The organism is Candidatus Bathyarchaeota archaeon, from assembly GCA_030739585.1.
Classification (GTDB): domain Archaea; phylum Thermoproteota; class Bathyarchaeia; order TCS64; family TCS64.
This window is the reverse complement of the sequence record JASLYX010000004.1, coordinates 1-57,671: the sequence shown is the minus strand read 5'-3', so window position 1 is coordinate 57,671 and position 57,671 is coordinate 1. Positions and strand designations below refer to the sequence as shown.

Below are 57,671 nucleotides of genomic sequence, written 5' to 3'. Positions count from 1 at the left end.
CAACCCAGAACCAGTGTAGTCCCCCGAGCTTTTCGATCATGGTATCGCCATCGATTTTCATTGGATCAGACATTTTTCATATCCTCCTAATCCACGATCCCCTTCTCTTTACCAGTCAGCATTCTTAGAGAAAGTAAAAGGGCACCAACACCCATGGTGATGATAGCTCCTCTCATGCCACCCTTTCCGGGCACATTCACTATCCATTGTTTGAAATCCCCAATTAAGGGAACCATAGCGGGTATACTTGGAGCAAGGGTTAGTAAGTAAGTCAAGCCGGTGACGGCAAGTATAATGGACTCCTTAGATCTCATCTGGAACGCCTTGTAAGCGGCCCAAGGCTCTAAGAATACATAGAACACCCAGACAGCCTGAGCGAGGTTGCCGTAGATAGTATTCATTAGCCATTTGTAACTGTCCCCACTGACTCCACCCGTCAGCAAAGCGACGCCAATGTATATTACGAATACCGCGAAGAACTCTATGGCATACATCATACCTGACCCTTGCTTGGCTCCTGTTAACTCCCTAGAGTATCTTACTATTAGTGTGATAGCAGCAACAAAGAATGTGAAGCTGGCGATTATGGTCAACCAAAGCGTCAGCTCATTTTTAACGAATGTCAATGGACCTTCAGGTAGAGCATACTCGATGAGAAAAACCGCAACTATAATCGTAAGGATATATTGCGGTACTTTTCGTTTATAATCAAACGACATTTCATCATACTCCCTAAATAAACATCCAAGCTACCAGCTTTTGTGCGCCAACAAAGTAAGCCAAAGAAGTAATTATTGTCAGTGCGACCAAAGTGAACTTCATCCAGTCACCACCGATGAAGCTCGCCGCCATGTCAGAGTCATTCGAGACTTTGGCAGAAGCCGCGTACATCTCGTCACCCAGAAGGGCATAGTCCGCTAACATCGCGAGGCCAAAGATCATGCCCCACCTGGAGCCTCCGCCTACCCCGATCCCTCCCTGGGCTCTGCAGATTGCATAAGCCCAGACGGTCTCAACTGATAAGGCGCCCATAGTGACATTCATTGCGGTACCTAGAGACACCATGTCCCTGATCCCACCCGTCATATATCCCCTGTAGTCGCCGTAGTATCGAAGCGTGGAGACCTTGTCCAGCTCGTCTTGCTTACCTTCCGCGGCATACGCGTCTGAAACGATAGCGTCTGCCTGTGCGTAAAGGTGTGGATTTGGGGAGATCCTGACAATCAGGTTCGCCCCTGTTCTGGCACAAAGCGTGGCAGTGTAAGAGAGGAAGTTAAGGGCAGAGATAGTTCCAGCTGCCCGGTCTCCACCTAACCGAGACGCGTCTCCAAGACCAAAGTGTACGGGCTTATCGGTCTCTACACTTCGGCCCACACCCTCCTCGATGGCATCGATTGCAGGGAAGTTTCTGAGCTCAGGAATAGACTTACCACCCGTTGATTGCATTAACCAGTACACATAGTACACGATCATGACTAGAAGTATCAGAACTTCGAATTCACGTCCTGTTCTTATTATCATAAGTATCACATGTTTTTGCTAACTTCGGTATATGTTTATTATACATATAAGATTTTCATGACACAAAAAGTGGAATAATGAAAATTTTCGTTCGCGTGCGATTAAGTTAATGTATTAGAATCACTTTTTTAGATGTAAGTCCTTTCCTGATCTGCTTTGATCGATGAGTCTCCTGAAAAAAAAACAAAAGATTTCATTGTTAAACCAGAGAAAACTGTTGGGTTCCAAGTTCCAACGCTGGATATTTCAGAGGATAGAGAGGAGGAGATCCTAGATATCTTGGCGAAAAGAATCGTTGACAACAGGTTGGAGTCTGTCGCGATGCTATTTCTCATCCCTTTGCGCCCTATAAGCCCTATAGTCAGTCAGCTCACGCTGCTCCCTTTTGCCCCTCTTCTGGAGGCATTTGACATCCCTGGCTTCGATTACATTGCATTCCTAAACAACAGCAATAACGTCAAAGGTCTTGTAGAGAGAATTGAGTTCCTAGCGAAGGAACGGGACGAGAAGAAGCGTAAGGAGAATAACCAGAGGGACAAGGGAGATAACTGGTTCAGTAGGCTCATGAAAATTATTGGCCTATAGAACGTGCAATCAATAAGTGACATTTTTTTTAATGCGAAAAGTTCGTTCAAACTTATTAATGCTTATCCCTGATATCTTTCAAGTACATCATGAAAAAATTCGAGGGAACATTTGTCGTCTCAGTCACCCCCATGACAAAAGATGAAGAGCTAGACCTAGAGTCGTTCAAGGATAACCTCGATTACTACATCGAGAATGGCGTTCACGGGATAGCTGTTAACGGGAGCACAGGGGAGTTCGCCGCCCAAAGCTTAGAGGAGCTGAAGAGCGTTATGGACGCTGCTGTTGAGGCCGTGGATGGCAGGGTCCCCCTAATCAGTGGGACAGCTGCTTGCTCAACTCTGAGGGTCATAGAACTCACAAAATACGCCGAGGAGGCGGGGGTAGATGGAGCTCTCATAGTCCCTCCGTACTATTCGAAAATTGATATGGAGGAGGTCTACCAACATTTCAGGGTGATCAACGAGGCCGTTAACATCCCTATAATGGTCTATAACAACCCCTGGACCTGCAAGATCGATATCCCCCCAGAGGGCTTAGCGAGGCTCTCTGAGCTGGATAACGTCCGGTACGTAAAGGAGAGCAGTGGGGATATCACACGAATACCCCAGATACTGGACCTTACCAAAGGAAAGATGGTCGTCTTTTGCGGATCCGACAACCTCGCCTTAGAGTCCTTCTTCATGGGCGCCATGGGCTTCATTTGCGTCGGAGCGAATATCTTCCCTAAGCACATGAGCAAGCTGTACGAATACGCGAACTGGGAGAAAGACTACGATAAGGCCAAATCCCTCTACTCCGCAGTGCTGCCTCTCGGCAACTTTTTAGAGGGCTCCGGCAAGTTCACCCAGGGGGCAAAATACGGCCTAGAGTACTTCGGAAGGAAGGCGGGGCCATCTAGGAAGCCCCTTTTGCCTCTGAGTGATGAGCACAAGAAGCAAGCTGAGGAGATCTTTAAGAGAATCCAGTCTGTTCAGCTATAAAGCTAAACCAACCTTTTTTTTTTAGGTTTGATACCTACTAGTCAGAACACCCTCCAATCAGGTGAACTATACATGATCGTAGACATCAAGATCTACTACTACAGCGTATTTGGTAAGGGAAACATTTCCCTGGAGTTCCAAGGGGAGGAGGTCACTATTCAGGACATCCTGTCCAGGCTCGAGAAGGATTACGGGGAGGCCTTCAAGTGCCAAAGCGGTAGGACACTCATCGAGTCCTTCGGCACCTACTTTAATCTGTTCCTAAACGAGGAGTACATCGCCCTCCCCGAGCAGACAGGGAGAAAACTAAACGACAACGACGCCCTAGTTATATTACACCCTGTTAGCGGGGGATAGCGGAGATAAAACAGTTTTATCATTGCTAGGTGAATTGATGCCCGTTATCGGAGGTAGGGGGAGACATGGATCCACTTGAAAAAACGAGAATCGGGAAAACCGACCTACAAGTTACTCTTCTGGGGCTGGGCTGCTCGGGGTTAGCAAGGGCTGATACCACCAGGGAGGCCATCGAGACCTTCCGGACTGCCATGGAACAGGGGGTACGCTATATCGACACCGCCCCCCTTTACGGGCAGGGCAGGAGCGAGGCCCGCCTCGGAGAGGCACTCAAAGACTTTGACCGGGAAAAGATCGTTATCTCAACCAAAGTGGGGAGACTCCTCCGGTCCACAGATAACTACGAGAAGAGCCACGGATATACGCCAGTCCACAATTACACCCGTGGGGCCATTGTAGACTCATTGGAGAGTAGCCTAGGTCGTCTGGGAGTTGACTCTGTGGACATACTATACATTCATGACGCCGACAACCACTGGGACCAAGCGATAGGTGAGGGCTATCCTGCCCTAGCTGAGATGAGGGACGACGGGAAGATCAAGGCCATCGGAGCTGGGATGAACCAGTGGGAGATGGAGCTCCGATTCGCCCAGGAGGGAGAGTTCGACTGCTTCCTCTTAGCGGGTAGATATACCCTCTTGGAGCAGAAGGCTATCACAGAGTTCCTCCCCTACTGCGAGGAGAACCATATCAGCGTCGTCATAGGGGGACCCTACAACAGTGGGGTCCTTGCGAAGCCCGATGGGAGATATAATTACAAGGAGGTCCCCCCCGAGGTCTCAGCCAAGGTCGCGAGGCTCCAGGAGGTTTGCATTAAACACGGAGTTCCGATGAGAGCAGCCGCCCTCCAATTCGTGATGGCCCATCCTGCAGTGGCCTCGGTGATACCAGGAACCAAGTCACCCAGGCATCAGGAGGACAATTTTCGGATGATGAGTCACCCCATCCCCGGGGAGTTTTGGGAGGGACTCCGGGAGAAGGAACTGATCCATCCAGATGCTCCGGTTCCCCAGTAAGGTTGGAATTTCCATTTAATCTCCAGGGATTTCCCTGGTGTTTCTGGACAAAGTTATTACTTGACCACATATCTAGCACAATGTGCCGAGGAGAAAAAGAATGGCCAAGAAGATACTACATATAGGACTGGATGGGATGAACCGTCCCCTTCTCAAGAGGTTCATCGCAGAGGGGGCCCTGCCAACGTTTAAGCGCATGATAGAAAGGGGGACTCTCAATAGGCTGCTACCCTCCATCCCCGCGTGGACTCCCACCAACTGGGCAGCCCAGGTCACAGGCGCTGAGCCCGGAGTCCACGGGCTGGCGGGGTGGGAACGCAGGCAAAAGACCCAGCCCTGGGATGCACCCCGGATCCTTTCTTGGGAGACAACTGACTGGAGGGCTGAGACCATCTAGGAGGGTGCTGAGGAGGCGGGCCTCAAATCTATGATAACCTTTTACCCCGTTGCCACGTGGCCTACTCCAGTGGAATCCGGCTATGTCGTAGCCCCGGGATTCCGTGACCCCCCTTTTGTGGTCGCCGACCCCGTCCAGTTCTACTGCTCACTGTCTGGGATCGGTGTATCTGGGGAGGATCCCCTGATCCAAGAAAGTATTGACTTGACAGTGGACAGAGCTGAGGAGGGGCCGCCCCCCGGAAGCACGGTGCTCGAGTTGAAACCCTCCAAGTGTAGGCAATATGAGCCTCTCAAGGCCTGGACCAGCGTTCTACACTTCAAACTCATGGATGGGATGACTGACAACCGCTTAGAGCTCACGGTGCTCGCCTCCGAGGACGGGGGTTTAGAAAAGTTCATGATCTCTGAGCGAGGGGAAAATGGTGCCTTCCTTGCAGAGCTGGAGCTGGGCGAATGGACAGACTGGATGGTTCACGGCTTCGGTGAGGAAAATACCCGCGAGGGGAGCGTGAGATTCTACCTCCTCGAGGTCTCTCCTGGGGGCGGGAACTTCCGGTTCTGCCACTCACAAATCTATCCCATTCGGGGCTTCACATATCCTGAGGGGCTGAGCAAGGAGCTAGTAGAGGAGGTGGGTCCCTTCTTCGTGAAGAACTCAGTGAGCCCAATAGACGATCCTCAACTTGACGCCTTCCTCCTAGAGCATCTCTACCAAGGGTGCTGGATCGCCAAGGCTGCGGCCTATGTACAGGAGAAGTATGGATGGGATCTCCACTTCTGCCACTGGCACCTCTTTGATAACCTCAACCACCACTCAGTTAACCCTGCAGACCCGGAGGGCCCTAATTATAACATCTAGACCGGGATCTGGAACATAGAAGCCCAGAAGAGGGCCTACAAGATTGCGGATAAGGCCCTGGAGGAGTTCCTCGAACTGGCGGATGATGAAACCTATGTAATAGTGATATCAGACCACGGGATGATCCCAGCCCATCGCTGGTGCGATGTAGACGTCCTCCTTGCCAAGAAAGGTCTCTTGGTATTCAAGGAGAACGGGAGGGCGATCGACTTCGAGCATTCAAAAGTCTACACCCTGGCCACCCGGGGCTCCGAGATCTTCGTGAATCTGGAGGGCCGGGAGCCTATGGGGATTGTCCCTTCAGAAGATTATGAGGTCATTCAGGAGGCGGTCATAGATGCCCTTCTAGAGTGGAGGGACAGGATGACCGGGAAGCGGCCTATAGCTCTCGCTTTGAAGTTAAAAGACTCTCAAATCATCGGTTTCTGGGGGAGGAGCAGGGGGACGTGATCTTTACTTACAACGGTGGATTCGGCTGGGGGGCAGTCTATGAGCGGGGGGGTTCAGCGGAGCCCGTGATGAACCGTCAGAGCATCGGCCCTGGAAGAGGGGCGCTGCACGGGTCTATGATCCCCAGCACCGAGACCCCCCTCTTCACTAATATGGGCTGTATGATCATGACGGGGCCTGGGATCAAGGCTGGATACGAGAGAGACTGGAAACGGTATGGACTGATGCGGGAGATCGATATCGCCCCCACGTTAAGTCACGTCTTGGGGCTGAGGCCACCTAAACAGAATAACGGGGCGGTTCTACACGACATCTTCGAGGACCCGTATGAACTTCCTGGATAAGGCCCGGATTGGGAAGACTGACATTCATGTTACCCGACTTGGGCTGGGATGCTCAGGGCTCGCCCGATCTAGGACGGTCGAGCAAGCCGCCGAGACATTCCGGACTGCAATGGCGCAAGGGATAAACTACATCGATACGGCACCGCTTTACGGCCTGGGCTCCAGCGAGGAGAGGCTGGGTAGAGTACTCCCAGAGTTTGACAGGAGTCACATCGTCATCTCTACCAAGATAGGCAGGACATTATGCAACAGGAAACGGTTCGGCGGAGGCTCCTCGGTTGAATTGATATATGACTATACTCGAGATGGTGTCCGCGAATCCTTAGAGGGGAGCCTGGAGCGTATGGGTGTAGACTTTGTAAACATTCTTTTCATCCATGGCCCGGATAGTCATTACGGTCCAGCAATAGAAAATGCCTATCCCGCGCTCGCAGAGCTCCGAGATGACGGGGTTGTGAAGGCTATCGGAGCGGGAATGAACCAGTGGGAGATGGAACTAAAGTTCGCTCAGGAGGGGGAATTCGATTGCTTCCTTCTGGCAAACAGGTATACCCTGCTAGAGCAGGGGGCCATCACTGAGTTCCTTCCCTACTGTAAAAAAAACGACATTAGCGTCATCATCGGGGGCCCCTACAACAGTGGGGTCCTCGCGAACCCTGGAGAGGGGAGGTACGAGTACAGGGCTGCCCCTTCAGAGATAGTTGATAGAACGCTTAGGCTGAAGGGGATCTGCGAGAAATACGGTGTCCCCCTAAGGGCTGCTGCCCTCCAGTTTGTCTTAGCCCATCCTGCTGTGGCATCTGTCATCCCAGGCACGAAATCTCCCGAGCATCAGGAGGATAATTTCCGGATGATAGATCATCCCATCCCCGCGGATTTGTGGGGGGAGCTTAGAGAAGAGCAGTTGATCCGCCCCGAGGCGCCTACTCCTCGGTGAGATTCATCCGATCATGAGGTACTCTCTCGAGAAACCCTCTGTACAAGCATTTTAAACTTTGAACAGAGTAGATTGGTTTGTGTTATATTTTGGGTGAGGAGACAAAAATCAAAAAAGTTTCTCAAGAGACGATGGAGAAATTGAAAAAGATCTCTGCCACAACGGCCTGGGGCACCTTGGGTCGTGTAATGGGAAACCGGATGCTTAGGGACTCTTATCGTATGATGAACATGAGGCCTATTGATATTTCACGTACCATCTGCGGACCCGCGGTTACCGTGAGATATCTTGAGGTCGATCCCCTGAACCCAACAGCAGAGCACGAGTTTCTTATAGCAAACCACAAGAAAATGATGGTAGAGATGATGGAATCCCTCAGCGAGGGGGACGTCCTCATCCTCGCGGCCTGCGGCCACGGTGACTCTGGGGTGGCCGGTGAGGGAATGAACTACGGTTTCGAGGCCCATGGTGCCTCGGGGGTCCTAGTTGACGGAGGAGAGAGGGATGTCCCTGTACTGAGGACAGACATTACTATCCCTATTTACATGACGGGGCAAGCTACCCTCACCACGGCTGGATGGCACATCCACAAAGGCCGGCCCAGCGGGGTTCTCCCTCAAAACGTCAACGTTCTAGTGGAGTGTGATGGGGTCATCGTAAGGCCCGGGGATATAATCATAGGGGACGAAGGGGGCGTCCAGGTAATTCCCGTCGAGTATGCCGATAAGGTAGGAGAGATCGGTGCGGCCCTTGAGGAGATCGAGGAGCTCCAGAGGAGGCTCATCGAGAACGGTGAATATACCCACGGCCAGCCTATGGACGAGGAGACTCTAAAGAGGCATGGCCTCCTAGAGAAGTATAAGATGACCCGGGAAGCCCAGGTCTAATAAAAAATAGTGGAGTGCGGAGGTTTCTGCTCACATCATTAAAGATGTCCCAGGCTGCTTTCCGTAGACAGCCTCAATTATCCCCTTCATGTAGCCGATGGCATAGAATTTCCCCATTAACCGGTACCCTGAGTTGGGGGGAAGGGTTGCGTATCCCGCAGATCGAGCCTGGTGGTCTGGTCTCATGGGGCCGTCGTACCCGACGTCTTTTAAGGCTTGGATGTTTGCAATCAGATCTGATTGGCCGTCGTCGTGGAAAACTTCGGAGAATTTCGTGGCGACCCCCTTGATGTCCCTAAAGTGGACAAAGTTGATCTTCTTCCTCTTCCCAAAGTATCGAATCATAGCAGGCACGTCCTCTCCCATCTCGGCCCAGCAGCCCATACAGAAAGAAATGCCATTGTACTCACTATCTACCACCTCGGTGATGCGTTTGAACCCCTCGAAACTAGTGAATGGTCTCCCTATTCCCTTAAGTATGGGAACGGGGGGGTCGTCTGGGTGGACGGCCATCCTTACATCTGCCTCCTCACAAACGGGGATAACCCGCTCCACGAAATACTTCCAGTTGTCAAACATCTTCTCCTGGCTGATGACACCATGTTCTGTGAGGGGAGCGTTCTTCATGAGGTCCATATCGAAGCTGGTGACTCTGGCGTTTCCCCTAGTACGTGTCGTCATCGAAGTCCTTGTAGTCCCTATGGGGGTGAAGTTGTAGGTGATCCTGCGGAACCCCGCTGCCCCCATGTTTCTGATGGATGTACAAAAGTTCTCAATTTGCTTGTCCCTGCCCGGAAGCCCCAGCTTAACCAGATCTATTGGGGTTGCCGAGTCGATGATGGAGATCTTGAGACCAGCATCCTCAATACGCGTCCTCATCTTTAGCAGATTATCAAAAGACCAAACCTCCGGCCTGATTACCTGACTTACTTTTGGAGTGGAACTTCCATACATGAATCCCTCGTAGAGGTCGAGGGGGGGTTGACCGACTATCTCGTCGACCCCAAACTGCTTCGCCAATTTTAGGCGTTCGTCAGTCAAATCCTGCCCAATTTGAAGAGCTACTTTAATCATGCTAACTCACTAAGTATCTTCATACCTCAAACATATTTGAAATCTTGGCCTAGATGGAAACTTTCGCTTGTAAGCGATTAGTCTAGCGCTCGATCTCTAGGACCTCAAGGCGCCTGAAGATACTCCGGAGCTGGCGCCTCATAGAGGTGCGGTTCGGGCTGAGGCCTAGGTAGTCTGCAAAAGATGGGGTCGTTTTAATGATGGCGCTTCTTCCGTTCTTCTTCCTGGAAATGAGCCCCATATCCTCTAAGGCCCGAAGATGCTTGTATGCATGGCTCCCCCTGGCAGTCGCGACCTCCCTCTGCTCCACGGGCTGGTTGTACGCCACGTAGCTAAGGGTTCTCAACGGACCCGCAGTGAGTATAGGCTTTATAGAAAAACGGCGGGCCTGTTTGTTGAAGTTGGGCTTGAGCTGGAGGACAACCCTCTCCCCCGTTACCTTGGCAACTTCGAGGGGGCTCCCATCTTTCTCATAGGCCTCCGAGAGCTCCCGAATCAAAGAGATAGCCTCCATCTCTGAACCGAGCCTTAAGTAAGCTACTAGGGAGGTCAATGAGACGGGACGACTGGAGGCATACAGGATCGCCTCGAGTTCGGCCACCTTCTCATTCATCTCCTTCACCAGACATCCCCTTTAAAACTAAATATTTAACGTGGCTTCGATTAATAACCTATACGCCCGCTTCCTGCCTAGATCAGTTTCCCGATATCGGTCCTGTAGAAGAGGTCTCCTCTAATCCCGGGTATATCCCGATACACTTTTTCCCTTGCCTCCTCTACTGTATCGCCTTTCGCTAGGAGAGCAATAGCGCGGCTCCCTGTTGTCCTTACCGCTCCGGTTTCCTCATGAACAGAAGCGTAATAGGTCTCAGAGTCACTGAGGGCAGTGATAGACAAATCGCGTCCCAGCTTCGGTTCAGTAGGGTAGCCTTCAGGGACCATGTAGACGCATACGGTAGCCTTCCGCTCAAAGGATGGTTTACGGAGTTTTCCATCAATTATCTCCCAGCCAATATCAAGGAGGGGATCCTCGAGGAGGGAGAGGACGTTCATGGCCTCTGGGTCCCCGAACCTGCAGTTGTACTCGATGAGGTAGACGCCCCGGTCGGTCTCCATGAAGCCTCCGTAGAGGGTCCCCTTGAAGGCTATACCAGTCCCCGTGAGCTTTTTGACCGTCTCCTCCATGATCCTGGTGCCTTTTTTGACGCTCTCGTCGCTGATCATGGGAAGGTCGTGGTCGGGGCAGCTGTAGCTTCCCATGCTGCCCGTGTTGGGGCCAGTGTCTCCGTTATAGGCCCTTTTGTAGTCCCTGACGAGGGGCATGACCTCGACATTACTCCCGTCAGTGAAGGCCTGGAGGGTGAACTCATTCCCGGAGAGCTTCTCCTCAAGTACGATGAGCCCGTCCTCCCGTATCCTTTCCATGGCGTAGTCCACGACTTCCAAGGCCCCATGGAGATGCTCTCCGGTAATCTTGACCCCCTTCCCCCCGGTTAGCCCATCGGGCTTCACCGCGATATCAGGATAACTAGAAAGGAAATCCTTTACCTGGGACTTATTTCTGCACACTGCGTACATAGGATTCCCGGCGATCCCTGACTTCTCTAGGAACTCCCGTGTGAAGGCTTTGCTCCATTCAAGCCTTGCCGCTGCCCTAGTTGGACCAACAACTGGGATCTCCCTCTCGTTCAGGACGTCTGTCACTCCCGCAGCGAGTGGGGCTTCCGGCCCTATGAACGCTAAGTCAACATCCGTGAACTGCGCGTAGAGCCCTATGTTGTTGATGTCCATTATTACCGACTTCTTGGAGAGCCCAGCTATGCCAGGGTTTCTGCGTGCCATGGCTGAGTAGAGTTCCACACCGCTCTCTACGAGGGCTTTCGCGATTGCGTGCTCCCTAGCCCCGTTCCCAACGATTAGTACTTTCACAATGTTCGACCATCCATTTTTTTTGGTTTTTAGAGGGATTCCACCTTGAATAGGGAAGACAAGTGGAAAAGGTTTGTTGAAAGGTCTATCCTATGTAGCAGGCTAGGGGATTGAAACGCTTCGCGCGCGACCATGTGGGAATCGTGGTTCTGTCTCTCAGATCTCCGATCAATCGAGGCTCACTCGTGCGTAAAATATACGAAAAGGGTCTATTTTATACGAGAGTTTCACTCAATGCCTGCATATTTTCCTCTACTTGTATATGCTAAACTCAAGGATTTCCCAATTGCATGATAAGTCCTGTTACCTGGGCTATATACAAAAGGGTTGATGGCCTCGATATCAGGCACGTTCCGATCCGTTACAGCGGCATCCTCCGCCTTGACGTCAATTATCTCACCTATAAACTGAGTGTGCAGACCAATCTCTAGCGAATGGATGACCTTGCACTCGAGGACAAGGGGGAACTCGGCTATGTATGGCGCGTCGACTAACACGCTTCTCACGGAGGTCAATTTTGTAACAGCGAATTTGTCAACATCCCTACCTGAAGCCGTCCCAATGAAGTCCACCTTCTCTACGTCCTCCTCCCTCGGGATATTTATCGTGAAAGCCTGCCGCTCCACGATGTTCCCGTAACTATAGGTAGCCTTCCTGAGGGAAATATTTACACAGGGAGGGCGAGAGCAACAGACACCTCCCCAGGCCGCTGTCATAACGTTTGGCTTTCCTTCTCTATCGAAAGTTCCTACCACCCATACCGGGGTGGGTATCGCGAGGACCTTAGCTCCGAGAGATTTCATGTTATAGCGTGGAGCATATACAGTAATTAATATCTTTTTAGAACTCCTTGCAGGAGTTAAAATAAGGGATCGTCCTGCACATACGATCTTCCGAGGATGACCGCCAACTCAGCTTTGTGCAGCTCTTTTCCGAGGTATGCTGCGTGGTTAAGGTCCCCCACTAGTTTTTCCCTAATGATTGTTTGGTAGACCTCCCGGGCGTTCCTCCCCCTCACAGCCACGTCCGGGCTCCCGCATCCGTCGAAATGGATAGCAACAATGTTGTCGTTTGTTCTGTCCACGAGAATCCTATACCATCCGAGCCGGTCTATAGCTCCGTCTTCCTCAGGCATTGCTTGGATCACCTTGGCTCCCCTAGATAATCTCTCTTGATACTCTGGCTCTCTCCATTTCTTCTCCTTGAGAACTAGCGCGTCTATTCCGAGGTCCTTGGGTGGAGTCCCTCTCCGTTTGGCTAGGTACATCATCTTCGCGGATCGGGAGGTTTCCCTTACACTCCCCTTGGCCTTAGTACTATGCTCCGGGATGAAGAGGAGTTGGGCTCCGACCTCCGCTGCCAAGGCAGCCAGAATTCCGTTTACCCCAGTGGAGTCGACGTCAATTAACTCGGTTACATTTCCAAGACCGTACAGAACGGGAGTGCTCTTATCCAGGTCCCTAAAGAGCTTGTATGCCATCAGAGACTCGAGTAAGCCCGGTTTGATAACTGGCTCGAGCACTGGGTCTGCAATAATTTTCTCAATTCCTAACTCAGTTGCCCTCTTGATGTTTGCAATTAATAATGCCACCCTCTCGTTTGCACCTCGGGGGATGAATCCATTTCTCATGTTAGAGGGGAGCACCACCACAGGGACGTTTAAGACATAGGGTGCAACCTCCTCTAGGGTACCTGCGTCGACGCTGAGCACTAGATCGGCGCCGGCGTCCACAGCTGCCTCTATCTCGAGTGGATCCAACGTATCGATGCTGACTGGGAGGTCGATGACGGATTTGACTTCCTCCACAATGGTCTGGGCGGACTCTGGGCTTGATTGCCCAGCGATCATTCCAATATCCACGATGTCGGCTCCCTCACGCTGGTAGTATCTGGCCCTTTCGGTGACTTTTTCGAGTTCTAGAGTTGGAGCGTTGACGATCTCAGCAATTATCCGCATTGGAAATGAGGCACCTATTGGCACCTGGTGCCCGTTACTACCGATGAGAAGGCCCCCATGTTCTTTCAGAAGAGAGCGCCAATTCTCCTCATCTCTCCTGATCTCAGTGATCGCTCTCTCGCTCTGTGCATCAACTAGGCGCTCTGTCGCTGACACTGTTTTTGAAAGTTCTATTCTATCGAGAAGCCCAAGGAGGAGGGATATATCATTCATGTTGGATGGACCCTTGAAAGTGGGAATACCCGTTGCTTTCTCCACCAAGGTAACATCCCCTCTGACTGTTCCGGGGAGGAGAATGAGATCGTAATCTTTCACGCTCTCCCTGGCCAAGTTCCGGGTAGCGAACTGCGGGGTAATAAATGCTGCGACCGATACCGGGAGAGAGAAGACATCAACATCAAACCCCGAATCAGCGACGTTCCGTGACACAGTATCGAAAGCGAGTCTCCCTGTGACCACGAGAATCTTCACGGTTTCAAGTCGACTCCAACAATTATTTTAGATACTCGTTCTGGAGACACTGGCCCCATGATTATTTGGTCGAGCGATGAAAGCTCTACCTTTTCTCTTATCCTGGTTGAGAAACTTTTCTAGACCTATGCAAATTTTTTGTGCCTGTCCTTCACTTTCGGATAAGCCGTAAAAAGCTGGACCCCATGAGCTCTGCCCTTGCCCGAGGGATCCTCTATCAGCAAGAAATGCGATGCCCCTCTCAATTATCGGGTGTGTAAAACATCCTCCTTGGATCTCGGCCCAGAATTGACCAAACTTAAAGTCAACGCTCGTTATCGCCTTCCCGAATGAGACAATGTCCTCCTCGATAATCGCGGGGATCATCTGCATGAGAATTATTCTTGAAATCTCTGCTGTGAGCGTTGTTGGGGGTGGGTTGAGTTTATTGAATGCGTTTTTCTCGGAAGAACCGCTTTTCTTGGTTGGAATCGATGGCACCCCAATGACAAATCGCCAGTTATCTGGAAAATCTGCACGGAAAAAAAGGGGGGGGATACTCCTCGTATCACCAACCTTGTGACCGGCGTCTACGTTAAATCCCCCGTGTTTAAACGCAAATGTCCCAATTCCTGATCTCCTTGAACGATCCAGCTTCAACGCTATCTCTTCAACTGTCGAGTGAAGACCGTATAGTTCCGAAATGGCAGTTCCGACTGCGAGGGCTAGCTGAGTCCCTGATCCAAAACCAGAATGCTCCATAATATCCGAGAGTAACTCAATCGATACACCGCCACTGATCCCTGACCTGGCAAGGATAGTCTCCGCAAAAGACTTTATCCTGTCTGCTCTAGATCCTTTTACCTCGACACTGGAAGCAGCCTTCGCTTTGAGGATGATGTTAGGGTTATCAATAGTAACTCCGACGCTACCGTGAATTCTTCCGAGGTCACCTCTCAAATCGATCATGCAGAAATGTAGCCTTGAAGGCGTCTTGACCGTGACTTCTATACCTTTCCCTTCCACGTGACTATCATCTTTTCAATCTCTCTAATTACTTTGATTTCAACCGAATCGGACGCTGAAACCCTCCAAACCACATCCTTACACTCGGCGAAAGATTTAATCAACCTTTCCACATCACCCATCCTTCTCTCTTTTAAGAAGACCTCTATGCGTGTGGCGTGTATGATGGCCTCAATAGCCTCTGCTTTTCCTCGAGAAAAGGAACGCGGCATCATTTTTTTAACCTCAATACCTTTTACTTGACATGTGAAATTCGCTTGAATCCTGGAGATGTCCCTGCCTCTTGAGGTGTCTACGAAGATGTGAGCGACTGATGTTATAATCCTCATTTCTTTATCGATTACTGGTTCATGTAATCCATCGATCGATTTACCCCGGAACGCCGTCACAAAGAAAAGCCCCGGGTTATCTGTTACATTAATGCACGCATTTGAATTATCAATAAGATTCGTAAAGGTTGAGCTCGACTTGTACGGTCTAAGCTCTAAAGTTTCGTCACTTGTTCTGCGGATCCCCATCGGAGCTGCGTTGAAAAATCCATCAGGGCTCACTGTAGTTAGAATAGTTTCGCTGATTCCCCCCCTATAAAAGCCCATCACGTCGAGAAGCCTCCTAAACCCCGATCTTGTCATTACCGTCAATCAACACCGACGATGGAATTAACCTAAAAATGTTCAGAAAAAGGTATCCCTCTTGCCCATTGGAATCAAGTAATCCCCTTTCCTTCCGAGGATTACCCTAAACGACTTTTCACCTCTTGTTACTACCTCCTCCAAGGTGCCTTTCGCCTCTACGAGATCTCCCTTTTTTGCCTGCTCAGTAAATTTACCTCTATAGCTAAAAAGTTGAGAAGCGATTGGCAATCCCTTTGAATCCAGATACTTACAATCTTCTATCAGATAACTGCAAGGAGCGTATATCGCGTCATTATCCTCTGTGATCCTAGCCTTTAGTTTAACAACCCCTAGAGGTCTCGAATGGTCTTCGATTTCTACCTCCTGGGGTAGTTTCAAGAGCCTTAAAAAATAATCAATGCCGTCCACTCTTCCGTGAAGGACCTTCTGAATCTCCAATGAACCTAACTCTTTTAAATTGAGTTCGGAATCTGCCCAACGAGATAATACCACATCCGCTACATTCTCCTCGTTATATGCAGCGATCCATCTCGTTTCTTTCCTCAGTTCTTTGAGACTTTCGTATACTTTCTTACCGTTTTCCCTTCCATAAACAACGATATCTATATCTGAATCTGATCCAGCGAGATTAATCAATAAGGAACCTAAAATACCCAACGTTTTAATGTCAATTCCTTTACTTTGCAAGGCCATTATGAGCTTGGCAATTTTCTCTTGGAGGTGGCTTTCTGGCTTTTCCGTAATTTCCCTCAGTTTCTTTCGGGGATCATAAATTTTGAATATATATTTGCTTGGAACTGATTGGAGGGTAAGGGACAACTTCTCGATATGATTTAGGTAATGGGGAAAATTCTGCCTGAGAAGCTTTTCTGTATGCTCAATATCATAGAGCCTATCATACCTTCGGCCGTCCCTCATTCTTTCTCCTTTTGGCTTCGGCAAGTACCTGAGGTAGGCAATTGTGAGCCCCGGGGGATGATGGACGCCCTTTACTGCGAAAAGAAGGCCTTCAATTGTTTCTATATAGTCGCCTTCTAATCGCTTCGTTTCGTCGATATCCACGATCATCTAGCCCCGTCAATACATGGTGGGGTTCTTATAAGCGAATTCTGAGAAGATTGACTTGAGACATTAATGGAGAGAGCCAAGATAGGCGATTACGTGAGCAGATGCGCTAGCTTAGCCACTTTGATGGAGGTATCTGCATATCCCAAGCCCGGAAATGTTCATCGGACGCGAGACTTCCCTGAAACTCGTTTTGAGCACTTCCTCGCAGGTGGTGTCGCTCTTGGTCCTGAGATGCGCGAACTTGCCCTAAGGGGCCAAAATGCAATTTCAGGCACTCTAGATTGGGAGCATATTAATCTCGGAAGATCTGTCCTGAATGCCGTGGATGAATCTCTTAAGTGGCAAGGGGGTGGAAACGTAAACTTGGGTGTCCTTCTGCTCTTCTCTCCCATTGCAGCTGCAGCCGGAGCAACACTTTATGAATCTTTGAGCATCGATGCTATGGACCTAAGAAAAAATCTAGAAAAGGTTGTTAAAGCCGCATCTCCTGTTGACACGGTTGCTATCTACAAGGCCATCCAGCTCGCGATGAGAAGTGAAAACCTGGGGGACGTAGTGGAGCTCGACGTCACAGATAGGCATTCTCTTATAAGAATCGATGATGAGGGGCTTTCTCCACTTGATATCTTCGAGAAATGTGCTAAAAGAGATTCCATATGCTCCGAATGGATAACAATATTCCAGATAACATTTGGAGTTGGCCTTCCCAAACTAAAGACCGCCCTTAACAGGGCTTCACTAAACGATGCGATCATTGACACATTCATGCACATCCTCTCCAAATATCCGGATTCCTTGATAATCCGAAAGTCTGGTATAACAAAAGCGGTGGATGTCAGCAAACAAGCCACAAAGATTCTCAAGGCAGGAGAGGTTAATATTGTTAAAGGAAAAAAACTCCTATGGGACTTTGATAATGAACTTCATGAATCAGAAGGCGGTCTGAATCCTGGGACGACTGCAGACCTTACCGCTGCATCGCTCTTTGTTTTGCTTCTAGAAGGCTGGAGACCCTAGTTTTTTATAAAATCTAGGATTTTTTTAAAGCATCGATGGACTTTAAACTTTCGTTGGAAAAATCGTAAGACATTTCGGATATCTCTCTCTAGAATGTTTTCTGCATTCGGATGGTCGACTTCTATTGCCTGTGGCCAGTCAATCAATAAAACTCTGCTATCTTTTTGAACAATGATATTGTATTCGCTTAGGTCCGCATGTATTAATCCTATTCTGAATGTTGCCCTAACGTTTTCAAGTATGTCTTCGAGGAAGCTACTCGGATCGTCGAGTCTAGAAACGTCATTTAGGTTATAGCCGTCTATAAACTCCATCACAATTACATGCCGGTTCTGATGAATGGGCTGGGGAGTCGAGACGCTCCCGTTATGAACACGAGTTTGGACGCTAAACTCTTTTTTCGCCGCCAACCGAGACTGATAGTGCCAAGACGTGTATCCTCGTCGCTTAATGTAGTCTCTCCGCCTTCTTGTCTCCCTGAAGCTAGTTCTTCCGAGCCTATGAAACTTCAGGGCAACCCGTTTCCCTTTATCGGTGATTGCATCAAGGATGTCCGACTCTTTACCCACCCCGATTTGCCGACCTAAAGAATTGAGAATATTCATCTTTGCCAGAGCGTTCAAGGCTAAAAGATCATACCCCGAATAATTTAGGATGTATCCGTGATATGGATCAAAGCTCCGCCAGATGAGGTCTTTTTTGTTAAGCGCTCTCAAACTGAACTCGACATCTCTATCGGGCATCTTTGTATACTTCAGGAGTTGCGTCATTGGGACAATGCTGTAATTAGCCATGCCCCGCTCCACAGCTTGGAGTACCATCCACTCTTCCGGTTCAAGCTTCAGGAGCAACCTTGCCGCCTTCTCGGCTGAAGACATCTATATCTAATACTTATGGAATGTTAAATAATGATTCTAACAGAGGTAAGGCTCACTTGACCTAACTAACCTACAGGCATCTAGGAAAATCAAAGTAACCTGAATACAACATTCCCGATTTAATCTACAGCGCACCAAATCCTCTCTCAGGGTAAACCTCATACGTTTCATGCACGCGTGATGCACAAAATCACCAAGACCAATTTTGTTGTACCATCCCCCTTCATCGCCAAGGATCATGGGTATGTGAGCATGGCATCATCGCCGCTCATATAAGTGAAACGCACTGAGAACTGTTAACCATCTTCATTCAAATTTTCAAGTGATCGAAAGACTATAACCTTCCTTTGCTCATAATATTTGCCGGTCTTCCCTTCTTAAATCTAATAACCGCGTTGAGAGACACAATAAATATTTATCACGCTTTATTTGGAAGACATATAAATCTCCCCACATCTCGTGCAGAATCTACAGGCCGTGTCGCCGTCTTGGATTTCGCACCACTGGAGAAAGACATTCTTCCTCTGTAGAATGGTAGTTCCTCCACAAGAGGGGCAGTTAGGGGAGGGGGATTCAGTTACACCAACAACAACCAATTTCGACATCTCCAACTCTTCAAATGACGCATTTTATTAACGGCGTTAACATACCATTAACATCGTCGTAGGCTTGTTAACAGCGTTAAATATTAAAATGTTTTGATCCCTCACAAAAAAATGACCGATAGGATATATGATCACTTGAAAACCGCCTCATCCTCAACAGCAACCAACCGAACCCGTATCCCCCCATAATCTACACCTACACCTAGGCCCAAGAAGAGAAGACCCTCAGGCGCGCCACTGATGACACCTGAGGCAAAGAAAATTCCAACGATCCACTCTGGATGATTCAATAGTCATTCGATATCAAAACCCCATTCGTGCGCGTAACTCCAAACCCAAAACCCCCCAACCTATCAAATAGGGCCGTTCAAAAACAATCTATCTACAAACATAATCATCGGCGTAATCGGAATAAAAATCCAACTATCGGCGCCGGAACCCATTCGCTGTTTTCGTCCCCCAACCTGGAGCCCGGATCCTTGCGGAGGCTCCGAATCCACATGATGAGCACGACTTGTTCCGGAGATGATAAGACCTGCTTCCACACCTACGGCATCGTATATGGACACGCTTACCATGATGGAGTGCATGCTTAGTTGGCAACGGAGACTCCTCATACCACCGGAGGGGGAGAGATCATGATCACATTATCCCCCCGCAACACTATGGTTCCCAGATCTAATTCAGCAGAAGGATCGCTTACATCCACCGCCTCCTTTAAAACTAGGTTAACGTGCTGATCAAAGCCTTCCAGAATACCCCGGAGAGTTCTGCCACCGCGCAACTGAATCAAAATAGTTCTACCCAAACTCGAGTCTAGAACCTGCGTAATCATCTCAGCCAAATCATCACATCAAAGATATTAAAACCCAAAATCCGCCGATAGAGTAATACCGACATACTACAATACGAATTTAAAGGTTTTTATAATCACCGTAAGTAACTGATACCCTCCTAAATCTCTCGAAACACTGCAATAACATTTATTAACAGGCTATCTGCAAGCTATGTAGCCTCTATCAGGTTTGGATGGCTTTTAACCGAATGAAGGACGCCGAGAGAGGGGGAAAAAAAGTTAGACCGGATGACGTATCCCCCTAAACAACACAAAAACCATCCAGTCTAAGTTAAAGGTGGAGAGAGAGAATGTTACTATCAGATCAAGATCATTGGGACGTAATGAAGTCCTTCTTTACTGAGGAAGGGCTTGTAAAGCAGCACCTGGATAGCTACAACGATTTCGTCAATAATACGCTTCAACATATTATAGATGAGATCAAAGGCATCAAAATTGAGACGTCTGAACACACCTATGATATAAAATTCGGCACAATCGGGCTCAATCCCCCCCGGATTGTAGAGGTGGATGGCACCGTCCGTAGCGTCTACCCTCGCGAGACCCGTATCCGTAACCTAACCTACTCAGCCCCACTCTATCTCGATATATTCCTTGACGGCCGAGATGAAAGGGTTAACATAGGGAACCTTCCCATCATGGTCAAATCCAACCTCTGCCTCCTCTCCAAGCATACCCCGGATGAACTCATCAGCATCGGCGAGGACCCTACAGAGGTCGGAGGATATTTCATAATCAACGGATCTGAACGGGTCATCGTTAGCCTTGAAGACCTCGCCCCTAACCGGATTCTCATAGAATCAGATAATCGTGGCTCTAAACCAGTCTATAGGGGTAAAGTTTTCTCAACAACAGTAGGATTCAGGGCCCGCATCGAAATGGCCCTTAAAGCCAAGGGCGAGATAGTCATCAGTATTCCTGGAGTCCCTGTACCTGTACCCTTCGTCGTACTTATGAGAGCTCTCGGCGTCGAAACAGACCGAAATATCGCGGAGATGGTGGACCTCGACCCCGAGATCCTTAATGAGCTTGAGAAAAGCTTTGTCGATGCCACAGACGTCCAAACAATAGAGGATGCCATACTATTCATTGGCAATAGAGTTGCATTTGGACAGGTCCGAGAATTCAGGCTTAAAAGAGCAGAGACAATAGTAGATCGAAATCTCCTCCCCCACATCGGAAGGGACCCTACAGATCGCCTCGACAAAGCCATATTCTTAGGCGAGATGGCCTCTCGAATTATAGAGCTCAAATTTGGAAGGAGAGTGGAAGACGATAAAGACCACCTAAAAAACAAGAGGACTAAACTCGCGGGGCCCCTCCTAGCCGAGTTATTCAGGAGCGCATTCTGGGGTCTATACAGGGACATGCGCTACCAGTTTCGCAGGATGAGCACACGCAGAAAAGGAGTCCAAATCAGCGCAGCCATTAGACCTGGCATAATCAGTAGTAGGGTGCAACACGCCCTTGCTACAGGCAACTGGCGCAGGGGCCGCGTTGGCATGACCCAACTCCTCGACAGGACCAACACACTGGCAACCCTCAGCCATTTACGTCGTCTCCAAAGCCCCCTAAGCCGGAGCCAGCCTAACTTTGAGGCCAGAGACCTTCACTCGACGCATTGGGGTCGGCTCTGTCCAAATGAGACCCCCGAGGGAGCCAATTGTGGTCTCGTCAAGAACCTGGCCCTTATGGCTAGCATCTCAGTCGGGACCGATCTTGAGAAGATAAAGCGAACACTCCTCTATCTAGGGGTTACTCCCGCAAAAGATGCAGATAAGAAATTCCCCCAGGAGGAAGCCAAGCTGTTTGTAGAGGGGTATCTACTTGGATATTCTGTCCTCCCCAACCAACTTGTTGACACCGTCAGGGAGATGAGATTGAGAGGAGAGATCAGCGGAGAGATGAACATCGCTTTCTACCCGAATCATAACGAGATCTATGTCAACTGCGACGAGGGTCGCATTAGGAGACCACTCATCCTCGTGAGAGAGGGAAAACCCCTCTTAAAGGCTAGGCACGTTCGTAACATCCGGCAAGGTCGCTGGCAGTGGAGCGACCTCATCAAAGAAGGCATCATAGAGTACATCGATGCCGAAGAAGAGGAAAACGCTTTCATCGCTACTGATAATACCGAGGTCTCTGAGGAGCACACCCACATGGAGATCTGCATCTATTCTATCCTTGGCGTCACGGCATCCATCATACCATTCCCCGAGCACAACCAGTCCCCCAGGAACACTTACCAAGCCGCCATGGCTAAGCAGGCTCCCGGGATGTATGCCCTTAATTTTAAGGACCGGGCGGATACAAGAGGTCACATCCTCCACTACCCGCAGATGCCCCTCGCCCAGACCAGGCCTATGGAAATTATGGGATTCAACGACCGCCCTGCGGGTCAGAACTATGTCGTAGCGGTCCTCAGCTCCAACGGATACAATATGGAAGACGCCATTATTTTCAATAAATCCAGTATCGAAAGGGGCCTGGGTCACAGCAGCTTTTATCGTATCTACAAGGCCATTTGTAAACAATACCTTGGCGGAGCAAAGGACAGACTTACCCTCCCTGAGGCAGGCATAAGAGGCTACCACGGAGCTGAATCCTATAGGATGCTTGAGGAGGACGGCCTCATCTCCACCGAGGCCCAAGTAAGAGGAGGCGATATCCTCATCGGCAAGACGAGCCCTCCCAGATTCAGCGAGGAATACAGAGGCTTCGAGGTCCGAGGGCCCAAACTAAGGGACACAAGCATCGCTGTTAGACCTACGGAACAAGGAGTTGTCGACACTGTATTCGTCACGAAAAACATTGAGGGTAGCTATCTTATTAAGGCCAAAGTCAGGAGCCATAGAATCCCGGAGCTCGGAGATAAATTTGTCTCCCGCCACGGCCAGAAGGGAGTCATAGGTATGGTGATCCCCCAAGAGGATATGCCCTTCAGCGCTCACGGAATCGTCCCCGACATCATAATAAACCCACACGCATTCCCAAGTCGAATGACAGTAGGTCAATTCCTCGAATCCGTGGCGGGTAAAGCAGCAGCCTTAAAGGGAGAGATGGTGGACGGCACGCCTTTTATCAACGAACCCCTTGAAAGTATATCAGAGACCCTTAGAAAGCTCGGCCTCGAGCCTGGAGGCCGAGAACTTATGTACGACGGTCAGAGTGGGCGCATGTTTGATTCCCATATATACGTCGGCCTCACGTTCTACCAAAAGCTCCACCATATGGTGGTCGACAAGATCCACGCCAGAGCCCGAGGCCAAGTCCAGATGCTCACACGCCAGCCCACTGAAGGTAGAGCTAGGGGGGGAGGTCTTAGATTCGGAGAGATGGAACGGGACTGCCTCGTAGGCCACGGAACTGCAATGCTCCTCAAGGATAGACTTCTCGAGGAATCAGATTCCTATACTATATATATCTGCGAACGCTGCGGAAAACTTGCCTTTTACGACATCAGGCAGAGGAAATACATCTGCCCCATATGTGAAGGAAAAGGACAAGTTGAGCCCGTGGTCGTCTCCTACGCATTTAAGCTTCTCCTTCAGGAGCTCCAGAGCCTCTGTTTGTCACCTACCCTGGAGCTGGCCAAAGAGGTTGGATGAAAATGTCCAAGATCATAGATGCAGTCAAATTCGGGGTTCTCCCTCCTGACGAGATCCGCCGCCTTAGCGTGGTAGAGACCAACACATCTGATACTTACGACGAGGACGGTGGATCCATCGCAGGCGGCCTCATGGACCAGAGACTCGGTACCCTGGAACCTAGGCAACGTTGCAGAACCTGCGGAAATATTTCAATAAACTGTCCTGGCCACTATGGCCATATCGAGCTGGCAGTCCCAGTGATTCACGTTGAGTTCGCCAAGCACATCTACAAGCTCCTCTCCACGACCTGTAGGAGCTGCGGACGTGTCCTACTAACCCCAGAGAAGAACGAGGAATACCAGGAACTCCGTAACAAGGAGAGCGAACTATACGGGAAAGTAAGTGTTGAAACATCAAAAGATATAATTAAGCAAGCTAAAAAGTTTAAAAAATTCAAGGACTGTCCGGTCTGTGGGATGACTCAGTCCAACGTTAAATTCCAAAAGCCTACAAGCTTCTTAGAGATTGAGGAGGAGAAATTCAATACAGGCGACGAATCTCTCATGGAGGAAATCAGTCGCAGACTAACCCCTAACATGATCAGAGAATGGTTTGAGAGAATCCCCAACGATGACTTAAAGCTTTTAGACTTTGATCCAGACGTAGCACGCCCTGAATGGATGATCCTTCAAGTACTACCCGTTCCACCCGTGGACGTGAGACCTAGCATCATCCTTGAATCTGGCATCAGGGCTGAGGACGATCTAACCCATAAGCTCGTCGATATCATCAGGATAAATCAAAGGCTCAAAGAGAACATCGAGGCGGGAGCCCCTACGCTCATCATAGAGGACCTATCGGAGCTTCTCCAATATCATATCACAACTTACTTCAACAACGAGGTCTCTGGAATCCCCCCAGCACGTCACAGGAGCGGACGTACACTAAAGAGTCTGGCTCAGAGACTCAAGGGAAAAGAGGGGCGATTCAGAGGAAACCTCTCAGGTAAGAGGGTCGACTATTCCGCCCGCACGGTCATCTCCCCAGATCCCAACCTTGACATTAACGAGGTTGGAGTACCAGTACACATCGCGACACGGCTCACTGTTCCAGATATAGTCACTGAGAGAAACATCGATGAGATGAGACAACTCATCAAAAACGGCCCCTCCAAGCACCCGGGCGCCCTGTATATCATTAGGCCCGATGGGAAACGGATACGACTAGAGTTTGTAGCAGATAAGAAACTCGTAGCCGAGTCTATCGAGCCAGGCTTTGTCATAGAACGCCACCTAAAGGAAGGCGATATCGCCTTATTCAACCGGCAGCCCAGCCTCCATAGGATGAGCATCATGGCCCACAAGGTCAAGGTATTCCCCTACAGGACTTTTAGAATGCACCTTACCGTCTGCCCGCCCTATAACGCCGACTTCGACGGCGATGAGATGAACCTACATATTCCCCAGAGCAAGGAAGCTCAGACTGAAGCTAGGCTTTTGATGCAGGTGCAGGATCAGATTCTCTCCCCTAGGTACGGGGCACCCATCATCGGAGCAACCAAGGACTTCCTCACCGGGGCATACCTCCTGACAAGGAAAGAGACAATTCTCACTCAAAACGAAGTCGGGAAGCTCCTCGCAGCCACGAACTATGTGGGGCCTGAGCCTGAACCAATGATCAAAGAGCCTGAGCCTCTATGGTCCGGAAAAGACATATTCAGTTTGTTTATACCCACTGACTTTAACTTTACGACCAGAGCAAACATCTGTATTCACCACACTGATTGTTCGAAAGAAGACTGTCAACATGATGCATATGTCACGATAAGGAATGGGCAGATCAAGACAGGTGTCATCGATACAAACACAATTGGCGCTGAGAGGGCAGAGACCATCTTCCATAGGATTATCAAGGACTATGGGACAGAAGCAGGTCACGACTTCCTCAACAACGTCACGAATCTCATCAACAAATTCCTAATGTTTAGGGGATTCACCTATTCAGTTGATGAACTCGTCATCGGACCAAATGAAAGAACCGAAATCAACAGAGTTATGAGAAAGATGGAGAGGAACGTCGATAAACTCATTGACGAACTCAGCTCAGGGGAGTTGGAACGCCTTCCTGGCCAAAACCTTCAAGAGACTTTCGAGATCCAGGTGATGAGTGAACTCGCCAAAGCGAGAGATAAGGCAGGCGAGACTGTCGAATCAGGCCTTGGGATGAAGAACTCCGGCATTGTGATGGCACGAAGCGGGGCGAGAGGGTCAAGCCTCAACATTGGCCAGATGATGGGGAGCGTGGGACAACAAGCTATTCGTGGGAAACGAATCATGAGAGGTTATAGGAATAGGACTCTTGCCCATTTCAGAGAACACGATCCAGCTCCCAGAGCGCGAGGGTTTATCTATAACTGCTACAGGGATGGCCTCGATCCCATCGAGTTTTTCTTCCACTCCATGGGAGGTAGAGAGGGACTGGTTGACACTGCAGTCCGAACACAACAAAGCGGATACATGCAGCGCAGGCTCATCAATGCCTTGGAGCACCTCAGGGTTGAATATGACGGCACCGTTAGGACATCTTCGGGGAAGATAGTCCAGTTCACATACGGCGAGGACGGCGTGGACCCGGCCAAGAGCGACCACGGAAAAGCAGTCGATGTCGAGAATTTAATAGAGAGGGTAAAGATAGCAATCCCAAAGGGTAGATCAGCCTCAGAAAAGTATATTACAGGAAAGCTAGAGGAAAACTCTAAAGCGCTCACCCCACACCTAGTCAACAAACTCCGGGATAATCTCGTTCCATTAAAGATGTCTAAGCAGGGCGTAGACACCGTTATTGATACTGTCGTTCAAAGCTATGATTTTAGCCTCGTGGAGCCGGGGGAAGCTGTAGGAACTATTGCTGCTCAGTCCATCGGAGAACCCGGCACTCAGATGACACTCCGGACGTTTCACTATGCAGGTGTAGCGGAGCTCAACGTCACACTAGGACTACCAAGGCTCATAGAGCTTGTGGATGCCAGGAGACAGCCCTCAACACCTGTCATGAATATATACCTTGACTCAAAGCATAAGAGGAGTAAGTCTAAAACAAGAGAGGTTGCGGAGAAGCTAACTTTCATAAAACTTGACGATATCATTGATGTGCTCAACGTCGATCTGAATGACGATGCCATCAAATTTTCAGTGTCACCGGAGTTCATGGAGAACCTGAATGTAAATATTACTGAAGTTGAGAAAGCTCTCCTCCTGAAGTTCGAAAAGATCGATGGTGACTTGTTCCGAATAGAACTCTCAGAAGAGAAAAATAAGAACCCTGAGAAATTAGTTAAAAAGATAATAGAGACACCCATTAGGGGACTTTCAGAGATTAACCGAGTATTAACGACCTATGAAAACGGAGAATGGGTCATCAGGACAGACGGATCAAATCTCGAGGGAGTCCTCAATATCGAGGGCGTTGACCCTACTAGGACGACGACAAATGACATCCATGAGATAGCAAGAATACTGGGGATCGAGGCGGCCAGGAACGCCCTCATCAAAGAGGCTCACGCAGTCCTTGAGGAGCAAGGCCTCGACGTAGACATTAGGCATGTGATGCTTGTCTCGGACATTATGACGAATACTGGCACGATCCAGCAGATTGGCCGCCATGGTATCAGTGGGAAAAAGGATAGCGTCTTAGCAAGAGCAGCGTTTGAGTTGACCATCCAGCATTTGGTTAACGCAGCGATCAAAGGTGAGACCGATCCCCTTAAAGGTGTGATCGAGAACATCATTGTCGGCCAGTCAATGCCCTTAGGCACAGGGAGCGTTGAGCTGTTTATGACGATGGGGGGCAAGAAAGATGAGTAGCATCGATCACGAATTCAGAATGGCCTTCCGGACAGGTCGCATTTATTTAGGCTCCAAGGTGGCCATCAGGGAACTCCGTCGAGGCAGGGCTGTGATGGCGATACTCGCTTCTAACTGCCCTTCGGCGACTAGGGGTGAAATAGACCGTTATGGGAAGCTTTCCAACATTCCTGTTCTCCATCATCAGAAGGATAGCAGGGATCTGGGAATCCTATGCGGTAAACCATTCCCCGTTTCAACACTCGTGATAAATGATCCTGGGGACTCCAAGATCCTCGATTTAGCGAGGGAGTAGCATGCTAAGCAATATCAAGATAACCGAAAACGAGATGCGTTACATGGCCCTTTTAGAGAACATGACTGGTGCCACGATTGTCGATTGTATCCTTGAGGATGAGAATGAGACGGTCATCTTCTCTGTGAAAAAGGGGGAGGTCGGCCTTGCAGTAGGTAAGGGCGGTGAGAAGATCAAGCGTTTCCGGAGGATGACAAACAAGCAAGTGGAGGTCTACGAGTACATCGACAACGCAGAGGGGTTCATCCGAAACGCTATGAAGCCCGCTAAGATCAAGGAGATCCGTTTGGTAGATCGGGTTGGGGGCGACCGCATCGCTATGGTGAACGTTGATGTTAAGGACAAAGGTATCGCTATCGGCAGGAATGGGTCTAACATCAAAAAGATTAGGTTTCTCGCCCAGCGCTATTTTGGGCTTGACACTGTTTTGATAAACTAAGTTTCAACTTATTTGCCTCCCTTGCAGTTTATTTCAGGGTAATACTGATTAGATGCTAGACATTATGTCGGGGCTAAGAGGCGGGAAAGTCTTAATCTTGCCTATGTGAATTAGAGGTGAGGTCTAATGGGAAGAGCAGGTCGTCTGCCAACGGGGAAGCTACCCCAAGATGTCCTGAGGCGGGTAGTTTTAGAAAAGCTAGGAGTTTACAGTGATAGAGTTCTCCTAGGGCCGTGTGTGGGCGAGGATGCCGCTGTCATCGAGATGGGAGACCGGGTGATCGTCTTTGCTACGGATCCCATCACAGGCGCGGTGGGGAATATAGGCTGGCTCGCGGTACACATAAACGCGAATGATGTCGCGTCTACGGGGGCTCATCCCCTCTGGTTTCTTTGTGTCACCCTTCTGCCGGAGGGAACTAATGAGGGCCTCCTCGAGGACATAATGGAGCAGATTCATAGAGCATGTATGGAGGTCGGGGTCGCCTTAGTTGGAGGGCACACGGAGACTACTCCGGGTCTAGACCGACCTATACTCATCGGATTTATGATGGGAGAGGCGTCAAAAGAGGACTACATAAAAACTGGAGACGCTATCCCAGGAGATATCTTGGTCCTGACAAAAGGGGCTGGGATCGAGGGCACAGCCGTGCTTGCGGAAGACCTCTCTTGGGTCCTTGAGAATAAGATCGAATCATCGGTTATCCAGGTTGCGAAACAAATGGTGAGGAGAATCAGCATCGTCCCCGAGGCGATGAAGGCGGTTGAGCTAGGAGGGGTTCATAGCCTTCATGATCCAACTGAAGGGGGTCTCCTGAACGGTATCTGGGAGATGGCGGAGGCCGCAGGTGTGGGTGTCGAGATAATTGAGTCCAAGATCTCTATAGCTCCTGAGACCAAGGCTGTTTGCGAGGCGCTTAACGTCGATCCCCTTAAACTCATGGGATCTGGAGCTCTCCTCATAGCTCTCGAGAGGAAGAGAGTAGAGAAGCTAATCTCTTTGCTGTTAGAGATCGAGGTTGAGGCCTCTGTGATTGGCGAAATAAAACATCTTCAAGAAGGGCGTGTTTTAGTGAAATTAGATGGGACTAGAGTTGATTTAGAGGCTGTAGATCAGGATGAGGTATACAGGACCCTTAAAAAATACGGATAATTGTAGTAAAGTATTGTTCTCCGTTAAAAATCACCAGAGGAAACTTTCTTCATCAACATTAGAAAGAGCATATAATATGCCCCGATTAGATGGATTACCGGATCCTTCTTGGTGTTGTTTCCTGACTTAACAAACAAAGTTGAAAAAAGTCTCCTAGTAAACAATGACGCAAAAAAAGTACGGGGTTATTTTATTCCATATAGTGCCCTAACTTCAATCTTGGTAGATTTAATGCTTGTCAAATTGGAAAAGGGTTTTTAGTACCTTCGCCTGTAATGGCGCTTCCTAGACTTTAAGCAGGTCAGACAGTACACGGGTCGTCCGCTTGTAGGCTTGAACGGGAGATCGAACTCTGTCTTGCATTTCCGGCAGATAGCCTTATACTTGTTAGGCGGACCATAGTTTACGCTGACGGTCGTCTTTAGCTCCGTAATCTTCATTTTAGTGTGGGCCATTATGTCGTCCATTGCCTTCTTCTCGCCATGGGCAACGAATGTGATGGCTGTCCCCTCGGCCTCCATCCTCGCGGTTCTCCCTATCCGATGGAAATATGAAAGAGTCTCCCGGGGTATGTTATAGTTTATGATGTGGGTAATGCCTGTAATATCTAGGCCTCTAGCCGCGATGTCAGTGGCTACCAGGAAGTCTATCTTGTTCGCCCTGAATCCCCGGGTTACCCTATCCCTCTGGGGCTGCGACAGGTTGCCGTGGAGGGCGTCCGCGTTATATCCGCTCCGTTTTAGGTTCCTAGCTAGTTTATGGGCGCCCCGCTTAGTCCTCGTGAATATGATGGCTTTGCGGATCCCTTGGTCTCTTATAAGTTCCTTGAGTATTGGGTAGCGGCTGCTGGAATCAACATTGACATAGTGTTGGTGGATCTGCTCGAGAGTGATCTCGTCCTTGCTCACCAGAATCTTTTCAGGGTTATTCATGTATTTGTTGCAGATCTTCCAGATGTTCTGGTCCATGGTGGCGCTGAATAAGCTGATTTGCTTGTTCTGGGGGACCCGGTCTAGGATCTTATTGATGTCCTTGATGAATCCCATGTCTAGCATCCTGTCAGCCTCGTCAAGGACTACCATGCTGACCTCTTTCAGTTTTAAGGTACCCCTCTCTAAGTGGTCGATGATCCGGCCAGGGGTGCCTACTACTATGTGGACCCCACTCTTTAGGGTTCTAATCTGGCGGTTGATCTTTTGGCCTCCGTAGATAGGGGTAACACGGATCCCGGTGAACTTGCTGATTTTGTATATATGGTCGGCGATTTGGATAGCCAGTTCCCGAGTGGGGGCCAGCACAAGCCCTTGGACTTTTCTTTCACTGATATTGATGGCCTCAATCATCGGGATGCTAAATGCTGCTGTTTTTCCTGTCCCAGTCTGGGCTTGACCGATCACATCCCTTCCTTTTAGGATTGGGATAATAGACTGAGCTTGAATAGGTGATGGAGTCTTGAAGCCTAGGGAATTGATGCCTTTCAGCACGTTTTTGCTTAAGGGAAAATCCTTGAATTCTTGTACCTGTATATGAACCGCCTCTTTTTAAACTATAAATCCAGCTGCTTTAGCATCTGTCTAGAAAATAAATGCATTAAGTATAACCTCGCATTCAGACCAACGTGATCCATTTAAAGGTATCCCCAAGTTTAGGTCTCATATGATCGCAAGGTATTTTATTGAGAGGTCCTTTAGTGAGGTGCGTGTTCACACATGAACGGTAAGATTGTAAAATATTTCTCGCGTAGAGGCTTCGGATTTATAACGCCCGAAAACAGCCAGGACGAGATATTCTTTCATGTCTCTAACTTCCCCGAGGAGGCCCCGCCCGAGATCGGGCAGAGTGTGGGCTTTGAATTAATTGAGACCCCCAAGGGAAACGAGGCAAAAAACATTACAGTCCTTGGTGGAGAGCCTGAGGATAAGCCCACTCAAGTTGAGACCCCTGAGGAGGAGACCCCTGAGGAGGAGACCCCTGAGGAGGAGACCCCTGAGGAGGAGACCCCTGAGGAGGAGACCCCTGAGGATGCAGTTCCCGAGGCTTCCAGTTTGGGGATCGGTGACATCAAGGGTGTGGGCAAGGCAACAGCAGAAAAGCTAATGGGGGCTGGTTTCGAGGCTTTGGAGTTAATAGCATCCGCTGACGCTGACACCCTATCGGAGAAGACAGGCATATCGGCAAAAGTCGCGGCCAAGATTATAGAGTCAACCAAAGAGCTAATCTAGCGGTCATCGGGACCCTTGTCGCGCAGGCGATTTTCTTATATAATTAGTTGTTTGTGCATGTAATACTGGTTTTCTTGAACAGTTTGCTGTTATTTTTTGGACCATCCGGTCTGATGCTGCGGAGTATCATGACTGTGCTTCGGTCAACATTCTGGATGATGATTGCTGAGTATAAGTGTACCATGATCCAACTAGCATTTAATGAGGGGCCAGGGGATGGGAATAGGTGGCTTAAAATGGAAGGGTTTCAGGAGTGTTCCTCAATTATATGGGTTAAGATGGTGGCATGGGCGATGAGGAATGTGATCCTGATGGGTTGGTTGAAAGTGAGGCCGGAGAGGTTGATCGGGTCCTTTATGTTGAAAAGGATCGTTATCCTACCTGATATTGAGCTACTCTCAGTGTCCTGAGTTTAATGCTGCGTGTGCGAACTTCGATTGGCTAACCCAAGACAAGTAAATAGACATTATAACTGCATCAGATGATTCTCCTTCTCTACGGGTGAATGAGAGAAGTTGAAATTACCGATTTTCCTTATTATCTAGACTAGGAGGTTATCCCTCATTGATAGCCCATATCTAACTCACATGAAATAGCTAACCGGTAGAGATAAAATAGCTGTGAACTTTTTTCTCATGGATGGACTTGGACGCGAGGTTCTGTGGGAATTATAGCTCAACTATCCCCTGGGATCACGCATTGTAGGTTATTCCCGTCCGGTCACCCAAAAGTAACGGGGGTCGTCGTCCACGACCCGGTTTGTGGGCCGGGTCCCCACGCTTGCCCCACCATCGACGTTAATGACTGCCCCGTTGATGTAGCTAGAGGCATCCGATGCCAGGAAGAGGACAACTCCTACGATCTCCTCAGGCTCCCCTGGTCTCGCTAGAGGCAGTGTTGGGATCCGGGCTCCGAGCCTCTCGGCCATCATTTCAGGTAAGGGCTTAGGTTGGGTATCTATAAGGCCGGGGCTCACCGTGTTGACAAGGATGCCGTAAGGAGACAGCTCGATAGCCGCCACTCTGGTGAAGGCCTCGACGGCGGCCCTGCTGCTGGCGTAGGCCGCGCCCCCCGGGGAGCCCCTTTTGGCTGCTCCCGACGAGAAGTTGATGATCCGACCACCTCCACCTACCTTGATCATGGCCTGCGCCGCGGCCTGAGTCATCAGAAAGGTGCCCCGGCAGTTCACCGCGTATACCCTATCCCAGACCTCTGCCCGTTCCTCGAGAAGCGAGGCGTGGGGGGCCACGGCTGCATTGTTTACGCAGGTGTCAACTCTACCGAACTCGATCATAGCCTCGTCAATGATGGCCTTAGCACCCTCTACGGTGCTTATGTCAGACACTAACGCCTTAACTCGATCGCCAAGGGGAGTACAAGTCTCAGCGAGACCTCCGGCGTCGCGGTCTGCTGCCATCACTTGGGCCCCTGATTTGACAAAGTGTTTCACTATGGAGCGCCCGATGCCGCGGGCGGCTCCGGTCACGATGACAGTTTTTCCAGTAAAATCAAAGCTTGCTCTTCCGGTATTGTCCTGGCTTCCCATGACACAGACATCATCTCACTTATGGAAAAAACTATGTAAAGCCTATTTTGTTGCGCGTGGGCGGTTTTTTATTTTTCTTAGATGTATCTATTAGTTTAGTGAATTATATGCAAAAATTCAGGGTGTATCCTAACCATTTCTTTTATGATGGCCCACTTGACCTAACTTTTCCGGATGATTGGGACGTTGAGATGTGCAAGATGGCATGTCATGACGAGGAGGCCTTGACTCCCGATGAGATCCAGAACAAGATATCGAATCCTATAGGCACGAAACCCCTCAGTAAGCTTGCTAGAAACAGGAAGGAAGCCGTGATAATGGTAGATGACATGTCCCGTATTACTAAGGCTGGATTAACATTGCCCTATGTCCTGAGGGAGCTGAATGATTCAGGGATCTCTGACGAGCACATCAGGATAATTGTTAGCTGCGGGTCCCATGGCCACCATTGGCTGGAGCATCTGGCAAAAAAGGTAGGAGGCGATATTCTAGAGCGTATCAATGTTTTCACCCACTCTCCCTGGATGAACCTCGTCAAGCTGGGGAAGACCTCTCGAGGGAACACCCTGAAGGTGAATAAAGAGGTGATGGCGTGTGATCTGAAGATTTCCATAGGGTCCATAGATGCTCATGGGTCAGCCGGGTATTCTGGGGGCGCAAAAATGATCATACCCGGAATTTCAGGCATAGACACGATCTGCTACATGCACAAAACCATCAGGGAGAAGGGAGGGAAAGCCGGCATTAGTAACCTATCTGCAAACGATTGCAGAGCCGACATGGAGGAGGCCGCACGGATGGTAGGTCTCGACTATGTAATCGACGCTGTTTGGAATGGGGGATACGAGTTAATAGATCTCTTCTGCGGTGACTTTATACAAGCCCATAGGGCTGGTTCTGAACGGGTGAGCAAGGCTTATGCCACTGAGCTTAGAAAGGAAGTGGATGTTTCGGTATCAAACGTGTACTCTATCGGTTACGCACAATACAGCCTATCCAAGATGTCTGTGAAGACGGATGGAGACATCGTTGCCCTAAACTTCAATGCGATGGGGATGCTGATACACAGAACCTTTGGGAGATGGGGGACGGACTACGGTGGCCCCCTGTTCCGACCCGGATCATTGACTAACAGCGTCAGTGAGGGGGAGAGCGCCACAGGGGGCCTGAATGCTAACGGAATTGTCGTAGTAAATCCTTTTCCCCATAGTAAGTCCCAGGAGTGGAGATGGCAGACCGACAAGATCCAATGGGTCAAGACTTGGGAAGCTGCGTTGGAAAAATTGGCGGAGCGTCATGGCAAGGGTACCAAGGTTGCCATATATCCGACTGAAGGCCATCAGCGGACTATTGAACAGCTAAGAATAAGATGAATCTGCATAGTCTGACCGTGTTAGTATTACCTCGAAGGGTTTCCCCCCACAGCTTAGATTTTTTCATCCCAATCTCCGAAGCTTAGTAACTACATCATTTTACGCATGCGTAAAAATATAATTCAATTCAGTAGAGTATCACTATGACACTGTCTGTGGGTAATTTAGATGCAAAAAAAGGCGAGAAAAAAACCGGGTATCTCCATGTAGGTGAGACATCGTTGAGTGATGTCGTGATGCCTGTAACGGTGATCAATGGTGCCAAGTCCGGGCAGACATTGGCCATGACTGCGGGATTCCACCCCCGGGAATATGCGTCAATAGAGTCTTTGACCCGGTTATCAAATCTTATCGATCCAGCCACCATCAAGGGTAGCGCAATCATAGTCCACATAGTGAATACGCCCGGCTTTGAGGTGAGGGGACGAAAATGTCCCATTGACGACGCTCATCCTATCAACTCCTTCCCTGGGAATCCAAATGGGGGTATCAGCCAAAGAATAGCGCATACAATAGCTAACGAGGTTTTGTCTCAGTCAGATTATTATATCGATCATCACTGCAACGATGTTCAGTGGGTGGGGCCCAGCAATGTAATCTACAATAGGACAGGCAACGATGATGTGGATCCAAAATCGGAGGCTATGGCCCGTTGCTTTAAGACGAAATATCTGAGAGAGTCCAAAGTAAGAGACTATAGTTCAGCCCTTGGATATGCCACTAACGAGGGGATACCAAGTATACTGACGGAGGTAGGAAGCATGATGGGCGTTTCATCTATGACCGGATTTTTTGAGGAGGACAAGATCGGCTGGAATATTGAAGGCGTGGATAACTTGATGAAATTAATCGGTATGATCGATGGAACACCATACCAATCGAAAGAAAAGCCAATAACTAATATTGTATATCTAAAGGCAAAACACTCAGGGATCTTGTTCCCTTTAGTAGAGGCCGATGACTATGTATCAAAGTGTCAAGCAGTGGCGGAGATCCGGGACCCATTCGGAAACCAAAAGGAGGTTATCATATCCCCTGTTGATGGGATTGTATCACTAATGACGTCTTATCGTGCGGTTAAACAGGGATTATCCGTCATTCAGCTATTTGATATACCCTAATTTCCTTGTCTTTAGTTGCTTGATGCCCTCCTTTCCTAAAAGTCCTTTTATATCCCCTTTAATGGCTCTAAAGCGCTAGCCAGCCATTTAGTTAGAAGCTCTTGAGATATGGAAAACTGTTCCATACCATTTTTATTTCAGACTCTCTGGCAATAATTAAGTGCACAAAGGAAGAGGATTAATGTACGCCGGCAGAGGTTCTTTAGCCCCTTTTGTCGCCTCGCCCGTTGAGGTGGTGAGGACGATGCTTAAGTATAGTGACCTAAAACCCGGTGAGAACCTATACGACCTAGGGTGCGGGGATGGTAGGGTTGTGATGATGGCGGCCGAGGAGTTTGGGGCGAACAGTGTCGGGGTGGACCTTAACAAACGCCTCGTCTCAGAGGCGAGGAAGAACGCTAAGGCTCTCGGACTAGGCGAGAGCGTTAAGATCATTCATGGCAACATCTTTGACTTAGACCTAAGCCAGGCGGACGTGGTCACTATGTACCTGACAACGAGGGCAAATGAGAAAGTGAGGCCAAAGCTCGAAAATGAGCTTAAAAAGGGAGCACGCATTGTGACCCATGATTTTTCAATTCCCGGTTGGAAACAGGAGAGGAACCTAAAGTTCCAAGAAGGATACAGAAGCCATAATATCTACCTCTATCGCTGGGCCCCAGACGGATCACGCGTGCGATAGATTCCAACTATAATCCATCATGTTCGATGAACACTGACCGTTTCCCATTTCTTCATGTTCAGATCAGGCAGAAAACTCCAACTTTCCATAGTGAAAAGATGACTTTGGCACCTGCAATCACTACTTCCAAAGTTCTTGACACTCGAGCCGTACCCTGAGACTTTTGCAGCAATCCCGCACTCAATCTTCTGATCGCTGAGCCTAACGTACACCGCATCCACGCTAACGCTTTTCTCTCTCAGCAGATAATCAATATGCCAGTGTATAGCCTTATAGATTCCCTTACTAGTGTTGAGATGCCGGATTATCCTTGCATTCAGTCCGTTGAGGGCAGAACCGACGTAGATATAACTGCCCTCCAGAAATTTAATACGACCCAGGACGCCTATCTGTAAGCATAGATCTTCCTTAACTGCGATACAGAGGCAGTAGACTCCCTTCACCACCATAACCATGAATAAACTTGCTTAGATTAAAGAGAATATGGCGTCCTTTCAGGTATATTCTTTATGTTAGACGGATGTCAACCATCATTTACTGGTCATATGTCCTTTACAGAACATGAAATAATCTTTAGGGGGCTAATCTAGGCAATGAAAGTAAAAGCTGTCTTTCTGGATTTCGGCGGGACACTGGCTTATGGGGGAATAGACTGGGGTGATTATCACATGGCCGTAAGGGTCCTTCTGGCTAGCCTAGGCTATAATCTAGATGCTGCAAGTCTGAAAAAGGCCGTTGGAGCTGCGTTACTGGAACTCCAAAGGCATCGCTCAAAGGGTCTGGAGAAAACTCACGAGGAGTTTTACAGAAAAGTCCTCAGAAAGGTGGGCATTCCAGCAGACGATGATACACTCAAAATGATACTCGATACCTTCAAGAATTATTATGTCTCAACGTTCTATCCTTGCACCGAGGAGGTACTCAAAAAACTCTCTGAGAGCTACAGACTAGTTCTCATATCCAATACCATGAGCAACCAACCCCGTGAGATGTTGGAAAAGACCGGGATGGATAACCTATTTGAACTCATAATCTGTTCTATGGACCTTGGAATCAGAAAGCCCAACCCTGCCATTTTCAAGTATGCCCTTGATAAGTTAGGCGTTTGTTCTAGTGAGACCGTCCACGTAGGGGATAATGTGGAAGCCGATATGGAGGGGGCCTCAAATTCTGGCATCACTCCCATCTGGATCAGGACCTCCGATCAGGGCTATTGGCCGGGACAGGCAATATCTAATATCTGCGACCTTCCTCAGTTCTTGGAGACGATACAAGAGGCCTGACACCTTAGATGTTAAATATCGGCCCTTTGTCAAAGGAGTAACATGCATTCGCGGGGGTTTTCGAGGTGAGCCATTTCAGGGCAGATGTTGATGAGGTCATGAGTAGGATGATGCCCGGATTGGATAACGATGAATACTCCCAGCTCCACAATCTTAGGGATACGCTCCTCGGATACCATCAGACGAACCAAGTCAAGATAAACCACTCCGTGATGGAGCTTATCTGCGCAAAACACCTTATAATGAACGGATTCCAGGTCGAGATAGAACACATGATCGATAAGGTCTCCTGCGACGTATTCGGGACTAAAGGGTTTGGGACGGCGCTAGTAGAGGTGGAGACCGGATTCGTCTCTCCTGCGAACGCCCTCGACCCGAACACATACCTGAAGGCTCGTATCGCCAGCAAAATCACCAGATATAGCGGTTTTGCGAACAAGTTCATTCTAGGGACTCCGCCATATTATATCATGCAGATACCACCTGCCCTCACCAAGCCCCCTAGGTTCAGAACTGATGAGGAGATCGCGGCCATAAAGGGGCTCTGTGATCTGTATTATACCAACCCCCCGGTTAGCATCGAGGAGATAAGGAATGCTCGTCTCCACTCGATCTACGCGATTGACGTTGATATGGTCTTTGTGAGGGAGTGGGAAGTTAATGAGTACCTGGGAAAGGCCGCCCTATGGTCACTTTAGGACAGAGAACGGAAAGACAGTGCGCTCTTTAACTTGTAGATAATGCGCCTGCTCGTCCACATGTCTAGGGGGGGTGGCACGCTAAGGAGAGCTGATCAACGACAGCCTCCCAGCGAGTCACAAGAGCCAGAGATCAGGGGATACGTCGAGAAGGTCCTCAAATTGCTTTCGATGGACAAGACTCCAAACGTTCCGGTTTTCTACTCTATGAGAGAAATTCTGATTCGCGCGCTACACCTATATATGATCGGGGGACTCGTTTTCTTGACTTTTAATGCCTCAGATCTACGACCTAAGTGAATATACCAAGAAGCTCTCATCTATGAGTCTAATCGTGGGCAACGGCCTCTGCAGCAACATTTATGTCATAGGCAGGGAGAACGCCGTCATAGTGGACACCGGGATAGGAAACTCTATTAACAGCGTATGGCCTGAGCTTGAGAAGCTTAAAATCTCTCCTGAAAACGTGAAAAGCGTTGTGTTGACCCATGCCCACCATGACCACGCTATGGGGGCGTTCATCATCCTCGAGAAAACGAATCCAAAGATATTTGTCCATAGTCTTGACGCCAATTACATCGCGTCCAACTTCGGCCCTAACCTAGTTAAAGTGGAGGAGGATCACCTTATTGAGACCGATCTTTGGCCCTTAAAGACCCTCTGGACCCCGGGTCACACGGAGGGGGGGATCTGCCTCTATAACGAGGATGAGAGAGTCCTCTTTTCTGGCGACACAGTCTTCCCTGATGGGTATTACGGGCGATATGACGGAGAATCCGGTAGCCTCGAGGCAATTATCGAGTCTCTACGGAAGCTCAGTGAGATCGACGTAGATACCATGTTACCTGGGCATGGTATGCCTGTCTTCGAGGGAGCAGGAAAGCACATTCTGACGGCGTACCAGAATGCTTCACTCCGCATCTAAACATCTTAAATATTCATCCGGTTCATTCTAGGAAACGCGGATTCAAGATGGAAGAAAAGAACCTCGATTTCAGGAGCGATACAGTCACCCGACCAAGCCCGGAGATGAGGGCGGCTGCTCACAAAGCGGTTGTCGGAGACGATGTCTACGGGGAAGATCCCACGGTCAACGAGCTCGAAGCCATCGCAGCGGATATGCTTGGTATGGAGGCTGGACTCTTCGTTACGAGTGGGACTCAGGGAAACGCAGTTGCGATCCTAGCCCATACGAACAGGGGGGACGAGATTATCCTCGAGGAACGGAGTCACATCTACTTGAATGAGGTGGGGGGCTTAGCAGTCCTCGGCAGTCTCATGGCCCGAACGTTGAAGGGTGAGATGGGTTGGATGAATCCAGATGATATCCGGGGGGCCATCAGGGCCGATAATATCCATCAACCCACGACGAGTCTCCTCTGTATAGAGAATACCCACAACACCTCCGGGGGGATACCTCTCACCGTGGATCAGATGAAGGCCGACTGGGAAGTCGCTAAGGAGAACAACCTAAGTGTGCACCTCGACGGGGCAAGGATTTTCAATGCTGCTGTAGCGCTTGGGGTAGACGTGAAAGAAATTTCTCAGTATACTGACTCTGTCCAGCTTTGTCTTTCCAAGGGGCTGGCGGCTCCCATAGGATCTTTGGTGGTGGGAAGCGAGGACTTTATTCTAAAGGCCCGGAAATACAGGAAGATGCTGGGAGGAGGGATGCGCCAGGTGGGCATTATCGCTGCACCGGGGATCATCGCTCTCACCAAAATGGTTGACCGGCTAGTAGACGACCATGCAAACGCGAAACTCCTCGAGGAGGGTCTCCGTAAGATCAACGGGATCAAGATCCTCAAACCAGTGAGAACCAATATGGTCTACATCGACATAGGGGGCCTCGGATGGACGGGTGTTGACTGGAGTGATGCATGCGCTAAAATTGGGTGGAAGAGCAGGGGAAGGAAGACGAGCCTCAGGATGGTCACGCATTACGGAATCGAGAGGGAGGACATCGAGGCCTTCCTCGACGGCATAACTGCGGCGGCTCCGAAAATTTAGCCCAGAGGGCCCCTTCACATCTTTATATCTCCTATATGCTTCTCTCCGTTATGATTATCGTCTCAGCCGAAAAACTTCTGAAACTGGGAATAGATATCTTCATAGCTCAAGGGCTCTCAAAGGAGAAATCCGAGTTTCTCGTAGAGACTCTCGTGGAAGGCAACCTAACCGGTCACGACTCGCATGGTGTTTCCTATTTTATCAGATACTCTGAAAGGATTAAAAAAGGATATATTAAGGTGGACACCCATCCCGTCATCTTTCATGAGACGCCTGTAACCGCCTTCATTGACGGTAAGTATGCACCCGGCCAGGTGACAGCCAAGAAGCTTACCGAAGTTGCCGTGGCTAAAGCTAAAAAGCACATGGTAAGCGCTGTGGGAGCTTTCAACTGTAATCACATCGGGAGGATCGGATATTATACAAACTGGGCGGCGAAGCAAGGAGTGATCGCCCTCATGTTCGTCAATGTGGGAAGTCCATCTGTGAGCGTTTACGGAGGAACGGGCAAATTCTTTGGGACAAACCCGATAAGCGTTGGAATACCGACCAAAAATACCAAGCCTTTCCTCTTGGATTATGCTACTTCGGTCGCAGCTGCTGGAAAGATTGGGGTAGCCCAAGCCAAACATGACAAGATCCCTCTCAATTGGACTAGGGACAAGGACGGAAAACCGACAGATGATCCCTTCGCCCATGATAAGGGGGGATGGCTGCTGCCGTTCGGTGAATACAAGGGCTATGCGCTCCAGCTCGTTTCTGAGCTGCTGGGAGCTGTCCTGACAGGTTCAAGGGTTGGAATGGATCCGGTTCAGATACCACCCTCAACCAATGGCGTTTTCATAATCGCTGTCGATCCGAACGCTTTCGTTGGTCTTGATACATTCACAGAGGGAGTGGATGGTGTCATTGGGCGCGTAAAGAAGGTGGAGCCAGAACCTGGTATGAGAGTCATTATTCCTGGGGAACCGGAGTGGGAGACAAAAGAGTCTCGCCTCGCTGATGGGATTCCCCTCCCTGAGGAGACCTGGGAAGGGATCCTGAGGCTCGCAGAGGAACTCGGCCTCCGAATAGAAGATTACTAATTTGAAATATTTCCGAGTTTACACTATATCTTTTTTCAGGGGGAGGGCGGTTCTCGATGGATATGAACTAATAGAAACTATATAGATACCACGTTTATCCACAATTAAGGTGTATTCTCCCAGGTGACAAAGCTTTCCATTTCACGGCTGATAAATAGGATATTATTCAAGTGGATGTAGATGAAACTCAAGGGCACTCAGAGACCCATCCCCTTACCCTCCTGTGTAACTTATTTTCTTTATTTGCAGAAATGCGAAGCACCTTTCCCAAAGAGATTATTGTGTTACTTTTACATAGTGGATTTTATGAGCAGTAAACGTTCTTCCCTCCCTTGATTAGGCGTTTATCATCCATTCCGGTTAATCCAAAATGAGTTGATGGGGGAGAGGATAATCCTTCTTGAAAGGATCGTTAAGATCTATTATTCCAATTATCTCGGATGCTGGTGCACTTTTCCGTTGCGGCGACGACGGCATTTATGAGCGTCGTACGAAGCTTTCCGTCCTCCAGCTGGTAGATTCCTTCAATTGTGGTCCCTCCGGGGGTCGTGACAGCGTTCTTAATCTGGGATGTATTCATCTCTCCGTCTAGGATGAGCTTGGCCGTACCTAGTACTGCCTGGGCGCAAGAGTGGATGCTCAGCTCCCTTGGAAGCCCGACCTTGAGGCCGGCGTACATGAGGGCCTCTATAACGATGGCGATGAATGCTGGGCCGCTTCCGCTAAGGCCAGTGATTGCGTCCATAAATCTTTCCTCGACCTCTTGGTGCTGACCCATGGTGTCTAAGAGGCGCTTTGTAACTGATCTGTCATCATCTGTGATCCTGCTATTGCAGCTATAAGCTGTAAATGACTCGCCGACAAACGCAGCGACATTGGGCATAGTCCTGACGAATTTGGCCCCCGGAACCGCTTTATCATAGAAATCAAGGGAAATGATGGCCGCTGTGGAGATAACGAGTTTACCCTGGATCTCCGATGCAATCTCCTTTAAGATGCCGGCTACATCCCTGGGCTTCACGCAGATGAATATAATATTCGCCTGTTTTGCCGCCTGGGCGTTATCTTGAGTGACCTCAACTCCGAGGCTCTTAAGCTCATCCAGTCTTTCGGTTCTCCGCCGGGTGGCTATGATCCGGTACTGGTAGGGGCTCTTGCTGAGGCATTTTGCAACTGCTTCACCTATCACTCCAGCGCCGACTATAGTAATCGTTTCTGCCATATTAGTTTCTCCTCAGTGTATAGGATATTGACCTTGGGCAGAAGTTCATAAATCTTTATCCTGTCTCAACTCTTCGTCAAATATTGCTAAAAACTAGAAAAACGGGTTTGATTTTAATGATTGATCCTTGGCAAGAATCCTTTCTATTGCGGGTGGAATATAGTGTCCAATATACATATTCTGACTGCAGTAAAACGATTTGAATGAATTGAAACTCGTAGAGCGGTTGCATCATAAACGGGTCATACAGACTATCAAGCCGAACTAAGAAGAGGGGTTGAGACTCTACACGTATCAATCTGCGAGTCCAAGAATTCACTATTACCTGCTCCTCAAAATGAACAAGTTAGATAACCCTTGATGCGGAATCTGCTTTAAGTAGAAGTCATCTATAAAAATTACATCATCGAAGCATAGGAGGCTTGGCATGAGAGACAAGATAAAAGGAGTTATCACCTGGTTATACTACAGGGACTTGCCTGTAGCCGTAGAGTTCTATAAGAATGTCATGGGCTTTAAGATGAAAGTCGACCAGGGCTGGTCGAAGATATTCAAGATAAATGACGGGTCTTATGTGGGACTTGTTGACGGGAAGCATGGCTACCATCAGGCCAGTGAAATTAAGCCTGTGATCCTCTGTATAAACGTAAGCGATGCCGATGAATGGCATCGAATGCTTATTGAGAAAGGCTTGGCCCTGGAGATGCAACCAAAGGAGTCAAAGCGCCTCAAGATCAAGGTTTTCATGTTCAAGGACCCCGAAGGTTACATCATCGAGATCCAGGAAACCCTGCCAGGGGGATGCTCTATCTAAAATTTATTCTTGACGGAAAAATAGGTTGGTAGTTAGTCCAAGCCAAGCTCCTTTCTTTGGCTCAGTACCCCTTGCTTCAGGTAGGTTAGATCGCTACCGATGGTAATTAAATTATAGCCCTTCTCCATCCGATCCTTTATTGTCTTCCCTGATGCTAGGTGGACCCCCGTTGCCTTCCCCGCAGCTTCTGTGGCTTCATACACCCGATCGATAGCTTTCTGCACATCTGGATGAGACATGTTGCCTAGGTGGCCATACGAGGCAGAGAGGTCTGCCGGACCGATATAGCTCACATCCATTCCTTCCACGGAGACGATGTCCTCAATGTTCTTAACGGCCTCCTTAGTCTCGATCTGGCAGATCACCAGGATCTCGTCGTTGGCTGTCTCGAGATATTCTGGGTCAAACATTGCGGCTCGCCTAGGACCACACCCTCTCTGGCCATCTGGGGGATATCGTGTTGCCTTCACAGCCATCTCGGCCTCCTCCCTATTGTTCACCCAGGGGACTAGAATTCCGTGGGCGCCAATATCTAAAGCCTTCTTTATGGCGACTTTTTCGTTCCACCAGACTCTGACAATAGGGGTGGTCTTCGAGTCTCCCCTCATTGCCTGCATTAGTGTCTGGGCCATATAGGTGTCTAGGGGAGCGTGCTCGGTATCGAAAACGAAATAGTCAAATCCAAGGGTAGACATCATCTCGGCCGCGATAGGGCTCTCGAGAGTGGTCCAGGTTCCGTATACCTGCTCACCTGCTTTGAGCCTCCTCTTAAGTACATTCTTCATACTCTCCAAACTCCAAGGCGCATGAAAGTACGGTCTCAGTATGCTGTATATATGGTTAGCTTAGACTTAAGCGTGTGTAAAGAAAAATGGGCTTAATTTGTCTTTTTAATAAATCGTACGCGTCCATGAAGCAAAACAATTTTTAAACCCCACACACTCCGGGGAAATCTATAAACACAAACTAGATTTATACGTGCGCGATATCAAGCAGTCGAAAACAAACTCATTTGCATCATAGACCATGCCAATGTGTAATGGATCCCCCCTCTTGAAGAAATTGATTTTCGGGGGCCACATTGAGGTCATTGAGCCGCCATACTGGCAAAGAAGAGGTATACCATTTCAAAAAAGGGCACTAATGGTCAGATCTCTCACCGGAGTCGGGTACTTATCACTATATTGTATCAAAATAGAGGCACTAGACAAAATTTGTCAGGCTTGCGCAGTCTGGACCATGTTAGACAACTAGAAAAAAGGGACATTCTAAAGCGTGTCTAGGAACCTTTCTAACCGTCCCACGACATTCTTAAGGACTGGTACGGGTTGTACCAGAGGGACCCTGATGAATCCATCAGTACTGATCCCGAACCTATGGCCAGAGCTCAGACCCACGTTTTCAGCCTCCTCGAACTTTTTTACGAAATCCTCGGAACTGATGCCATAGCTTTTTGCATTGAACCAGGAATAGAATGCTCCCTCGAAGAGATGACAGTCAAGACCATCAATACCGTTGATGGCGTGACAGAAGTACTTGCGCCTCCTGTCGTATTCCTGTCTCCTCTCCTCAACGTAGGACATACTCCCTTTGAGGGCTGCAGTTCCCGCAGCATAGACGAATGTGGCCGGTCGGGGAGCTGTGAGAGCATTGATTTTAGTTGCCTTATCAAGATATCTCTCAGGGACGATAGTGTAGCCGAGGCGCCACCCTGTCATGGAGAACGTCTTGGAGAAACTCATGATGTTGATGGTCCTCTCCTTTAGTCCCTCCAGAGTTGAAGTTGCGATAAACTCATTATCGTCATAAACAAAGTGAAGATAGATCTCGTCACTAAAGATGGCTAGGTCGTAGTCAGTGGCGATCTCTCCAATACCCTTGAGTTCCTTTTTGGTAAAAACAGTTCCAGTAGGATTATTTGGATTGCAGATGAGCACGGCCTTGGTGTCGGGACTGACATAGTCCTCAAGGGTGTCTATGTCAGGATGGTACCCATTCTCCCGATTAAGCGGTGCAATAGAAGCCTTTACCCCCATCTCGTTGAGAATCCTATAATGTCCCGCATAGCTGGGACTCCACATTAGGACCTCGTCCCCCTCCTCAAGGACTGAAGCGAGAGCGATATATAGGGCAGCGCTGCTCCCCGCCGTTGGGACCACGTTCCTAGTCTCATATGCGGTTCCAAAGTTGGCATAGTATTCTACCACTGCCTCCTTAAAGTTCTCTGGAATCGCCCCCCTGGCGTAGTGGGTCCACTTTCCCCCCTCCTTTATAGCGTTAAGTGCCGCATCTATGACCCATGAGGGAGCCTCAACGTCTGGGTCTCCTGCTGTTAACTTGACATAATTATTGGAGATATCAACTTCCTCCTGCTGAGGATAGGACATTCGAGGTCTTATTTAACTCAAAGGATGAGGGAAAAAATAGTTAGAAAAGGAAGCCTTCTTTTTTGGGATCATTGGGGTCAATCACTATATGGTTGAGGGCGGTAATATATGCCGTCGCGGCAACATCAGGTTGAATCGCATCGTAATTCCCGACTTTGACCTCCTTCGCGACTTTGCCGTAATGGAGGGTGTTGATAGTGCTCTCTGCGACAAACTCGTCCCCCAGTTTCATCTCCCCCTTCCCATAAAGGGCCGCCATCCGTGCGTTTGTGCATGTGCCTGCGGGAGACCTGCATGATTGCTTCGGCCCGAAAACGTTCCAGTGCCTGCTGTCTGCTCCCTTCACCGTAGGTTCAGTGTAAAATGTCACAAGGTCAAGGACATTGAACTCAGGGAAATCAGGGTGGGCTATCTTGACATTCTCGGCGAGGTGGTTCCTGATCTTCCAGCCTAGGGGTATCCAGTAATCCTTGTTCTGGAGTGTGGGCTCAAGACCTATGCTCGCAGCATTGATAAATGCATACCAGAGACCACCGTAAGCTATGTCCGCTTCAACCATCCCGACGTCAGGGACATCCATCTTCACGGTCTCGGAATAGAATGAGGGCACCCCCTCCATGGAGATAGATTTCGCCTCCATGTCCTCCACCGTGACCTTTGACTTTACGAGGCCTGCTACAGTGTCCATCACGATCTCGGTTACAGGCTCAGTCACTTCCACCATCCCAGTGTTCACTAGAACCGCGGAGACGCTATACGTGCTATCCCCGCAGGCGCTGAAATATCCGTCTGTCCAGAGGTAGATAACCCCAATATCTGCCTCAGGCACAGTGGGCTCGGTCACCACGGCCCCTAGGAGCCCCGCGAAGCCCCTGGGTTCCCTGAGCATTGTGGGTCTTAGGTGATCATAATGTTCTTGGAAATATGACTGCTTCTCAGCCATCGTTGAGCCTTTGAGCTTGGGTATACCCCCCACGACAACTCTGGTCGCCTCCCCTGATGAGTGGGTGTCGATACACTCGATAATACGAGAGAACTTCAAATTGTACCGTAGGGATTATCTGATACCTGTATATTTACCGTTTTTGGAGAGCCTAATCGGAATTACTAATGAACTTCAAGTTCAGTATTGCGCTGAAGAGTGCGGGTATGTGAAAAATGCTAACTTCAAAGACAGTGTCGAAAATTGCCCATGAAGTCCGTTGAACAAGGAAGATAACGATTGACAGGCTAACCAGCAACAGTGTGCTGAGTCTCCAAGATCCACCATCTCCCTTTATCTCAATTCATCCCCCAACGGAACGTGATGAAAGAAAAGAAGATCACGTATCTTTCTAGGAGTTCAGGGTTGCAAGGGGTATATCCTGATAAATCCCGTTCGGAAGGGCTCTCCTAAGAGTCATGGGTAGTATATCTCCCTTGAGCTCCTCCAAAGAGATGTCAATGGGGGCATTCATAGAGTCAGGGAGCTCGACTAAGATAGGTGCACCTAGGGAGATCTGAAGCGACCTGGCGCCAATTATTCTAGCCCGCTCAAATCGGGTGATCTTTACAGGCCCTATCTGAATTTCGTTAGACAATATTTTCTCATTCAATCCATTAGATCGAAAATCTACATAGGGGGCATGCCGCCCATTCCGGGAGGCATTCCACCCATTCCACCCATTCCACCCATGCCCCCACCTGGGGGACCTGCAGGCATGCTCATTTTGGAGGCTGCGATGATATCGTCGATCTTTAGCAGCAATGTTGACGCCTCAGTTGCAGATTTTATGGCCTGTACCTTTACCTGGGTGGGCTCGTAGACGTCGATCTCCGCCATATCTGAGACCTCTCCAGCTAGGCCGTTGATGCCACTCCAGAGCTCTCCCCTTTCGTGCGCAGCCTGAAGTTCAGACAGTGCATCAATGGGATCCATACCTGAATTTTCAGCGAGGGTCACAGGTATGACTTCTATCGCTTCAGCAAATGCCACAACTGCGAGCCTCTCCCGGCCTGTTAGGGTCTCCGCGTGGCGCCTCAGCTTTCGAGATACTTCGATCTCAGGGGCTCCACCGCCCGCCAAGATCTTTGGGTCTTCGACCACGTCCTTGATGACACATAGGGCGTCATGAAGGCTCCTGTCTGCCTCGTCGACGATTCGCTCTGTGCCACCCCTCACTAGTATGGAGACCGCCTTGGGGTTCTTGCATCCCTCTACGAAGATGAGCTTATCATCGCCGATCTTTTTCTCCTCGACATTCTCGGCGTAACCTACATCTTCAGCCGTTAGGTCGTCTACATTGGTTACGACCTTGGCTCCCGTCGCCTTGGCAAGGGCCTCTAGGTCACTCTTTTTGAGCCTCCGGCCGGCGAAAATACCCTCCCGGGCCAAGAAGTGCTGAACCATGTCATCAATCCCTTTCTGGCAAAAGAGCACATTAATGCCGGCATCCTTGATCTTCTGGACCATTTGCCGGAGCATGTTTTCCTCCTGGTCAAGATAGGCCTGCATCTCCTCAGGTGTCTCGATCTGTATTTTAGCATCGAACTCGGTCTTTTCTATCTCCAGAGCCGCGTTTAGGAGGCCAATCTTGGCGTCCTTGACTACCTTCGGCATATCGGCATGGACTACCTCCTTGTCGATAATTAGCCCCCTTATGAGGTTTGTATCAGTAAGGGACCCTCCAGGTTTCTTCTCCATCTTTACCATGTCTAGATCTACTTCAAAGCCGCTGTTGGCCTCAACTGCAACTTGGAGGACCGCGTCCACTGCTAGGTCAGATAGGTAATCGCTATAACCTGATACTAGCTTGCTAGCCATGGATGTAATTGCGACTTTTTTGAGACTATCCTTATCCTTGGGTTCGACCTCAATAGAGATATCATCTAAGATCTTGAGGGCCTGCTCCTGAGCATCCCTATAGCCGTCTATGATGACTGTTGGATGGATTTTTTTGTCCATGAGCTCTACTGCTTTTCCAAGAAGCTCCCCTGTTAACACCACAACACTTGTGGTGCCATCCCCGACCTCGTCATCCTGAGTCTTGGAAACCTCCACCATCATCTTTGCGGCTGGGTGCTGGACGTCCATCTCCTTTAGCATCGTAGCGCCATCGTTGGTGATGGTAACATCCCCGAAGCTGTCCACCAGCATCTTATCCATGCCTTTTGGTCCGAGGGAGGTCTTCACAGCCTCGGCGACAATTCTAGCAGCCTGAATGTTGGCATTTCTAGCGTCACTGCCTCGGTTACGCTCAGTCCCTTCCTTAAGAATAATGATTGGTTGTCCGCCATAACCACTTGCACTCAAACAAATTCACCTTGAAACTATAGCACAAACAAGGATATGGAATATAAATATTGCCGTCGCGCGCATAGTTATCTTGGGGTTACCAGACTAGGACCATTTTATATCAAAATCATGAGGTTAATTGATTGCTTACGTGTGCAATATATTTTGATGCAATGTTATATCTCTATTAAGGGAGTTTTAAATGTATGAAACTTCTGAGCTATCGTAAACGAGATATTTTTGGGATAGGCATCGTGATTGGGTCCAGAGTTTTAGATATCAACGAGACAGTTAAAAATAATTTTGGGGGGGCATTTATGGATATCACTATGGACGAGGTCTCCGATATGATCTCGTTTCTCTGTCTAGGTGAAAAAGGCCTCAGTGAGGCTCGCAAGGCTATTGAGTGGGTAACTGAACAGATTGCTTTAGACCAAGATGTAAAAGGCCTTGTTGATCTTGATAAGATTGATGTTGAAGCGCCTATTCCTCGTCCGAGGAAGGGTATTGTCTGTTTGGGCCTTAATTACTCTGACCACGTTGCAGAGGGGAGTAAAACCCTTGACGAGGAGCAATCTATCCCAGAGCACCCTATTTTCTTCACAAAGGCCCCGACGGCGGTCATCGGCCCATACAATAATATAGTCTATCCCCGGGTCACAGAAAAACTCGATTATGAGGTGGAACTCGCTGTGGTAATTGGAAAAGAAGGCAAGTATATCGCAGAGGAGGACGCATATACCCACATAGCAGGGTATTCTGTGTTCAACGACGTCTCCGCCCGCGACCTCCAAACGAGGCACGGACAATGGTTCAAGGGGAAAAGCATAGATACTTTTGCTCCAATGGGGCCTTATCTTGTAACTCCAGACGAAGTAGTTGACCCCATGAACTTGGATCTCAGTTTAAGCGTTAATGGGGTCATCCGTCAGGACTCAAACACATCCCACCTTATTTTCAACATTCCAAAAATCATTAGTATCCTGTCCGATGGGATCACCCTCGAGGTCGGGGACATCATCGCAACAGGGACGCCGGCAGGGGTGGGGAGCGCCCACAAGCTAGGCTTGATGAACGTTGGAGATTTGGTTGAGGCAAAAATCAAGGGATTAGGCTCCCAAAAAAACCGGGTTGTTTCGGAAGACTAATCTTGCGTGTGCCGAAGGCCATTGTTGTCCCAAACCAGCTATAGAGCATTGAGCACGACTGTTTCTACCTTTATCCAAAAGCAAAAGGCGGATGATCTCACGTGCTTGCAATTTATTAGTCTTATAGACTAGTAAAAAGACTTCAGTAAAGATTTAACATTCTAGCGCAATACAGGTGGGAAAGAAAGGAACAGGAGGAATTCAAATGGAGAAACAGACTCACACTCTTGCAAGGGGAGACCTTCTCGGCACTCCTTTGAGGATAGCCACAGGGGAATCTGCCGAGGTAATCCTGATTGCCACAGAGGAGATGGCGGTGGACGGGAGAGGATTGATTCACGGGGGCTTCACGTTTGGCCTCGCTGACTACGCTGCCATGTTGGCCGTCAATCATCCTTTTGTGGTGCTTGGAGGATCAGAAAGCCGTTTTCTTGCTCCAGTGAAGGTCGGGGATTCTATGATCGCCTTTGCCAAAGTGCAAGAGACCAAGGGAAGTCGCAGATCAGTTAGAGTCGAGGTATTTGTCAGCGACCTTCATGTCTTCACCGGTGTCTTCTCCTGCTTCGTTCTTGAGGACCACGTCTTAAACTGAAAAATCAACTCAGTTTTTGTTTCTACGCTTAAGATGTTAGAATTATTATTTTGTAAATAATTTAGAACCTAGAATAACTTTTTTTAGCGAAAATAGTTCAAATTATATTAACAATATGAGATTATCTCACGCACAAAGACCGTAGAGCAGAGCCACCTTCAGAAAAATCTACACCAATGTAACTGATATGCTGGACGGCGGGAAAAAGATCTCCTTAGCCTCAATAATTAACTTCAGCAAATAGATGTAGAGCAAAGGCATGCTCAAGTTCACTGGAGAGACATATGAAGGCGAAACTATTAGGAAATACATTGCCTCCTTGGACGGGGTGGCATCCAAGATTTACAGCACACGATCTGTCTTCTATATCCTCCTGAAAGACTTCCCTATTCATTCCTTAGAAGCCCTAAGAGACTCCTCTGAGTCAAAAAGCATACGGACGTCCATAACCTAGAATGACGAAAGCCATTACATTCCCCGTAAAGGGGAATACTCTTTTCCTAATTTACTATCCATGGCAAAACAAGTGTTATTCAATCCTGAGGAGAAATAATTACCTGATGATGTCACGTTGAGGATCACGGTTGAGGTGAAAGCAGGATCCAAAAAAGATGGGGTGATCCAAGGAGAGGGGGATCACTATATTGTAAGGGTGAAGGCTCAAAGAAAGAAGGGAAAAGCAAACATCGCCGTCCTCAAGCTCCTCAAAAAACACTTCGGGCGGCAAGCCCGTATTGTGAGCGGGTTAACCTCCACAACGAAGATAGTTGAGGTAGAGGACAAGAGCTATTAAAAAAAATAATCACCCCGAAGCACAGAAAATCCACTAGGGCAAAGGTATTTGAGGGAATAAACACCGTTTAGCATAACCCTGCGGATGACAAAGATCTCCAAAGATACCTTCTTCGATTGTGTTGTGAGGATTTGTGCTTGGACAGGGAGTTAGGTAATGGTTACTATAACTTTACGGCCGACTCTATCTGGATCCAATCCAAGCGATTTGTCTTTGTTGTCGCCGTCTTTTATCTGGCTGTAAGGGTTTCTTACCCGCCTCATATCTAGGAGACCCCTGCAGCGGTCCCTCAAGGACTCTTGGGTCTATGTGGAAATAATCTCATATCTAGAATCTCCTATTTCCCCTGACGAGCACCATGGTAGAGAGAGCCCCTCCACTTCTATCTTGATTCTATAGGAGACCGTTTTGTTAATGTCCAAGTTTTTCATTGTCCTTATCTAGGGGAACTCTGAAAGGTTTGAATTAGTTCAATCCCTTTTCTTGCCTTTCACTTTTTATGGATGTTGTCCAGAGACTCTATAGCGGATATCCTGAGGGTTACCATTATTCGATTCATCTCATGCCTCAATCCTTTTTCTACTTTCACTCCCCGTCTCTCTAACCCATCCGAGAGGAAACGGTCAATCTTGAGCCCTTCCTCATCAAAGTCCGTCAGTATAACCACGGATCCGTGCCCTTTTGAGGTTGCATCCATGAAATCAGCATCGGAAACCCCTACCTGTGAGAAAAGGATTACTACGCCTCGGAATCCAAGGTGTCTCAGGGCCTCTAGGTCCCGAAAACCCTCCACGATAACTGCGTCAGCCAGGGTCTCGATCTCTCCCAGGAGCCGGGGTAATCTCTTCAGAGCCTCGTATGTAGACTTGATCCTCCGCCTCTTCTTCAAACTGATTCCTCTTGGTCTAAAACCAATATTATTATCAGATCGTTGACATTAGTGCCCGTGGGCCCTGTGATGAAGGCGTCCCCCAGACTCTTGAAAAACGTGTAGGAGTCATTTTCTGACAGATATTTTAAGGGATCAATGCCCCGAGCCTTCGCCTTTATCTGCGTTGAGCCGTCGACCATCGCTCCGGCTGCGACAGTCGGCCCGTCTATTCCATCTGTTGCAAAAGCTGCAACCACGCATACCATGTCCTCGATCCCCTCAGATATAGCTAGAGCAACTTCCATATTTCTTCCACCTACACCACTACCAGTCACTGACACTGTAGTCTCTCCCCCGGCCACAAGGACCGCTGGGGTTTGTATAGGAGAACCATACTGGATAACGTCAAGGGCTGCCTTGGCGAAAGACCTCCCAACTTTCCGGGCCTCCCCCTCGACCTCGGTGGATATCAAATCAGAGTTATAACCTAACTCTCTTGCCCGTTCCACAGCGGCTCTTGCTGCGACGAGGTTACTCCCGATAACAAAGTTCTGCACTCTCTGGAATATTGGGTAACCCGGTTTTGGTGTCTCAGGGATCATCCCTAGATCCCCTTCCTCCAGATGCTCCTTGACCATTTGAGGAGCTCCCTCCCAGATCCCGTATCGCTCAAGGACAGCTCTTGCATCCCCAAAAGTGGTTTCATCGGGGGCAGTCGGGCCAGATGCGATTGTATCAAGGGGGTCTCCTACTACATCTGACAGGATTAGGCCAATGACCGTTGCCTGCTGGGACCTCTGGACCAATCGCCCTCCCTTCACCGCTGATAAGTGCTTCCGGACGGCATTGATCTCGCTGATGGTGGCACCACTCTTAAGTAGCTTCTGTGTTACGTCCTGGATGTCCTCCAGGGCTATGCCCTCAGCGGGATACGCTAGAAGCGAGGAGCCTCCCCCGGATATAAGAACTATTACAAGATCCGTTGAGTCTACGTTATCCAACATCTTCATCATCCTCTTTACCCCTGCAACGCTTTCCACGTCAGGTATGGGGTGAGAGGCCCCGTTTATTGAGATCCGGTTAAGGTTGTGCCTCGACTCCGTTCCCTTCAATACGTTGACTTCACCTGATGAGATCCTGTTGCCCAGGATCTCCTCGACGGTCTCCGCCATGGCCCCGCAGGCTTTGCCACCTCCGATGACATGAATGCCTCCAAAGTGGTTCAGATCCCATTTGAGTCCACAAATTGTTAGTATGGTTCCCTTTAGATTGAGGTTCCGTCTTACGGCTTCTCCTGGATCCACCGCATTTACTGCAGCCTCCAAGATGTCCAAGGCATCCATTCTCAGCCGTAGAAGGATATCGGATGATGCGTTCTCCAGTAGTTCATCGCGGTTGCGGAACACAGTTGGGGTCAACCTTAGTTGATATCCATTAAGAGAGATTCAAAAAGTGTTACGGGGCATTCATTCCGTGTCTGGCAGAGGATTAAAGGTTAATCAGTTATTCCCGCACGATATATCGGCTAGCGTGAGGCGGGTCTGGCTCCATTCCTTTCTTAGTCCTCACCTTACGCACGGTATTTTTTAGGAGTGTGTTGGGCACAGGGGACCAGTGGTCGAAAGTACTCTGCCAGAAGGCACTCCCGGAGGTAGCAGCCCGCATCTCCTGGGAAAGACCTAGGGTCTCGGAGACTGGGACCATGCCCGTCACGGTAACGGCGGGGCCTTTTTGTTCCACATTGTGGATGCTCCCCCTCTTTCTGCTCAGGAGTCCTGTGACGCTTCCTAGCTCCTCAGGAGGTATCCTAACCTGGATCTTGTAAATCGGCTCTAGCAATGTGGGCTCTGCCGAGAGGATTCCCGCAAAAAGGGCCCCACGTGCAGCAGGCATCATTTGGGCTGGACCCCGGTGGACGGGGTCCTCGTGTAACTGGCAATCCATCAGCTTGATGTGGACGCCTCTGACCGCTTCCCCCGCAAATGGGCCAGACTCTACCGCCCATTGGAAGCCTCCAGCTAGGTGCTGAAGGACCTCCCTGAGGCCCTGGATCCCAGAAGTGAAGTCCGTGAAGAGGTTGGCATTTTGTCCCACAGATACAACTCTTCTAGAGTCCCTGACATTCCAGCCCGCCTTCTCGCGAAGAGCTTCCTCTCTCTGACGTCTGGAGCTCAGCTCACTCAGCTCCCCATTCCTGATAAGCTCGACGATCTCAGGCTCCAAGGGCTCTATGTCGAACCAGACCCTATTATGCTTGTTAGGGCTTTTCCCCATAAATGGACCGACTTTTTGTTGAATTGTCTCCCTGTAGACAACTGTGGGCTCGGTCGCGGTGACGTCGAGTCGGTGTTCTCTTCCGAGGTCCTTGATGGCGATCTCTAGGTGGAGTTCTCCCATCCCCGAAAGAAGGTACTCTCCTGTCTCCTGGTTGATGGTGGCGACGAGGTTCGGGTCCTGGATGGATAGCTTCTGCATCGCGTCGATGAGCCTCGGAAGGTCTGTAGGCTTCTTGGGCTCCACGGCCACCGTCAGCACCGGGTCGGAGATGTATTTGATGGACTCGAAGCCGATCGCGCCCTTGCTGTCAGCCATGTCGACGAGGGTCTCCCCTGCTCTACCCTGATCGAGGCCCAAGAGGGCCACCAGGTTCCCAGCGGGAATCTCCTCGACGATCTCCCTGTACTGGCCCATATAGATGGCGACCTGCTGGATCTTGTACTGCTTGTTCGCGATGAGGAGGTAAACGTCCTGACCCTTCCTAATAGTACCTGAGAAGATGCGCCCCGTGCTCACCACCCCTGCCTGGGGGTCGATGAGGACGTTCGTGATAGCCACCACTAGAGGTCCATCGTCATCGAGATTCACCATCGACTGCCCCATAGGGCTGTCAATATCACCTTGCCAGATCTTCTCTAGCCGGAAAGGCTGAGAAACGACTGGATTAGGGAGGTGTTCGACGGCCATCGAGAAGATGGCGTCGGGGAGGGGCAGCAACTCCTGGAGTTTCTCGAGCTCCCCGTTCTTGTAAAATTCGACGATGTCCTTGAACGTTAGCCCTTTTGCCTGGAGTTGGGGTAGTGTGAAGCCCCACCTGTCGAGTGCGGAGCCGAAGGCGACTGTGCCGTTGGCCGCGTTGACGGTCCACTCGTTCCTCACGGCGTCCTCGCCAAAGGTCTGGACGATGGTGTTGAACTGGTTGATGACCCTCATGAGCTTCTTCATGACGGCGTCTGCGTCCATCTTTAGCTCCTTGATGAGCCGGTCAAACTTGTTGATGTACATCACCGGCTTCACCCTCTCCTCGAGGGCGACCCTTAGCCTCACCTCTGTCATTATCTGGAACTCCTCCACGGCGTCAACAAGGAGGATGCAGCCGTCCAATGCCCTGAGGGCCCGAGTAACTTTACCGGAGAAGTCGACGTGCCCAGGTGTGTCGATGAGGTTAATGACATATGGCTGGTCTCCCTCCTCGTAGAGGAGGCTGATGTTCGCCGTCTTGATTGTGATCCCTCTTCGCTGCTCCTCCTCGAGGAAGTCGAGGGCTCTAGTCTCCCCAGCCCTCTCGGGGGCCATGAAGCCCGCCATTGCGAGGAGGCTGTCGCTCATCGTCGTCTTTCCGTGGTCGATATGAGCGATGATTCCTATGTTCCTGATGTGTTCCTTGTCATTCATCAGGCCCAAGAGCTCTTTTGTCTGCTTAAACTTGGACATATCGATTCAAACCTGTAATCCGGAATACGGTATACTACCAAAACGGGGTCAATTTAAATCTATTTCTCTAATCACATCGAAAATATCGAGAATGGAAATAAATTATTGGACAATAGAAAACCATCCTATCAATGATTATCCAAAAACGCTTCTAGACAGTGAGAGAGAACCCACTAAATTATGAAATAAAGAAAAAGAGTGTATTGATAGCAGTGAGTTAATTTAGTATCTTCTACGATTGCCCTGGCCGAAGCCCCGGCCCCGCCCTCTATCGTACCCTCTGGGCTCCCTTGTGAACACTTTGCTTGACAGATTATTATCAAGGTCCACGTCCTCAAAGGGGGCATCATCAAGGAGATCGTAGCTTCCGTATCGGCCTAGATTGAGACGCATGGAACCTCTAAACAGGTTGACGTATGCGTCCTTGATGTTCAGGATCTGATCTTCCTCAACTTGGTCAAGGACATCGTCCCAGAGAGTGAGGTATATGCTTCCAGTTTCGTCGGCGATCAGAGCCTCAGCAACTCTATGAGACGACATATCGGATCTAGATGTAACCTCTCTCTCCTCGGTTTTGGCGATTACCTTAGCAACTGTGTATACCTTTCTACTGTACTGTGTTAAATTCCCGATTTTCACCATAGGGGTTTCGTTATTATTAGACTCCATTTTATTTCTACTCTTGTTATGCGAGCGAAAGACATCACAATAGAAATATAAGGCTTGTTGTTTACTGCGGGCGAGAGTGTGTCGCGATACTTGTTGGTCCCCTTTAATTCTGAACCTACCTTTTCAAACCTTGGTTTTCGTTCAGGTCAGAGTTTATGGCGATTCGCCTCAGATTTCTCGAATAGATTTTCTGAGTGTTTTTACTCAGGTTTCTGATGCTCCACAGTGCCTTCACTAAACTCTCGTGAAAACCAAGTGGAAGATGAATGGCGCCCCGGGAAAGACTCGAACTTTCGACCGTCCGGTTAACAGCCGGGTGCTCTACCTACTGAGCTACCGAGGCACATCCTTCACTTGTTGTCTAATACTTCCCTTATTTGCTTTTTCACCTCGACGGGGTCGCCCCGGGCCCTGATCCTCCTGAGCACCTGCCCCAGGAGATAGTCAATAGCTCTGGTTTGCCCCGCCTGGTAATCGGTGACAGCATTCCGATTATCTGCTAACACCGCATCTATCGCTTCGCCCAACTCACCCCTATCCGCAGAGGCGAGCCCCTTCCTCTCCACGAGACCCCTGGGGGACTCCCCGGTGCTCACGTACTCCTTGATGAGCTCCCGGGCGAGCCTTTCCGTGATGGTCCTATCATCGATGAGCGTCAGGAGCTCCACGAAGGTCTCAGGTTCCACCTTCGACTCACGTAAGCTGACGCCCTCGTAGTTGAGGCTCTTCAGCAGGAAGGTGACCGTCCAGTTGGCCACCATCTCTGGTTTGGGGAAGAACGCGATGCATTCCTCGAAGAACTGGGAGAGGTCTAGTCCGGTGTTCACTATGATCCCGGCCTGGAACCGGGGGACCCCATGCTCCTCGACGTATCTCTGTATCCGGGCGTCGGGGAGCTCGGGCATCTCGGACTCGAGCCGGGCTATCCAGGCGTCGTCGATGTCGATTCGGACGAGGTCAGGATCCGTGATGTAGCCATAGTCCTCCTCCTGCTCTTT

The 57,671-nt window shown here is 49.3% G+C and carries 60 protein-coding genes and 1 tRNA gene (1 of these 61 running past the window's edge); 31 read left to right on the top strand and 30 right to left on the bottom strand.

Annotated features, from left to right (window positions below):
- The 3 genes in view from QGG23_04935 to QGG23_04925 are tightly spaced (at most 13 nt apart) and all read right to left on the bottom strand, a layout consistent with a single transcriptional unit that may run on beyond the window.
- Positions 1 to 73 carry the beginning of a hypothetical protein gene (locus tag QGG23_04935; protein MDP6048772.1) on the bottom strand. 797 nt of this gene lie to the left of the window's left edge, so the window shows 73 of its 870 coding nt (coding positions 1-73); the start codon lies at positions 71 to 73; the stop codon falls past the left edge of the window.
- A gap of 13 nt (positions 74 to 86) precedes the next feature.
- Positions 87 to 719 (bottom strand): hypothetical protein, encoded by a 633-nt coding sequence (locus tag QGG23_04930; protein ID MDP6048771.1) that lies wholly within the window; start codon positions 717 to 719, stop codon positions 87 to 89.
- A 13-nt stretch (positions 720 to 732) separates the two neighbouring features.
- Positions 733 to 1,521, bottom strand: coding sequence for a hypothetical protein (locus QGG23_04925; GenBank protein MDP6048770.1), 789 nt, complete (start codon positions 1,519 to 1,521; stop codon positions 733 to 735).
- A 156-nt stretch (positions 1,522 to 1,677) separates the two neighbouring features.
- On the opposite strand from QGG23_04925, the gene QGG23_04920 reads away from it, so the two are divergent.
- From QGG23_04920 to QGG23_04875, 10 genes are all read left to right on the top strand, one after another.
- On the top strand, positions 1,678 to 2,106 hold the full coding sequence (locus tag QGG23_04920) for a hypothetical protein (GenBank protein ID MDP6048769.1): 429 nt from the start codon (positions 1,678 to 1,680) through the stop codon (positions 2,104 to 2,106).
- 89 nt (positions 2,107 to 2,195) lie between these two features.
- Positions 2,196 to 3,089: a 4-hydroxy-tetrahydrodipicolinate synthase gene (gene dapA / locus QGG23_04915; protein ID MDP6048768.1), complete on the top strand. Its 894-nt coding sequence runs from the start codon at positions 2,196 to 2,198 to the stop codon at positions 3,087 to 3,089.
- Between the two features lie 72 nt (positions 3,090 to 3,161).
- A complete protein-coding gene (locus tag QGG23_04910) occupies positions 3,162 to 3,446 on the top strand; it encodes a MoaD/ThiS family protein (GenBank protein MDP6048767.1) in 285 nt (94 codons plus the stop codon).
- A 65-nt stretch (positions 3,447 to 3,511) separates the two neighbouring features.
- Positions 3,512 to 4,462, top strand: coding sequence for an aldo/keto reductase (locus QGG23_04905; GenBank protein ID MDP6048766.1), 951 nt, complete (start codon positions 3,512 to 3,514; stop codon positions 4,460 to 4,462).
- A 100-nt stretch (positions 4,463 to 4,562) separates the two neighbouring features.
- Positions 4,563 to 4,859 (top strand): alkaline phosphatase family protein, encoded by a 297-nt coding sequence (locus QGG23_04900; GenBank protein MDP6048765.1) that lies wholly within the window; start codon positions 4,563 to 4,565, stop codon positions 4,857 to 4,859.
- A gap of 30 nt (positions 4,860 to 4,889) precedes the next feature.
- Positions 4,890 to 5,720: a hypothetical protein gene (locus tag QGG23_04895; protein MDP6048764.1), complete on the top strand. Its 831-nt coding sequence runs from the start codon at positions 4,890 to 4,892 to the stop codon at positions 5,718 to 5,720.
- A 15-nt stretch (positions 5,721 to 5,735) separates the two neighbouring features.
- A complete protein-coding gene (locus QGG23_04890; GenBank protein ID MDP6048763.1) occupies positions 5,736 to 6,170 on the top strand; it encodes an alkaline phosphatase family protein in 435 nt (144 codons plus the stop codon).
- Positions 6,167 to 6,514, top strand: a complete 348-nt coding sequence (locus QGG23_04885) for a hypothetical protein (GenBank protein MDP6048762.1) — start codon at positions 6,167 to 6,169, stop codon at positions 6,512 to 6,514. The genes QGG23_04890 and QGG23_04885 overlap by 4 nt, the downstream gene beginning before the upstream one ends.
- On the top strand, positions 6,498 to 7,451 hold the full coding sequence (locus QGG23_04880; GenBank protein MDP6048761.1) for an aldo/keto reductase: 954 nt from the start codon (positions 6,498 to 6,500) through the stop codon (positions 7,449 to 7,451). The genes QGG23_04885 and QGG23_04880 overlap by 17 nt, the downstream gene beginning before the upstream one ends.
- Before the next feature lie 131 nt (positions 7,452 to 7,582).
- Positions 7,583 to 8,338: a hypothetical protein gene (locus QGG23_04875; GenBank protein MDP6048760.1), complete on the top strand. Its 756-nt coding sequence runs from the start codon at positions 7,583 to 7,585 to the stop codon at positions 8,336 to 8,338.
- 30 nt (positions 8,339 to 8,368) lie between these two features.
- Here QGG23_04875 and QGG23_04870 read toward each other — a convergent pair whose 3' ends face one another.
- The 8 genes from QGG23_04870 to QGG23_04835 form a co-directional block, all read right to left on the bottom strand.
- Positions 8,369 to 9,412 carry a mannonate dehydratase gene (locus QGG23_04870; GenBank protein MDP6048759.1) on the bottom strand — a complete coding sequence of 348 codons (1,044 nt, stop codon included), beginning with the start codon at positions 9,410 to 9,412 and terminating at the stop codon, positions 8,369 to 8,371.
- Positions 9,413 to 9,494: 82 nt separating this feature from the next.
- Positions 9,495 to 10,025 carry an SMC-Scp complex subunit ScpB gene (locus QGG23_04865; GenBank protein ID MDP6048758.1) on the bottom strand — a complete coding sequence of 177 codons (531 nt, stop codon included), beginning with the start codon at positions 10,023 to 10,025 and terminating at the stop codon, positions 9,495 to 9,497.
- 77 nt (positions 10,026 to 10,102) lie between these two features.
- Positions 10,103 to 11,341: a phosphoribosylamine--glycine ligase gene (gene purD / locus QGG23_04860; protein MDP6048757.1), complete on the bottom strand. Its 1,239-nt coding sequence runs from the start codon at positions 11,339 to 11,341 to the stop codon at positions 10,103 to 10,105.
- 227 nt (positions 11,342 to 11,568) lie between these two features.
- A complete protein-coding gene (locus tag QGG23_04855; GenBank protein MDP6048756.1) occupies positions 11,569 to 12,144 on the bottom strand; it encodes a flavin reductase family protein in 576 nt (191 codons plus the stop codon).
- A 56-nt stretch (positions 12,145 to 12,200) separates the two neighbouring features.
- Positions 12,201 to 13,769, bottom strand: coding sequence for a dihydropteroate synthase-like protein (locus QGG23_04850; protein ID MDP6048755.1), 1,569 nt, complete (start codon positions 13,767 to 13,769; stop codon positions 12,201 to 12,203).
- 27 nt (positions 13,770 to 13,796) lie between these two features.
- Positions 13,797 to 14,774, bottom strand: coding sequence for a kinase (locus QGG23_04845; GenBank protein MDP6048754.1), 978 nt, complete (start codon positions 14,772 to 14,774; stop codon positions 13,797 to 13,799).
- Complete coding sequence (locus QGG23_04840; GenBank protein MDP6048753.1) at positions 14,756 to 15,406, bottom strand: DUF447 family protein; 651 nt, start codon at positions 15,404 to 15,406, stop codon at positions 14,756 to 14,758. Before QGG23_04840 ends, QGG23_04845 begins: the two co-directional genes overlap by 19 nt.
- Positions 15,407 to 15,448: 42 nt before the next feature.
- Positions 15,449 to 16,471 (bottom strand): nucleotidyltransferase domain-containing protein, encoded by a 1,023-nt coding sequence (locus tag QGG23_04835; GenBank protein ID MDP6048752.1) that lies wholly within the window; start codon positions 16,469 to 16,471, stop codon positions 15,449 to 15,451.
- Positions 16,472 to 16,543: 72 nt separating this feature from the next.
- Here QGG23_04835 and QGG23_04830 point away from each other — a divergent pair, with 72 nt between their 5' ends.
- On the top strand, positions 16,544 to 17,494 hold the full coding sequence (locus tag QGG23_04830; GenBank protein MDP6048751.1) for a triphosphoribosyl-dephospho-CoA synthase: 951 nt from the start codon (positions 16,544 to 16,546) through the stop codon (positions 17,492 to 17,494).
- On the opposite strand, the gene QGG23_04825 is transcribed toward QGG23_04830, so the two are convergent.
- The 4 genes from QGG23_04825 to QGG23_04810 all read right to left on the bottom strand — a co-directional run bounded on the left by QGG23_04825 (position 17,491) and on the right by QGG23_04810 (position 19,812).
- Positions 17,491 to 18,372, bottom strand: a complete 882-nt coding sequence (locus QGG23_04825) for an RIO1 family regulatory kinase/ATPase (protein ID MDP6048750.1) — start codon at positions 18,370 to 18,372, stop codon at positions 17,491 to 17,493. The genes QGG23_04830 and QGG23_04825 overlap by 4 nt on opposite strands.
- A gap of 736 nt (positions 18,373 to 19,108) precedes the next feature.
- On the bottom strand, positions 19,109 to 19,267 hold the full coding sequence (locus QGG23_04820) for a hypothetical protein (protein ID MDP6048749.1): 159 nt from the start codon (positions 19,265 to 19,267) through the stop codon (positions 19,109 to 19,111).
- Positions 19,268 to 19,400: 133 nt separating this feature from the next.
- Positions 19,401 to 19,580 (bottom strand): 50S ribosomal protein L37e, encoded by a 180-nt coding sequence (rpl37e, locus tag QGG23_04815; protein MDP6048748.1) that lies wholly within the window; start codon positions 19,578 to 19,580, stop codon positions 19,401 to 19,403.
- Between the two features lie 10 nt (positions 19,581 to 19,590).
- On the bottom strand, positions 19,591 to 19,812 hold the full coding sequence (locus tag QGG23_04810; GenBank protein MDP6048747.1) for an RNA-binding protein: 222 nt from the start codon (positions 19,810 to 19,812) through the stop codon (positions 19,591 to 19,593).
- A gap of 311 nt (positions 19,813 to 20,123) precedes the next feature.
- Here QGG23_04810 and QGG23_04805 point away from each other — a divergent pair, with 311 nt between their 5' ends.
- The 5 genes from QGG23_04805 to QGG23_04785 all read left to right on the top strand — a co-directional run bounded on the left by QGG23_04805 (position 20,124) and on the right by QGG23_04785 (position 29,172).
- The gene (locus QGG23_04805) at positions 20,124 to 23,441 is read left to right on the top strand and encodes a DNA-directed RNA polymerase subunit B (GenBank protein ID MDP6048746.1); all 3,318 of its coding nucleotides are present in this window, start codon (positions 20,124 to 20,126) and stop codon (positions 23,439 to 23,441) included.
- Between the two features lie 2 nt (positions 23,442 to 23,443).
- On the top strand, positions 23,444 to 27,286 hold the full coding sequence (locus QGG23_04800) for a DNA-directed RNA polymerase subunit A' (GenBank protein MDP6048745.1): 3,843 nt from the start codon (positions 23,444 to 23,446) through the stop codon (positions 27,284 to 27,286).
- Positions 27,279 to 27,581 (top strand): 50S ribosomal protein L30e, encoded by a 303-nt coding sequence (locus QGG23_04795; GenBank protein MDP6048744.1) that lies wholly within the window; start codon positions 27,279 to 27,281, stop codon positions 27,579 to 27,581. Before QGG23_04800 ends, QGG23_04795 begins: the two co-directional genes overlap by 8 nt.
- Before the next feature lies 1 nt (position 27,582).
- The gene (locus QGG23_04790; GenBank protein ID MDP6048743.1) at positions 27,583 to 28,020 is read left to right on the top strand and encodes a NusA-like transcription termination signal-binding factor; all 438 of its coding nucleotides are present in this window, start codon (positions 27,583 to 27,585) and stop codon (positions 28,018 to 28,020) included.
- Between the two features lie 126 nt (positions 28,021 to 28,146).
- Complete coding sequence (locus tag QGG23_04785) at positions 28,147 to 29,172, top strand: AIR synthase family protein (protein MDP6048742.1); 1,026 nt, start codon at positions 28,147 to 28,149, stop codon at positions 29,170 to 29,172.
- 257 nt (positions 29,173 to 29,429) lie between these two features.
- Here the strand turns inward: QGG23_04785 and QGG23_04780 are convergent, their stop codons facing one another.
- Positions 29,430 to 30,656, bottom strand: a complete 1,227-nt coding sequence (locus QGG23_04780) for a DEAD/DEAH box helicase (protein ID MDP6048741.1) — start codon at positions 30,654 to 30,656, stop codon at positions 29,430 to 29,432.
- Between the two features lie 225 nt (positions 30,657 to 30,881).
- On the opposite strand from QGG23_04780, the gene QGG23_04775 reads away from it, so the two are divergent.
- Both QGG23_04775 and QGG23_04770 read left to right on the top strand, forming a co-directional pair.
- Entirely contained in the window at positions 30,882 to 31,394 is a 513-nt protein-coding gene (locus QGG23_04775; GenBank protein MDP6048740.1) for a cold shock domain-containing protein, read from the top strand.
- Between the two features lie 128 nt (positions 31,395 to 31,522).
- A complete protein-coding gene (locus QGG23_04770) occupies positions 31,523 to 31,804 on the top strand; it encodes a hypothetical protein (GenBank protein MDP6048739.1) in 282 nt (93 codons plus the stop codon).
- 296 nt (positions 31,805 to 32,100) lie between these two features.
- On the opposite strand, the gene QGG23_04765 is transcribed toward QGG23_04770, so the two are convergent.
- A complete protein-coding gene (locus tag QGG23_04765; GenBank protein ID MDP6048738.1) occupies positions 32,101 to 32,940 on the bottom strand; it encodes an SDR family oxidoreductase in 840 nt (279 codons plus the stop codon).
- 107 nt (positions 32,941 to 33,047) lie between these two features.
- On the opposite strand from QGG23_04765, the gene QGG23_04760 reads away from it, so the two are divergent.
- The 3 genes from QGG23_04760 (at position 33,048) to QGG23_04750 (ending at position 36,116) form a co-directional block, all read left to right on the top strand.
- A complete protein-coding gene (locus QGG23_04760) occupies positions 33,048 to 34,313 on the top strand; it encodes a lactate racemase domain-containing protein (GenBank protein ID MDP6048737.1) in 1,266 nt (421 codons plus the stop codon).
- 221 nt (positions 34,314 to 34,534) lie between these two features.
- Positions 34,535 to 35,434 carry a succinylglutamate desuccinylase/aspartoacylase family protein gene (locus tag QGG23_04755; protein ID MDP6048736.1) on the top strand — a complete coding sequence of 300 codons (900 nt, stop codon included), beginning with the start codon at positions 34,535 to 34,537 and terminating at the stop codon, positions 35,432 to 35,434.
- A 160-nt stretch (positions 35,435 to 35,594) separates the two neighbouring features.
- The gene (locus QGG23_04750; protein MDP6048735.1) at positions 35,595 to 36,116 is read left to right on the top strand and encodes a methyltransferase domain-containing protein; all 522 of its coding nucleotides are present in this window, start codon (positions 35,595 to 35,597) and stop codon (positions 36,114 to 36,116) included.
- Between the two features lie 17 nt (positions 36,117 to 36,133).
- On the opposite strand, the gene QGG23_04745 is transcribed toward QGG23_04750, so the two are convergent.
- Positions 36,134 to 36,571, bottom strand: coding sequence for a DUF123 domain-containing protein (locus QGG23_04745; GenBank protein ID MDP6048734.1), 438 nt, complete (start codon positions 36,569 to 36,571; stop codon positions 36,134 to 36,136).
- A 138-nt stretch (positions 36,572 to 36,709) separates the two neighbouring features.
- Between QGG23_04745 and QGG23_04740 the strand changes: the two genes are divergently transcribed.
- The 5 genes from QGG23_04740 (at position 36,710) to QGG23_04720 (ending at position 41,192) form a co-directional block, all read left to right on the top strand.
- Entirely contained in the window at positions 36,710 to 37,399 is a 690-nt protein-coding gene (locus tag QGG23_04740; GenBank protein MDP6048733.1) for an HAD family hydrolase, read from the top strand.
- A 65-nt stretch (positions 37,400 to 37,464) separates the two neighbouring features.
- Entirely contained in the window at positions 37,465 to 38,097 is a 633-nt protein-coding gene (locus tag QGG23_04735; GenBank protein ID MDP6048732.1) for a hypothetical protein, read from the top strand.
- A 274-nt stretch (positions 38,098 to 38,371) separates the two neighbouring features.
- Positions 38,372 to 39,022, top strand: a complete 651-nt coding sequence (locus QGG23_04730) for an MBL fold metallo-hydrolase (GenBank protein MDP6048731.1) — start codon at positions 38,372 to 38,374, stop codon at positions 39,020 to 39,022.
- A gap of 47 nt (positions 39,023 to 39,069) precedes the next feature.
- Positions 39,070 to 40,107 carry a low-specificity L-threonine aldolase gene (gene ltaE / locus QGG23_04725; protein MDP6048730.1) on the top strand — a complete coding sequence of 346 codons (1,038 nt, stop codon included), beginning with the start codon at positions 39,070 to 39,072 and terminating at the stop codon, positions 40,105 to 40,107.
- Positions 40,108 to 40,142: 35 nt separating this feature from the next.
- A complete protein-coding gene (locus QGG23_04720; GenBank protein ID MDP6048729.1) occupies positions 40,143 to 41,192 on the top strand; it encodes an Ldh family oxidoreductase in 1,050 nt (349 codons plus the stop codon).
- A 412-nt stretch (positions 41,193 to 41,604) separates the two neighbouring features.
- On the opposite strand, the gene proC is transcribed toward QGG23_04720, so the two are convergent.
- The gene (gene proC, locus QGG23_04715; protein ID MDP6048728.1) at positions 41,605 to 42,414 is read right to left on the bottom strand and encodes a pyrroline-5-carboxylate reductase; all 810 of its coding nucleotides are present in this window, start codon (positions 42,412 to 42,414) and stop codon (positions 41,605 to 41,607) included.
- A 427-nt stretch (positions 42,415 to 42,841) separates the two neighbouring features.
- Between proC and QGG23_04710 the strand changes: the two genes are divergently transcribed.
- A complete protein-coding gene (locus QGG23_04710; GenBank protein ID MDP6048727.1) occupies positions 42,842 to 43,228 on the top strand; it encodes a VOC family protein in 387 nt (128 codons plus the stop codon).
- Between the two features lie 32 nt (positions 43,229 to 43,260).
- Here the strand turns inward: QGG23_04710 and QGG23_04705 are convergent, their stop codons facing one another.
- The 5 genes from QGG23_04705 to thsB form a co-directional block, all read right to left on the bottom strand.
- The gene (locus tag QGG23_04705; GenBank protein ID MDP6048726.1) at positions 43,261 to 44,013 is read right to left on the bottom strand and encodes an HpcH/HpaI aldolase/citrate lyase family protein; all 753 of its coding nucleotides are present in this window, start codon (positions 44,011 to 44,013) and stop codon (positions 43,261 to 43,263) included.
- Between the two features lie 483 nt (positions 44,014 to 44,496).
- A complete protein-coding gene (locus QGG23_04700; GenBank protein MDP6048725.1) occupies positions 44,497 to 45,615 on the bottom strand; it encodes a pyridoxal phosphate-dependent aminotransferase in 1,119 nt (372 codons plus the stop codon).
- A 40-nt stretch (positions 45,616 to 45,655) separates the two neighbouring features.
- On the bottom strand, positions 45,656 to 46,657 hold the full coding sequence (locus QGG23_04695) for a proline racemase family protein (GenBank protein ID MDP6048724.1): 1,002 nt from the start codon (positions 46,655 to 46,657) through the stop codon (positions 45,656 to 45,658).
- 292 nt (positions 46,658 to 46,949) lie between these two features.
- Positions 46,950 to 47,195: a DNA-directed RNA polymerase subunit K gene (locus QGG23_04690; GenBank protein MDP6048723.1), complete on the bottom strand. Its 246-nt coding sequence runs from the start codon at positions 47,193 to 47,195 to the stop codon at positions 46,950 to 46,952.
- Between the two features lie 32 nt (positions 47,196 to 47,227).
- The gene (gene thsB, locus QGG23_04685) at positions 47,228 to 48,907 is read right to left on the bottom strand and encodes a thermosome subunit beta (protein MDP6048722.1); all 1,680 of its coding nucleotides are present in this window, start codon (positions 48,905 to 48,907) and stop codon (positions 47,228 to 47,230) included.
- 188 nt (positions 48,908 to 49,095) lie between these two features.
- Here thsB and QGG23_04680 point away from each other — a divergent pair, with 188 nt between their 5' ends.
- From QGG23_04680 to QGG23_04665, 4 genes are all read left to right on the top strand, one after another.
- Positions 49,096 to 50,037: a fumarylacetoacetate hydrolase family protein gene (locus QGG23_04680; protein MDP6048721.1), complete on the top strand. Its 942-nt coding sequence runs from the start codon at positions 49,096 to 49,098 to the stop codon at positions 50,035 to 50,037.
- Between the two features lie 205 nt (positions 50,038 to 50,242).
- Positions 50,243 to 50,629, top strand: a complete 387-nt coding sequence (locus QGG23_04675; protein ID MDP6048720.1) for a hotdog domain-containing protein — start codon at positions 50,243 to 50,245, stop codon at positions 50,627 to 50,629.
- 259 nt (positions 50,630 to 50,888) lie between these two features.
- Positions 50,889 to 51,083 (top strand): hypothetical protein, encoded by a 195-nt coding sequence (locus QGG23_04670; GenBank protein MDP6048719.1) that lies wholly within the window; start codon positions 50,889 to 50,891, stop codon positions 51,081 to 51,083.
- Between the two features lie 117 nt (positions 51,084 to 51,200).
- Positions 51,201 to 51,422, top strand: coding sequence for a DUF167 domain-containing protein (locus QGG23_04665; GenBank protein ID MDP6048718.1), 222 nt, complete (start codon positions 51,201 to 51,203; stop codon positions 51,420 to 51,422).
- A 490-nt stretch (positions 51,423 to 51,912) separates the two neighbouring features.
- On the opposite strand, the gene QGG23_04660 is transcribed toward QGG23_04665, so the two are convergent.
- The 6 genes from QGG23_04660 to QGG23_04635 all read right to left on the bottom strand — a co-directional run.
- Positions 51,913 to 52,311 (bottom strand): toprim domain-containing protein, encoded by a 399-nt coding sequence (locus QGG23_04660; GenBank protein ID MDP6048717.1) that lies wholly within the window; start codon positions 52,309 to 52,311, stop codon positions 51,913 to 51,915.
- Positions 52,308 to 53,711, bottom strand: a complete 1,404-nt coding sequence (locus QGG23_04655) for a glycerate kinase (protein ID MDP6048716.1) — start codon at positions 53,709 to 53,711, stop codon at positions 52,308 to 52,310. The genes QGG23_04660 and QGG23_04655 overlap by 4 nt, the downstream gene beginning before the upstream one ends.
- A gap of 85 nt (positions 53,712 to 53,796) precedes the next feature.
- The gene (locus QGG23_04650; GenBank protein MDP6048715.1) at positions 53,797 to 56,004 is read right to left on the bottom strand and encodes an elongation factor EF-2; all 2,208 of its coding nucleotides are present in this window, start codon (positions 56,002 to 56,004) and stop codon (positions 53,797 to 53,799) included.
- A gap of 222 nt (positions 56,005 to 56,226) precedes the next feature.
- Complete coding sequence (locus QGG23_04645) at positions 56,227 to 56,673, bottom strand: hypothetical protein (protein ID MDP6048714.1); 447 nt, start codon at positions 56,671 to 56,673, stop codon at positions 56,227 to 56,229.
- A 267-nt stretch (positions 56,674 to 56,940) separates the two neighbouring features.
- Positions 56,941 to 57,016: transfer RNA gene (locus QGG23_04640), tRNA-Asn, on the bottom strand.
- Between the two features lie 7 nt (positions 57,017 to 57,023).
- Positions 57,024 to 57,671, bottom strand: a 648-nt coding sequence (locus QGG23_04635; protein MDP6048713.1) for a hypothetical protein, incomplete at its 5' end; no start/stop codon positions are given.

What these genes read in the sequence shown, in the direction of transcription:
- QGG23_04720 (MDP6048729.1), top strand. Translation starts at nt 40,143, where the DNA reads ATGCTTCTCTCCGTTATGATTATCGTCTCAGCCGAAAAACTTCTGAAA.
- QGG23_04875 (MDP6048760.1), top strand. Translation starts at nt 7,583, where the DNA reads ATGGAGAAATTGAAAAAGATCTCTGCCACAACGGCCTGGGGCACCTTG.
- QGG23_04925 (MDP6048770.1), bottom strand. Translation starts at nt 1,521, where the DNA reads ATGATAATAAGAACAGGACGTGAATTCGAAGTTCTGATACTTCTAGTC.
- QGG23_04670 (MDP6048719.1), top strand. Translation starts at nt 50,889, where the DNA reads ATGCTCAAGTTCACTGGAGAGACATATGAAGGCGAAACTATTAGGAAA.
- QGG23_04775 (MDP6048740.1), top strand. Translation starts at nt 30,882, where the DNA reads ATGAACGGTAAGATTGTAAAATATTTCTCGCGTAGAGGCTTCGGATTT.
- dapA (MDP6048768.1), top strand. Translation starts at nt 2,196, where the DNA reads ATGAAAAAATTCGAGGGAACATTTGTCGTCTCAGTCACCCCCATGACA.
- QGG23_04705 (MDP6048726.1), bottom strand. Translation starts at nt 44,013, where the DNA reads ATGAAGAATGTACTTAAGAGGAGGCTCAAAGCAGGTGAGCAGGTATAC.
- QGG23_04825 (MDP6048750.1), bottom strand. Translation starts at nt 18,372, where the DNA reads ATGTCTTCAGCCGAGAAGGCGGCAAGGTTGCTCCTGAAGCTTGAACCG.
- QGG23_04870 (MDP6048759.1), bottom strand. Translation starts at nt 9,412, where the DNA reads ATGATTAAAGTAGCTCTTCAAATTGGGCAGGATTTGACTGACGAACGC.
- QGG23_04765 (MDP6048738.1), bottom strand. Translation starts at nt 32,940, where the DNA reads ATGGGAAGCCAGGACAATACCGGAAGAGCAAGCTTTGATTTTACTGGA.
- QGG23_04880 (MDP6048761.1), top strand. Translation starts at nt 6,498, where the DNA reads ATGAACTTCCTGGATAAGGCCCGGATTGGGAAGACTGACATTCATGTT.
- QGG23_04790 (MDP6048743.1), top strand. Translation starts at nt 27,583, where the DNA reads ATGCTAAGCAATATCAAGATAACCGAAAACGAGATGCGTTACATGGCC.
- QGG23_04745 (MDP6048734.1), bottom strand. Translation starts at nt 36,571, where the DNA reads ATGGTTATGGTGGTGAAGGGAGTCTACTGCCTCTGTATCGCAGTTAAG.
- QGG23_04680 (MDP6048721.1), top strand. Translation starts at nt 49,096, where the DNA reads ATGAAACTTCTGAGCTATCGTAAACGAGATATTTTTGGGATAGGCATC.
- QGG23_04645 (MDP6048714.1), bottom strand. Translation starts at nt 56,673, where the DNA reads ATGGAGTCTAATAATAACGAAACCCCTATGGTGAAAATCGGGAATTTA.
- QGG23_04910 (MDP6048767.1), top strand. Translation starts at nt 3,162, where the DNA reads ATGATCGTAGACATCAAGATCTACTACTACAGCGTATTTGGTAAGGGA.
- QGG23_04785 (MDP6048742.1), top strand. Translation starts at nt 28,147, where the DNA reads ATGGGAAGAGCAGGTCGTCTGCCAACGGGGAAGCTACCCCAAGATGTC.
- ltaE (MDP6048730.1), top strand. Translation starts at nt 39,070, where the DNA reads ATGGAAGAAAAGAACCTCGATTTCAGGAGCGATACAGTCACCCGACCA.
- QGG23_04740 (MDP6048733.1), top strand. Translation starts at nt 36,710, where the DNA reads ATGAAAGTAAAAGCTGTCTTTCTGGATTTCGGCGGGACACTGGCTTAT.
- QGG23_04865 (MDP6048758.1), bottom strand. Translation starts at nt 10,025, where the DNA reads ATGAATGAGAAGGTGGCCGAACTCGAGGCGATCCTGTATGCCTCCAGT.
- QGG23_04805 (MDP6048746.1), top strand. Translation starts at nt 20,124, where the DNA reads ATGTTACTATCAGATCAAGATCATTGGGACGTAATGAAGTCCTTCTTT.
- QGG23_04795 (MDP6048744.1), top strand. Translation starts at nt 27,279, where the DNA reads ATGAGTAGCATCGATCACGAATTCAGAATGGCCTTCCGGACAGGTCGC.
- QGG23_04675 (MDP6048720.1), top strand. Translation starts at nt 50,243, where the DNA reads ATGGAGAAACAGACTCACACTCTTGCAAGGGGAGACCTTCTCGGCACT.
- QGG23_04760 (MDP6048737.1), top strand. Translation starts at nt 33,048, where the DNA reads ATGCAAAAATTCAGGGTGTATCCTAACCATTTCTTTTATGATGGCCCA.
- QGG23_04905 (MDP6048766.1), top strand. Translation starts at nt 3,512, where the DNA reads ATGGATCCACTTGAAAAAACGAGAATCGGGAAAACCGACCTACAAGTT.
- QGG23_04800 (MDP6048745.1), top strand. Translation starts at nt 23,444, where the DNA reads ATGTCCAAGATCATAGATGCAGTCAAATTCGGGGTTCTCCCTCCTGAC.
- QGG23_04840 (MDP6048753.1), bottom strand. Translation starts at nt 15,406, where the DNA reads ATGACAAGATCGGGGTTTAGGAGGCTTCTCGACGTGATGGGCTTTTAT.
- proC (MDP6048728.1), bottom strand. Translation starts at nt 42,414, where the DNA reads ATGGCAGAAACGATTACTATAGTCGGCGCTGGAGTGATAGGTGAAGCA.
- QGG23_04700 (MDP6048725.1), bottom strand. Translation starts at nt 45,615, where the DNA reads ATGTCCTATCCTCAGCAGGAGGAAGTTGATATCTCCAATAATTATGTC.
- QGG23_04770 (MDP6048739.1), top strand. Translation starts at nt 31,523, where the DNA reads ATGACTGTGCTTCGGTCAACATTCTGGATGATGATTGCTGAGTATAAG.
- QGG23_04830 (MDP6048751.1), top strand. Translation starts at nt 16,544, where the DNA reads ATGGAGAGAGCCAAGATAGGCGATTACGTGAGCAGATGCGCTAGCTTA.
- QGG23_04730 (MDP6048731.1), top strand. Translation starts at nt 38,372, where the DNA reads ATGCCTCAGATCTACGACCTAAGTGAATATACCAAGAAGCTCTCATCT.
- QGG23_04895 (MDP6048764.1), top strand. Translation starts at nt 4,890, where the DNA reads ATGATAACCTTTTACCCCGTTGCCACGTGGCCTACTCCAGTGGAATCC.
- QGG23_04900 (MDP6048765.1), top strand. Translation starts at nt 4,563, where the DNA reads ATGGCCAAGAAGATACTACATATAGGACTGGATGGGATGAACCGTCCC.
- QGG23_04650 (MDP6048715.1), bottom strand. Translation starts at nt 56,004, where the DNA reads ATGTCCAAGTTTAAGCAGACAAAAGAGCTCTTGGGCCTGATGAATGAC.
- QGG23_04710 (MDP6048727.1), top strand. Translation starts at nt 42,842, where the DNA reads ATGAGAGACAAGATAAAAGGAGTTATCACCTGGTTATACTACAGGGAC.
- QGG23_04855 (MDP6048756.1), bottom strand. Translation starts at nt 12,144, where the DNA reads ATGAAATCTCTCGGAGCTAAGGTCCTCGCGATACCCACCCCGGTATGG.
- QGG23_04810 (MDP6048747.1), bottom strand. Translation starts at nt 19,812, where the DNA reads ATGATTACGCAGGTTCTAGACTCGAGTTTGGGTAGAACTATTTTGATT.
- QGG23_04930 (MDP6048771.1), bottom strand. Translation starts at nt 719, where the DNA reads ATGTCGTTTGATTATAAACGAAAAGTACCGCAATATATCCTTACGATT.